This window comes from Cytobacillus purgationiresistens (genome assembly GCF_030813235.1).
GTDB classification, from domain to species: Bacteria; Bacillota; Bacilli; order Bacillales; family Cytobacillaceae; genus Cytobacillus; species Cytobacillus purgationiresistens.
Genome location: NZ_JAUSUB010000034.1, coordinates 1 through 53,379 on the forward strand (window position 1 = coordinate 1; position 53,379 = coordinate 53,379).

Annotated in this window: 58 protein-coding genes, 1 pseudogene and 3 riboswitches; of the genes and pseudogenes, 40 read left to right on the forward strand and 19 right to left on the reverse strand. The window is 38.6% G+C overall.

The window, feature by feature from the left end; all coding sequences use genetic code 11:
• The first annotated feature begins 228 nt into the window (after window positions 1-228).
• From J2S17_RS24395 to J2S17_RS24410, 4 genes are all read left to right on the forward strand, one after another.
• The gene (locus J2S17_RS24395; RefSeq protein WP_307478846.1) at window positions 229-738 is read left to right on the forward strand and encodes a TRAP transporter small permease; all 510 of its coding nucleotides are present in this window, start codon (window positions 229-231) and stop codon (window positions 736-738) included.
• Window positions 735-2,018, forward strand: coding sequence for a TRAP transporter large permease (locus tag J2S17_RS24400; RefSeq protein ID WP_307478848.1), 1,284 nt, complete (start codon window positions 735-737; stop codon window positions 2,016-2,018). Before J2S17_RS24395 ends, J2S17_RS24400 begins: the two co-directional genes overlap by 4 nt.
• A gap of 272 nt (window positions 2,019-2,290) precedes the next feature.
• Window positions 2,291-3,919: a M20/M25/M40 family metallo-hydrolase gene (locus tag J2S17_RS24405; RefSeq protein WP_307478851.1), complete on the forward strand. Its 1,629-nt coding sequence runs from the start codon at window positions 2,291-2,293 to the stop codon at window positions 3,917-3,919.
• 365 nt (window positions 3,920-4,284) lie between these two features.
• Window positions 4,285-5,052 (forward strand): TerC family protein, encoded by a 768-nt coding sequence (locus J2S17_RS24410; protein WP_307478854.1) that lies wholly within the window; start codon window positions 4,285-4,287, stop codon window positions 5,050-5,052.
• 39 nt (window positions 5,053-5,091) lie between these two features.
• On the opposite strand, the gene J2S17_RS24415 is transcribed toward J2S17_RS24410, so the two are convergent.
• Complete coding sequence (locus tag J2S17_RS24415) at window positions 5,092-5,577, reverse strand: QueT transporter family protein (RefSeq protein ID WP_307478856.1); 486 nt, start codon at window positions 5,575-5,577, stop codon at window positions 5,092-5,094.
• A 9-nt stretch (window positions 5,578-5,586) separates the two neighbouring features.
• Window positions 5,587-5,631: riboswitch (PreQ1 riboswitch) on the reverse strand.
• A 442-nt stretch (window positions 5,632-6,073) separates the two neighbouring features.
• On the opposite strand from J2S17_RS24415, the gene J2S17_RS24420 reads away from it, so the two are divergent.
• On the forward strand, window positions 6,074-6,217 hold the full coding sequence (locus J2S17_RS24420) for an FbpB family small basic protein (protein WP_307478858.1): 144 nt from the start codon (window positions 6,074-6,076) through the stop codon (window positions 6,215-6,217).
• 351 nt (window positions 6,218-6,568) lie between these two features.
• Here the strand turns inward: J2S17_RS24420 and J2S17_RS24425 are convergent, their stop codons facing one another.
• Window positions 6,569-6,895, reverse strand: coding sequence for a hypothetical protein (locus tag J2S17_RS24425; RefSeq protein WP_307478861.1), 327 nt, complete (start codon window positions 6,893-6,895; stop codon window positions 6,569-6,571).
• 648 nt (window positions 6,896-7,543) lie between these two features.
• Between J2S17_RS24425 and J2S17_RS24430 the strand changes: the two genes are divergently transcribed.
• The 5 genes from J2S17_RS24430 (at window position 7,544) to J2S17_RS24450 (ending at window position 11,868) form a co-directional block, all read left to right on the forward strand.
• Window positions 7,544-8,377, forward strand: a complete 834-nt coding sequence (locus J2S17_RS24430; protein ID WP_307478863.1) for an alpha/beta fold hydrolase — start codon at window positions 7,544-7,546, stop codon at window positions 8,375-8,377.
• A 214-nt stretch (window positions 8,378-8,591) separates the two neighbouring features.
• Complete coding sequence (locus tag J2S17_RS24435) at window positions 8,592-9,308, forward strand: carboxymuconolactone decarboxylase family protein (RefSeq protein ID WP_307478866.1); 717 nt, start codon at window positions 8,592-8,594, stop codon at window positions 9,306-9,308.
• Window positions 9,309-9,332: 24 nt separating this feature from the next.
• A complete protein-coding gene (locus J2S17_RS24440; protein WP_307478868.1) occupies window positions 9,333-10,025 on the forward strand; it encodes a CoA transferase subunit A in 693 nt (230 codons plus the stop codon).
• On the forward strand, window positions 10,012-10,653 hold the full coding sequence (locus tag J2S17_RS24445; RefSeq protein ID WP_307478870.1) for a 3-oxoacid CoA-transferase subunit B: 642 nt from the start codon (window positions 10,012-10,014) through the stop codon (window positions 10,651-10,653). Before J2S17_RS24440 ends, J2S17_RS24445 begins: the two co-directional genes overlap by 14 nt.
• Window positions 10,654-10,674: 21 nt before the next feature.
• A complete protein-coding gene (locus tag J2S17_RS24450) occupies window positions 10,675-11,868 on the forward strand; it encodes a thiolase family protein (RefSeq protein ID WP_307478872.1) in 1,194 nt (397 codons plus the stop codon).
• Between the two features lie 305 nt (window positions 11,869-12,173).
• On the opposite strand, the gene J2S17_RS24455 is transcribed toward J2S17_RS24450, so the two are convergent.
• Window positions 12,174-12,509 carry a DUF3870 domain-containing protein gene (locus J2S17_RS24455; protein WP_307478874.1) on the reverse strand — a complete coding sequence of 112 codons (336 nt, stop codon included), beginning with the start codon at window positions 12,507-12,509 and terminating at the stop codon, window positions 12,174-12,176.
• Between the two features lie 330 nt (window positions 12,510-12,839).
• On the opposite strand from J2S17_RS24455, the gene J2S17_RS24460 reads away from it, so the two are divergent.
• The 7 genes from J2S17_RS24460 (at window position 12,840) to J2S17_RS24490 (ending at window position 18,482) form a co-directional block, all read left to right on the forward strand.
• A complete protein-coding gene (locus J2S17_RS24460; protein ID WP_307478876.1) occupies window positions 12,840-13,781 on the forward strand; it encodes a 3-hydroxyacyl-CoA dehydrogenase family protein in 942 nt (313 codons plus the stop codon).
• A 15-nt stretch (window positions 13,782-13,796) separates the two neighbouring features.
• Window positions 13,797-15,131, forward strand: coding sequence for a short-chain fatty acid transporter (locus J2S17_RS24465; protein ID WP_307478879.1), 1,335 nt, complete (start codon window positions 13,797-13,799; stop codon window positions 15,129-15,131).
• A 24-nt stretch (window positions 15,132-15,155) separates the two neighbouring features.
• The gene (locus J2S17_RS24470; protein ID WP_307478881.1) at window positions 15,156-15,833 is read left to right on the forward strand and encodes a cyclase family protein; all 678 of its coding nucleotides are present in this window, start codon (window positions 15,156-15,158) and stop codon (window positions 15,831-15,833) included.
• A gap of 27 nt (window positions 15,834-15,860) precedes the next feature.
• Entirely contained in the window at window positions 15,861-16,922 is a 1,062-nt protein-coding gene (locus J2S17_RS24475; RefSeq protein ID WP_307478884.1) for a zinc-dependent alcohol dehydrogenase, read from the forward strand.
• Between the two features lie 23 nt (window positions 16,923-16,945).
• Entirely contained in the window at window positions 16,946-17,638 is a 693-nt protein-coding gene (locus tag J2S17_RS24480) for a carboxymuconolactone decarboxylase family protein (protein WP_307478887.1), read from the forward strand.
• 344 nt (window positions 17,639-17,982) lie between these two features.
• A complete protein-coding gene (locus tag J2S17_RS24485) occupies window positions 17,983-18,204 on the forward strand; it encodes a hypothetical protein (RefSeq protein ID WP_307478890.1) in 222 nt (73 codons plus the stop codon).
• A 26-nt stretch (window positions 18,205-18,230) separates the two neighbouring features.
• Complete coding sequence (locus J2S17_RS24490) at window positions 18,231-18,482, forward strand: hypothetical protein (RefSeq protein ID WP_307478892.1); 252 nt, start codon at window positions 18,231-18,233, stop codon at window positions 18,480-18,482.
• A 36-nt stretch (window positions 18,483-18,518) separates the two neighbouring features.
• On the opposite strand, the gene J2S17_RS24495 is transcribed toward J2S17_RS24490, so the two are convergent.
• The 7 genes from J2S17_RS24495 to J2S17_RS24525 form a co-directional block, all read right to left on the reverse strand.
• On the reverse strand, window positions 18,519-19,811 hold the full coding sequence (locus J2S17_RS24495; RefSeq protein ID WP_307478895.1) for a hemolysin family protein: 1,293 nt from the start codon (window positions 19,809-19,811) through the stop codon (window positions 18,519-18,521).
• 146 nt (window positions 19,812-19,957) lie between these two features.
• The gene (locus J2S17_RS24500; RefSeq protein ID WP_307478898.1) at window positions 19,958-20,416 is read right to left on the reverse strand and encodes a MerR family transcriptional regulator; all 459 of its coding nucleotides are present in this window, start codon (window positions 20,414-20,416) and stop codon (window positions 19,958-19,960) included.
• A 1,408-nt stretch (window positions 20,417-21,824) separates the two neighbouring features.
• Window positions 21,825-22,856, reverse strand: coding sequence for a DUF2804 domain-containing protein (locus tag J2S17_RS24505; protein ID WP_307478900.1), 1,032 nt, complete (start codon window positions 22,854-22,856; stop codon window positions 21,825-21,827).
• Window positions 22,819-23,712: an alpha/beta fold hydrolase gene (locus J2S17_RS24510; RefSeq protein WP_307478903.1), complete on the reverse strand. Its 894-nt coding sequence runs from the start codon at window positions 23,710-23,712 to the stop codon at window positions 22,819-22,821. Before J2S17_RS24510 ends, J2S17_RS24505 begins: the two co-directional genes overlap by 38 nt.
• A gap of 12 nt (window positions 23,713-23,724) precedes the next feature.
• Window positions 23,725-24,366, reverse strand: coding sequence for an alpha/beta family hydrolase (locus J2S17_RS24515; protein WP_307478906.1), 642 nt, complete (start codon window positions 24,364-24,366; stop codon window positions 23,725-23,727).
• A gap of 5 nt (window positions 24,367-24,371) precedes the next feature.
• Window positions 24,372-24,830, reverse strand: a complete 459-nt coding sequence (locus tag J2S17_RS24520; protein ID WP_307478908.1) for a GNAT family N-acetyltransferase — start codon at window positions 24,828-24,830, stop codon at window positions 24,372-24,374.
• Window positions 24,827-25,651 carry a lipid II flippase Amj family protein gene (locus J2S17_RS24525; RefSeq protein ID WP_307478909.1) on the reverse strand — a complete coding sequence of 275 codons (825 nt, stop codon included), beginning with the start codon at window positions 25,649-25,651 and terminating at the stop codon, window positions 24,827-24,829. The genes J2S17_RS24520 and J2S17_RS24525 overlap by 4 nt, the downstream gene beginning before the upstream one ends.
• 387 nt (window positions 25,652-26,038) lie before the next feature.
• On the opposite strand from J2S17_RS24525, the gene J2S17_RS24530 reads away from it, so the two are divergent.
• From J2S17_RS24530 to J2S17_RS24540, 3 genes are all read left to right on the forward strand, one after another.
• A complete protein-coding gene (locus tag J2S17_RS24530) occupies window positions 26,039-26,794 on the forward strand; it encodes a GTP pyrophosphokinase (protein WP_307478911.1) in 756 nt (251 codons plus the stop codon).
• Entirely contained in the window at window positions 26,791-27,225 is a 435-nt protein-coding gene (locus tag J2S17_RS24535) for a DUF5392 family protein (protein WP_307478913.1), read from the forward strand. The genes J2S17_RS24530 and J2S17_RS24535 overlap by 4 nt, the downstream gene beginning before the upstream one ends.
• Window positions 27,226-27,491: 266 nt before the next feature.
• Window positions 27,492-28,103 (forward strand): TetR/AcrR family transcriptional regulator, encoded by a 612-nt coding sequence (locus J2S17_RS24540; RefSeq protein ID WP_307478915.1) that lies wholly within the window; start codon window positions 27,492-27,494, stop codon window positions 28,101-28,103.
• A 336-nt stretch (window positions 28,104-28,439) separates the two neighbouring features.
• Here the strand turns inward: J2S17_RS24540 and J2S17_RS24545 are convergent, their stop codons facing one another.
• The 3 genes from J2S17_RS24545 to J2S17_RS24555 all read right to left on the reverse strand — a co-directional run bounded on the left by J2S17_RS24545 (window position 28,440) and on the right by J2S17_RS24555 (window position 30,272).
• Window positions 28,440-28,718 carry a hypothetical protein gene (locus J2S17_RS24545; RefSeq protein ID WP_307478918.1) on the reverse strand — a complete coding sequence of 93 codons (279 nt, stop codon included), beginning with the start codon at window positions 28,716-28,718 and terminating at the stop codon, window positions 28,440-28,442.
• Window positions 28,719-28,733: 15 nt separating this feature from the next.
• On the reverse strand, window positions 28,734-29,156 hold the full coding sequence (fosM, locus tag J2S17_RS24550) for a FosM family fosfomycin resistance protein (protein ID WP_307478921.1): 423 nt from the start codon (window positions 29,154-29,156) through the stop codon (window positions 28,734-28,736).
• A 423-nt stretch (window positions 29,157-29,579) separates the two neighbouring features.
• Window positions 29,580-30,272 (reverse strand): DUF1287 domain-containing protein, encoded by a 693-nt coding sequence (locus J2S17_RS24555; protein ID WP_307478924.1) that lies wholly within the window; start codon window positions 30,270-30,272, stop codon window positions 29,580-29,582.
• 173 nt (window positions 30,273-30,445) lie between these two features.
• Here J2S17_RS24555 and J2S17_RS24560 point away from each other — a divergent pair, with 173 nt between their 5' ends.
• The 3 genes and pseudogenes from J2S17_RS24560 to J2S17_RS24570 all read left to right on the forward strand — a co-directional run.
• The gene (locus J2S17_RS24560) at window positions 30,446-30,946 is read left to right on the forward strand and encodes a GNAT family N-acetyltransferase (protein ID WP_307478926.1); all 501 of its coding nucleotides are present in this window, start codon (window positions 30,446-30,448) and stop codon (window positions 30,944-30,946) included.
• 146 nt (window positions 30,947-31,092) lie between these two features.
• The gene (locus J2S17_RS24565) at window positions 31,093-31,755 is read left to right on the forward strand and encodes a cobalamin B12-binding domain-containing protein (RefSeq protein ID WP_370875118.1); all 663 of its coding nucleotides are present in this window, start codon (window positions 31,093-31,095) and stop codon (window positions 31,753-31,755) included.
• Window positions 31,756-31,965: 210 nt separating this feature from the next.
• Window positions 31,966-32,304: pseudogene (locus J2S17_RS24570) on the forward strand (IS1595 family transposase); the annotation flags it as partial.
• A 587-nt stretch (window positions 32,305-32,891) separates the two neighbouring features.
• On the opposite strand, the gene J2S17_RS24575 reads toward J2S17_RS24570, so the two are convergent.
• Window positions 32,892-34,076 carry a pyridoxal phosphate-dependent aminotransferase gene (locus tag J2S17_RS24575; protein ID WP_307478932.1) on the reverse strand — a complete coding sequence of 395 codons (1,185 nt, stop codon included), beginning with the start codon at window positions 34,074-34,076 and terminating at the stop codon, window positions 32,892-32,894.
• 193 nt (window positions 34,077-34,269) lie between these two features.
• Window positions 34,270-34,375: riboswitch (SAM riboswitch) on the forward strand.
• Window positions 34,376-34,466: 91 nt separating this feature from the next.
• Here J2S17_RS24575 and J2S17_RS24580 point away from each other — a divergent pair.
• Entirely contained in the window at window positions 34,467-35,291 is an 825-nt protein-coding gene (locus J2S17_RS24580) for a MetQ/NlpA family ABC transporter substrate-binding protein (RefSeq protein ID WP_307478934.1), read from the forward strand.
• A 271-nt stretch (window positions 35,292-35,562) separates the two neighbouring features.
• Here J2S17_RS24580 and J2S17_RS24585 read toward each other — a convergent pair whose 3' ends face one another.
• Window positions 35,563-36,039, reverse strand: a complete 477-nt coding sequence (locus tag J2S17_RS24585; RefSeq protein WP_307478936.1) for a GNAT family N-acetyltransferase — start codon at window positions 36,037-36,039, stop codon at window positions 35,563-35,565.
• A 153-nt stretch (window positions 36,040-36,192) separates the two neighbouring features.
• Between J2S17_RS24585 and J2S17_RS24590 the strand changes: the two genes are divergently transcribed.
• The 5 genes from J2S17_RS24590 (at window position 36,193) to J2S17_RS24610 (ending at window position 40,222) form a co-directional block, all read left to right on the forward strand.
• The gene (locus J2S17_RS24590) at window positions 36,193-36,825 is read left to right on the forward strand and encodes a TetR/AcrR family transcriptional regulator (RefSeq protein ID WP_307478939.1); all 633 of its coding nucleotides are present in this window, start codon (window positions 36,193-36,195) and stop codon (window positions 36,823-36,825) included.
• A complete protein-coding gene (locus tag J2S17_RS24595) occupies window positions 36,812-37,489 on the forward strand; it encodes an MBL fold metallo-hydrolase (RefSeq protein WP_307478943.1) in 678 nt (225 codons plus the stop codon). Before J2S17_RS24590 ends, J2S17_RS24595 begins: the two co-directional genes overlap by 14 nt.
• A gap of 18 nt (window positions 37,490-37,507) precedes the next feature.
• A complete protein-coding gene (locus tag J2S17_RS24600) occupies window positions 37,508-37,966 on the forward strand; it encodes an ASCH domain-containing protein (RefSeq protein ID WP_307478946.1) in 459 nt (152 codons plus the stop codon).
• 224 nt (window positions 37,967-38,190) lie between these two features.
• Window positions 38,191-38,991, forward strand: a complete 801-nt coding sequence (locus tag J2S17_RS24605; protein ID WP_307478949.1) for a hypothetical protein — start codon at window positions 38,191-38,193, stop codon at window positions 38,989-38,991.
• Window positions 38,992-39,046: 55 nt separating this feature from the next.
• On the forward strand, window positions 39,047-40,222 hold the full coding sequence (locus J2S17_RS24610) for a glycosyltransferase family 2 protein (protein ID WP_370875119.1): 1,176 nt from the start codon (window positions 39,047-39,049) through the stop codon (window positions 40,220-40,222).
• 40 nt (window positions 40,223-40,262) lie between these two features.
• Here the strand turns inward: J2S17_RS24610 and J2S17_RS24615 are convergent, their stop codons facing one another.
• Window positions 40,263-40,592: a hypothetical protein gene (locus J2S17_RS24615; protein WP_307478952.1), complete on the reverse strand. Its 330-nt coding sequence runs from the start codon at window positions 40,590-40,592 to the stop codon at window positions 40,263-40,265.
• Window positions 40,593-40,895: 303 nt separating this feature from the next.
• Window positions 40,896-41,765 carry a phosphotransferase gene (locus J2S17_RS24620; protein ID WP_307478955.1) on the reverse strand — a complete coding sequence of 290 codons (870 nt, stop codon included), beginning with the start codon at window positions 41,763-41,765 and terminating at the stop codon, window positions 40,896-40,898.
• Window positions 41,766-41,904: 139 nt separating this feature from the next.
• Here J2S17_RS24620 and J2S17_RS24625 point away from each other — a divergent pair, with 139 nt between their 5' ends.
• Entirely contained in the window at window positions 41,905-42,090 is a 186-nt protein-coding gene (locus tag J2S17_RS24625) for a hypothetical protein (RefSeq protein ID WP_307478957.1), read from the forward strand.
• 45 nt (window positions 42,091-42,135) lie between these two features.
• Here the strand turns inward: J2S17_RS24625 and J2S17_RS24630 are convergent, their stop codons facing one another.
• Together J2S17_RS24630 and J2S17_RS24635 are read right to left on the reverse strand one after the other, a co-directional pair.
• A complete protein-coding gene (locus J2S17_RS24630) occupies window positions 42,136-43,350 on the reverse strand; it encodes an MFS transporter (RefSeq protein WP_307478960.1) in 1,215 nt (404 codons plus the stop codon).
• Window positions 43,331-43,747 (reverse strand): MarR family winged helix-turn-helix transcriptional regulator, encoded by a 417-nt coding sequence (locus J2S17_RS24635; protein WP_307478965.1) that lies wholly within the window; start codon window positions 43,745-43,747, stop codon window positions 43,331-43,333. Before J2S17_RS24635 ends, J2S17_RS24630 begins: the two co-directional genes overlap by 20 nt.
• Before the next feature lie 252 nt (window positions 43,748-43,999).
• Between J2S17_RS24635 and J2S17_RS24640 the strand changes: the two genes are divergently transcribed.
• The 10 genes from J2S17_RS24640 to J2S17_RS24685 all read left to right on the forward strand — a co-directional run bounded on the left by J2S17_RS24640 (window position 44,000) and on the right by J2S17_RS24685 (window position 53,083).
• Window positions 44,000-44,533 carry a sigma-70 family RNA polymerase sigma factor gene (locus J2S17_RS24640; RefSeq protein ID WP_307478968.1) on the forward strand — a complete coding sequence of 178 codons (534 nt, stop codon included), beginning with the start codon at window positions 44,000-44,002 and terminating at the stop codon, window positions 44,531-44,533.
• Complete coding sequence (locus tag J2S17_RS24645; RefSeq protein ID WP_307478970.1) at window positions 44,534-44,953, forward strand: helix-turn-helix transcriptional regulator; 420 nt, start codon at window positions 44,534-44,536, stop codon at window positions 44,951-44,953.
• Complete coding sequence (locus tag J2S17_RS24650) at window positions 44,950-46,215, forward strand: FtsW/RodA/SpoVE family cell cycle protein (RefSeq protein ID WP_307478972.1); 1,266 nt, start codon at window positions 44,950-44,952, stop codon at window positions 46,213-46,215. Before J2S17_RS24645 ends, J2S17_RS24650 begins: the two co-directional genes overlap by 4 nt.
• 776 nt (window positions 46,216-46,991) lie before the next feature.
• Complete coding sequence (locus J2S17_RS24655) at window positions 46,992-47,162, forward strand: hypothetical protein (protein ID WP_307478974.1); 171 nt, start codon at window positions 46,992-46,994, stop codon at window positions 47,160-47,162.
• Between the two features lie 38 nt (window positions 47,163-47,200).
• Window positions 47,201-48,436, forward strand: a complete 1,236-nt coding sequence (locus J2S17_RS24660; protein WP_307478976.1) for an MFS transporter — start codon at window positions 47,201-47,203, stop codon at window positions 48,434-48,436.
• 68 nt (window positions 48,437-48,504) lie between these two features.
• Window positions 48,505-48,707: riboswitch (cobalamin riboswitch) on the forward strand.
• 166 nt (window positions 48,708-48,873) lie between these two features.
• Window positions 48,874-49,083 carry a hypothetical protein gene (locus J2S17_RS24665; protein WP_307478978.1) on the forward strand — a complete coding sequence of 70 codons (210 nt, stop codon included), beginning with the start codon at window positions 48,874-48,876 and terminating at the stop codon, window positions 49,081-49,083.
• A 12-nt stretch (window positions 49,084-49,095) separates the two neighbouring features.
• Window positions 49,096-50,214, forward strand: coding sequence for a citrate synthase (mmgD, locus tag J2S17_RS24670; RefSeq protein ID WP_307478980.1), 1,119 nt, complete (start codon window positions 49,096-49,098; stop codon window positions 50,212-50,214).
• Between the two features lie 19 nt (window positions 50,215-50,233).
• Window positions 50,234-51,670, forward strand: a complete 1,437-nt coding sequence (gene prpD, locus J2S17_RS24675; RefSeq protein ID WP_307478982.1) for a 2-methylcitrate dehydratase — start codon at window positions 50,234-50,236, stop codon at window positions 51,668-51,670.
• 15 nt (window positions 51,671-51,685) lie between these two features.
• Window positions 51,686-52,591 (forward strand): methylisocitrate lyase, encoded by a 906-nt coding sequence (gene prpB / locus J2S17_RS24680; protein WP_307478985.1) that lies wholly within the window; start codon window positions 51,686-51,688, stop codon window positions 52,589-52,591.
• 81 nt (window positions 52,592-52,672) lie between these two features.
• Window positions 52,673-53,083 (forward strand): MarR family transcriptional regulator, encoded by a 411-nt coding sequence (locus J2S17_RS24685; RefSeq protein WP_307478986.1) that lies wholly within the window; start codon window positions 52,673-52,675, stop codon window positions 53,081-53,083.
• The last annotated feature ends 296 nt before the right edge of the window (window positions 53,084-53,379 follow it).

Genomic DNA, 53,379 nt, shown 5'->3' on the forward strand with positions numbered 1-53,379 from the left:
AACTAGTTAACCAAACTAGTGCCCGAACGGGATGCCAAAGCAAGAAAGGGTTAACTAGTTAACCAAACTAGTGCCCGAACGGGATGCCAGAGAAGGAAAGGGTTAACTAGATGACCAAACTAGTGCCCGAACGAAATAGATGAGGAAGAAATGAGGCACTAGATCGAACATAGCCTTCCAAAAAAAGATTTCGTCTCGCAGGTAAAAAATACACTAAAGGAGCATGCCATGAAAATGAAAGACCGATATAAAGATAGATATATAGAAGAAATCTTCTTGGTTCTTACGATGGTTGTAATGGTGCTTTTAATATTCGCACAAGTGGTTGGCAGATATGTTTTCTCGGCTGCACCAAGCTGGACGGAAGAATTAGCAAGGTATATACACATTTGGCAAGTATGGATTGGAGCGAGCTATGCCATTCGTTTACGGGAACATATCAAGATTGAAGCCTTTACTAATTTGTTCTCAACATTTATGAGGAAGATTTTCGAAACATTGGCAATTATCGTTTGGTTCCTCCTTGCCTTATCATTAGCAATTCTAGGGACGCAATTAGTATTAAGCAGCATGAAGAATGGACAGCTTACCCCGGCTATGCAAATTCCGATGTGGATTCCTTTTTTAGCTATTCCACTTGGCGGGGCAGGCATGTCACTTCGCCTAATTCAGCAGCTTTGGATTATTTGGAGAATGCCTCCGGAAGATCATAAAGAAGAAGGGGCGGATCTCATTTGACAGTAGCGGTCTTATTTATTTCTTTGTTTGTATTTTTATTAATAGGTGTACCAATTGCTATTTCTCTTGGTGCTTCGGCTTTAGTAACCATTTACTTTACGACGACGTTGCCTTTGACGATTATGACGCAAAAGGCATTTACTGCGCTTGATTCGTTTCCGTTGCTGGCGATTCCTTTCTTCATGCTAGCTGGTGTCTTGATGGGAAAAGCCGGGGTTTCCAGACGGTTGCTCACGCTAGCTACCATGCTAGTTGGCTGGATGGTTGGCGGACTTGCAATGGTTACGGTGGTGACATGTATGTTCTTTGCAGCAATATCGGGTTCAGGTCCAGCCACAGTAGCAGCGATTGGTTCCTTTATGATTCCTTCAATGAAGGCGAAGCGATATGATGAAGGGTTTGCGGCTGCATTGACTGCAGCTGCGGGGTCCATTGGCGTAATCATTCCACCAAGTATTCCTTTTGTCATGTATGGCGTCATCGGCGGCGTGTCTATTGGCGGTATGTTTTTAGCAGGAATCATTCCAGGGATTATTATTGGGATTGGGCTAATGATTGTCTCTTACTTAATTTCAAAGAAAAAGGGCTACAAGCCTGAAACAACCATAGATTATTCTTTTAAAGCGGTTTTAAAAGCACTTTATGATGCAAAATGGGCTTTGCTCATACCAGTCATAATATTAGGCGGCATATACGGCGGTATCTTTTCTCCCACTGAAGCAGCGGTTGTAGCTGTTGTGTATGCAACCATTATCGGTATATTTGTTCATAAAGAGTTAACCATGAAGGACATGTATGAGTGTATAAGGGAAGCCATTGTGATTAATGCGACAACGATGATCATTGTCGGTCTATCTATTTCATTTGCATACATTATGACACTTGAGCAAATCCCGAACAGTATTGCTGGTTTTATCACGGATTTATCAACGAATCCATTTGTTATTTTATTAGTCATTAACCTTTTATTGCTTGTGGTAGGTATGTTTATAGATACGATATCCGCTTTAGTTGTATTGACACCGATTCTATTGCCGATTGTTACCGCTGTAGGAGTAGATCCCATTCATTTTGGTGTCATTCTAGTAGCAAACTTAGCGATTGGTTTCATAACGCCTCCACTAGGTGTAAATTTATTTGTCGCATCTAGCATCGGTGGGATAAAGATAGAAAAAATTGTAGCGGCAATATTACCGTTCTTGCTTTCAATGCTGATTACATTACTTGTTATCACTTATGTTCCAGCATTATCTACTTGGCTGCCCAATTTATTAAAGTAGTCCAAGGCGGGCAAGCCTGAGGGTAGTTTTTACATCTTCCCGAAAATCCCTGGAGAGTTCCCGAATTCATATACCTTCACTTCGAGGCTGCTCCAAGAAGGAGGAGTTGCCGTTGTACCTGGAAGCCGTTTTACACCTTTCGGAGAGGGTAACATAAGAATATCATATGTCTATTCTATGGAAGTTTTAAAAGAAGGAATGAACCGGATAGAATCGTTCTTGCAATCAAGAAATGAGTTATTTGTCATTTAATAAATATGGGGGGTTCTTACATGGAAGACGCGATGTTTATGCAATCGGCCGATCAAATGCTATCAACACTTATTGATCTCGTGTCGATTGATAGTGTAAGTCTATCTGCAGGAGAAAAGTATTTTCCGTTAAGAACAGAGCAGGTTTTAAGAGGCATCCCTTATTTTCAGGAAAATAGTGAGCTAATTAAGAATCATCCAACCTCAGATGGCAGATCGATATTAACTGCTTTATATAAACATGAGAATGCCGTAAAGACAGTAGTGATGATTAGTCATTTTGATGTAGTTGATATTGAAGATTATGGCGAATTAAAGCATCTTGCTTTTAATCCCATTGAATTGACGAATGCATTACATCATAGAACGGAAGGGCTCCCTGATGATGCAAGAGATGATTTGCAGTCAGGGGATTGGCTGTTTGGCAGAGGGATGATGGATATGAAATGCGGGTTGGTCCAGCATATGTCATTGCTCGAAAAGGCATCCTTTGAGAATTGGGAAATCAACTTGTTATTAGTTACTGTGCCGGATGAAGAAGTGAATTCTGTCGGCATGCGTGAAATCATTCCAAAGCTTGTGGAAATGGCAGATGAACATCAGTTAACCTATACACTTTATCTGAATTCAGAACCGATGTTTTCACAGGTGCCGCAGGATGAGCAGCGTTATTTCTATACTGGAACAATCGGGAAGATTATGCCAGGTGCTTTATGCTTTGGAAAAGAATCGCATGTAGGAGAACCGTTTTCTGGTATGAATGCATGTTGGATGTCATCGGTTCTCACGCAAGAGGTGGAATGGAATGAAGGTTTATGTGAGACTGTGAACGGTGTGATGTCACCTCCTCCTACATTGCTGCTTCAACGTGACATGAAAAAAGAGTACTCGACCCAGATTCCACATCGCTCAGTCAGCTTGTTTAATTTACTGCTTATGAAGCGAAATGCTGCAGATGTGATGGAGGAAATGAAAGAGGTGGCTTCAAAAGCAGCGCATAAAATGGAAAGTTTTATTGAGGAGAAATACAAACTTAATAACCTGGACCGATCACAGCTGTCAAACATTCAAGTGCTATTTTATGAAGAGCTGCGGAACTACGCGATTGAAAAAACAAGTGATGAATATATCGATAAGATGGAGCAGGCAATTGCCAATGAAACCGATGGGGATATTCGTGAACAGACGATTCAAATCGTTGATCAAATGGCAATGCTTTGCCAAGAGCTTGGTCCGATGATCGTCCTCTTCTATGCACCGCCTTATTATCCAGCAGTTGATTCTGGACCTGAAAGCATGATACAAGAAATTTCTGCATCGCTGATTGAATTTGCCTGTGATCGTTGTGGGGAGGAGCTCAAGGCTACCGATTATTTTAATGGAATATCCGATTTAAGTTATGCGGGACTTCATGCTGATTTATCAGAGATGGATAAGTATAACGTGAATTTGCCTGGTGGTGAAAAATTGTACTCTATTCCATTTAAACAGATGGCTAAAATTACCGCCCCGGTGATAAACGTAGGGCCGCTTGGAAAAGACGCTCATCAAAAAACAGAACGACTTCATGTACCTTTTGCTTTTGAAAAATTGCCTAAGATCTTGGAGCATTTAATTAAAATTCACGAGAAGCAGGCAGATCGATTTTAATCAATATGTGATCGAAGGATTTTTTGTTGACTGTTTGTAATCCTTAGAATATAATGATGATATTAATATGAATAGTAACTCCTAAAGGGGAGTAGCTTTTACAGCAAAGTCGTCATTTCGGAGCAAATTGCTCTCGGCTTTGTTGGCAACTTACATTGTTGTTAGCAAGACCTTTACCTGTTGGTAAAGGTCTTTATATATTTTTAAAACCTTTACCAAAATGAAATTGGTAAAGGTTTTTTGTTTTTTAAGGAAATAATAAGGGGAATGAATGCAAAGTCTATATAAATACATGCTCTTATTATTCTTTAAAAGCCAAGACTTCGTCTGGAGTGCTGTTACATAATTTTTAGGAGGTTATGTTATTGGAGATTTCATTATTGTTAGAGTATGGCTGGGTGTTGCTTGTTTTAATTGTTCTAGAGGGATTACTAGCTGCAGATAATGCACTCGTCTTAGCTATTATGGTTAAGCATTTACCGGAAAAAGAACGGAAGAAAGCTTTATTTTATGGGCTTGCTGGAGCGTTCGTCTTTAGATTAGCTTCATTATTCGTCATTTCATTTCTTGTGGATGTGTGGCAGGTCCAAGCAATTGGAGCCGTTTATCTCATATTTATCGCATGTAATCATATATACCGAAAAATTGTTGTCAAAGATAACAAGGTGGATAAGGCAAAGGGAAAAAAGCAAGCTGGGTTTTGGACTACTGTACTGAAGGTTGAATTAGCCGATATTGCTTTTGCCGTTGATTCGATCCTTGCGGCAGTCGCTCTAGCGATGGCTCTTCCCGATACACCATTGCCAAACATCGGCGGAATGGATGGAGGAAAATTCCTTATCATATTTGCCGGAGGAATGATTGGTTTAATCATTATGCGTTTTGCAGCGAATATTTTCGTTGACTTGCTGCATAAGAGACCAGGTCTCGAAATTGCTGCCTTCTTAATTGTTGGCTGGGTGGGTGTGAAGCTTCTCGTTTTAACATTGGGTCATCCTGCATTGGCAATCATACCTGAAGATTTTGCCCATTCTACAGGCTGGAAAGTTACATTCTATGTCATTCTTATCTTGATCGCTGCAGGCGGATGGTTCCTATCTAAAGAAAAAGATACGGATTCAGCTGCGAGTTAAATAAAAAAAAGCTGGTGCTTAAGCTGCACCAGCTACTAGTTAAACTAATTTATTGAACTTTACTTGTTTGTTTAAGAAATAAATAATCGGTATTCCCACAGCAAGAACAGCGAATTCGCCAATTGCAGTAGTGAGCCAAGTGAACATAAATGGCAGGCCGAAAGCAAAGTTAAGCTCAAGTGCGATAATCCACATCATCACACTGAAGACGAGCGTGTTGACAATCATTCTTGCCCAAATATTTTTAATATATTTGCTGCAAATAATCGTAATCACTAAACAGATGATCGAATGACTGACACCAAAGATTAAATCATACGCCTTCATTGGTGAAAAGAGCAAATTGGTGATAAAAACGCCTAGCACAATCCCATATATATAGTTTTTATTAAAAACAATGAGATGGTTAAACATTTCTGCCACTCTAAATTGTATGGCAACAAAGCCAAAAGGCTGGAATACCATTGAAACAGCGATATATAAGGCTGCTAAAATGCCATTACCAACAATGGTTTTTGTATTCATTTTTCATTACGCTCCTTAGTTTTTTAGCGTGGGAGGTTCTCGAACCACGTTAATTAATTGAAAGCTTGATTTTATATTAGATTAATAGGAAAGTCAATATGATTCTAATATAGACGGGTATATGCAGATATACCTAACTAAAACCACCGAGAATGAAGTGAGAATTCTGCATAAAAGCGGTAAAATAAGTAAATAAAAGGAAGGTTAAATAAGAATACCTTTGTGTTGTATTACACATTCAATTATATAAAAATAATATTATGAGTCAAAAGTCTTGACATTTATTTGGATTCATATTAATCTGAATTTAACGAAAATTATATTTGCGGATGAGATTTGCCAGCATCATGTTTGATTTATGGAATATCGGCAAAAGGACGCATCTCTATTTCTATTAATTGGATCGCGAAAAAAACGATTCTTATCTATAAATAGTCTCTATACGCTAAAGTTTTCTGAAAATATAGTTTTTTATACAGAAGGAGAGAGTACTCACATGAGAAAAAAGAAAGTATCTTACATGGAGCTAGTCAGAAAGAATAAGGAAGAATTATTAAAGGATCGCAATAAAATTGAAATGATTGAAAAACGAATAGATGAGAAGCATGAAAAAGTGAACACTAAAAAGATTGGCATATAAAAAAAGCGGAAGGGTCTTGCTTCCCTAGCCCCGACAAGCATTAGACGAAGGTTGGCTTATGACCTCGAGGGGTTAGGTCATGCAGCTAGACATTTTAATAGCTTTTCAAAAAAAAGGGAGTGTCCGTTTAGGGACACTCCTTTTTTTATCTGGTTGCTGCGAGGTTGGTTTTTTTGAGCCTAGCCTCCGCACTTTATACTTTATTTATGTTTGAAATAATCAACCAATGCATGAGTAATCTCAATTCCTTGGAAGAAGAATAGTGTTGTAGCAGTAAATGAAAATAACCCAATCATTAATAAGCGAATAATCATTTTATATTTCCTCCTTTTTTTTAAAAAAATTTTCAAATTAAGGAGTACTGTCTAAATAATTGGATTGATAAAAAACCGGGTGATAAAACTTGCCATTCCTAATAACGAAAAAGGTCAATTGGCAAAGTGAAATGACCATCAAAGCGATATTCATTAAGATGGTTGATCCTGCAGGTAAAAGCAATGGATGCTTTTTTAAATCATCTTGATAATGAAACCCATCTGAGCTTAAATTAGCATTCAATACAGCTTGCTGATGGTCACTTGTTTGACTTGTCCTTGAAGAATCGCCAGGATACTGGATGACCAGAAATGATAAAAAGATCGTTAATAGAACATATGGAAACGCTCTCCGCAATGTCACCCTTTCATCCCCTCTCAGACAAATGTTTATCTCTTGATTATATAACTTATGTGAATGTTTTGTATATATGATTTTAAAAAAAACAAAATAATACTTAATGGAAATCCAATATATATATTGGAAAATGGCATGTATACGTTACATTATGTTAAAAGGGATGATGGTGATATTTACTAAAAATATCACTTCAGGAAAAAGGATTAACTCAAAAGCACAACTAGCTGTCTTTCAGAATGTTTTTTTTTAAAAAACCAGAATTTCATTTCGACCGCTGTGCTCATCGTTATTTGTCCATGAGCATCCAATTGATTCGGAAGAGGAAGAAAAGTGCGCTTTTATTATTTTGTCATAATAACTTCATTTGCTATTGGGGTAGTTATGACGATTCTCATTGTACACTTCAGACGGATCAATGAAGGTTGCTTGAGTAATTGGTATGTTTTTTTTCTTTGTTTTCTTGCATCAGGAACTTATATACATTAATTGTGGAAGAAAAGAAAGGAAGAAGAAAATAGATAATAAAGGAAAATAGTGTAGGAGACTATAAATTTATTATTCTAAGATAATAAATAGGCACTAGATTATTATTTTGACATTTTCGAAAATTAAGCGTATAAATATCCTTATATTTTAATAGGGGGCGTTTATATGGAATTCTATCAAAAGAATATTAATGGAAACCAGATTCAAATTGCGGACTATCCAGGAACAAAAGGGACCATTGTTGCTGTTCATGGCTTAACTGGGAATCATAAGCAAATGCACTATTACGCAGAAAGCCTGAAAGGAGAATATCGCTTTATAGCACTTGATTTACGCGGGAGAGGGAATAGTTCTGCTACAGATGAAGACACAAGCTTATACAAGCATGCAGAGGATGTCATTGCTCTGATCAAGGACCTCAAGATAGAAGACCCTATTTTGATGGGGTATAGCATGGGTGCATTTATTTGTGCGGTCGTCGCACGCAAGCTAAAGAATGTTAAAGGCTTAATTTTACTTGATGGGGCAGCAGCCTGCACAGACCAGCAGAGAAATATTGTTCAACCTTCGTTAGGGAGATTGAGCAAGGAATATGGCTCAGAAGAAAGCTACTTAACAGAGCTGGAAACCATTTATACTAGGCTGGGTGTGAAATGGACAGATCACCTGTGCAACGTTGGCCAGTATGAGATTCATGAAGTGGGTGGCCATTGGGAGAATAAATCTAATGAGAGCAGTATTCTAGCTGATTTTAATAGCTTTTATTCATTTGTCCCGAAAGAAGAGTTTGCTAATACTGAATGTCCGATCCTTTTGGTGCATGCCAGCGGAAATATCGGACCAATGGAACCGTTATTTTATGCAGAAGCCTATGACGATACTAAAAGTTTTGCAAAAAATATTGAAATGGTCACTTCAGCATGCAATCACTACACAATGGTGTTTGAAAATAGACAGGAAATTAATGACTCTATCCAATCATTTTTGAAAAAAATCTAATCAACTGAGTTGAAATTTTACAAAAATTATGTAGAATAAAATTATACATTCATATTGCCTATTCATTAGCGATTAAAAAATGAACTTTTTTAACTGAAGCTATTGAACATACTGGCTGCTTTAAACAACCGATGACCTAAGAAGGTACATCCTGTTTAAAGCAGCCATTTTTGTTATAAGAGACATTATTTTTTAAAATAAGGTGGTTGAAATGATGAGCAAGGGATTAGAGTATTTCAAAAATGTTTATGACGTGGTACCTGGCTGGGTGCAAAAAATGTATGACTATAACCCAAAAATATTGGATCATTATACAAATCTGCGCGGCGATATTATGAAGCCGGGGCATTTATCGGTAAAAGAGAAGGATATATTGCTTGTTGGCATGAATGCGGCAAGACTTTACGAACGCAGCATGGTCTACCATACGAAGGGTGCGATCGATGGAGGAGCTTCACTGTCTGAACTGGCAGAGTATCTCATTGTGTCCTACTTATATTACGGACCACAAGCGTTAAAAGCGGGAATGAAATCTTTGGAGTATGCATGTACATTAAAAGGTTTCCCGGTTCAAAGCGAAACGAAAGAGGTAGAAGGCTTAGAAGAAATTCTGAAATATTATATTGATCTCCTAGGCGAAGGAAATGCGGATTTTGTTAAAAGCGTATTGTCCACTGTTCAAGCTGGTGATCATCAAGCCGTTCAAGAAAAAATACTAAGTGATGGTGTCGTAACAACGAAAATGAAGCATATTCTCATGACAGGGATTTATATAACTGTGCTCAATGGTAAAGATGCAGGGGAATGGATGGAGAAAGCAAGAGAAAAAGGTGCAAGTGAAGACGAACTGGCTGAAACAGGGTATATCTGTTTACTTACTGCCGGCATTCCAGCATGGTTTGAAGCCAGTGATTCTTTAGTAGAAAAATAAACAGAAGAAATGTGGGGGACTAGAATGAAAGTCTATGAGAATGCAAAATCAGCATTAGAATCTGTTAAGAGCAATCAAACAATTATGGTTGGCGGATTTGGACTAGTAGGGGCGCCGTTAACATTAATAGATGAATTAACGAGAAAAGAAATTGATGGCTTGACTGTCATTAGTAATAATCTGGGCGAAAAGGGTAAGGGATTAGGTATTCTAGTAAACCAGAAGAAAATCAAAAAGGGTATTGGATCCTATTTTACAAGTAACCGCGATGTAGGTGACGCCTATCAAAAGGGTGAAATTGAATTGCAGCTCTTACCACAAGGAACATTAGCTGAATCCATGCGAGCTGGGGGTGCTGGACTCGGTGGGTATTATACAAAGACAGGTGTTGGTACGGACCTGGCTAAAGGTAAAGAAGAAAAGGTGATTGATGGAATCACTTATATATTCGAGCCTGCTTTAAGGGCTAATGTTGCTTTAATCCGTGCTTGGAAAGCGGATACATTAGGGAACTTAGTCTTTTATAAAACGGCAAGGAATTTTAATCCAATGATGGCAACTGCTGCAGATATTGTCATTGCAGAGGTGGATGAAATCGTGGAAGCTGGTGAGCTTTCTCCTGAAGAAATCGTTACACCGCATTTATTCGTGGATGGTATGATCAAGGCGCAGAAAATATTGACGAAGGATGGAGTGATCGATCATGAGCAAAAATGAAGTGCAGGAATTGATCGCAAAACGGGCAGCACAGGAACTTAAAGGCCGCTGTGTTGTCAATCTTGGCATTGGCATACCGACCTTAGTAGCCAAGTTTATCGAGGATGAAAATGTTTCTTTCCATACGGAAAATGGTTTGCTTGGTGTAAGTGATGTTGAGGGCGTGATTGATCCAAACCTTGTCAATGCTGGTAAGCTTCCAGTGGGTGAAGCTGTAGGTGCCTCCTTTTTCAATAGTGCAGATTCATTTGGCATGATTCGAGGCGGACATGTAGATATTGCCATCCTAGGGGTGCTGCAGGCAGATCAAACAGGCTTGATAGCAAACTGGGCTGTACCAGGAAAAAATATAATGGGCGTAGGCGGCGCAATGGATCTGCTTGTGGGTGCGAAAAAGGTCATTGTAACGACAACCCATACGTCAAAGGATGGAAAAAGTAAGATTCTTAAGGAATGTACCTACCCCATTACTTCTACAAGAAGTGTAGACATGATTATCACAGAGCTGGCCGTTTTTGAAGTGGTTGAAAAGCAGCTGCGATGCATTGAATTAATGCCCGGTGTCACGATTGAAGAAGTGCGAGAGAAGACAGAAGCTGATTTTATAGAAGATCTTTTAGTTGTTTAATAGAGAAAAGGGTGTGAGTTTATGACAAATGTTGTTGTTATTGATTCGGTGAGAACAGCGATAGGGAAATTAGGCGGATCACTTGGCAATGAGCCTGTTGACCTTCTGGCAAGTACGGTTTTGCAGGAGCTTATGAGAAGAACCGATATACCGAAAAATGCAGTCGAAGAGGTTATATTAGGTCAAGCAAAACAGAGTGCCGATGCTTCGAATCTTGCCAGACTGGCGTCATTAAGAGCCAAGTTTCCTGAAGATGTTCCTGGATACACGGTTCATCGCCAATGCGGATCTGGTGTGCAGGCAGTAAATTCAGCGAGCCAGCAAATTCTATGTGGCTTAGCTAATGTGATTGTGGCAGGTGGAGCAGAGTCGATGAGCACAGCTCCTTACTATATGAGAAATATTCGTTTCGGACTTAAATCAGGCAACGGGCTATTACTTGATCCAAACACAGAAAGTCAGCCTGGCTCTCAGCCCGTTGAAGATTATGGAATGTTAACAATGGGGGTTACCGCTGAAAACTTAGCGGAAAAATACGAGATTTCACGTACAGAGCAGGATGAATTTGCATTACGGAGTCAGGAAAATGCGCAAAAAGCGATTTCATCCGGGCTTTTTGAAAAAGAAATTGTACCTTACACAGTAAAAACGAGAAAAGGTGCGCTCGAATTCAAACAAGATGAGCACCCCAGAGAAACAAGCTTAGAAAAACTAGCATCATTAACACCTGTTTTCAAAGAGAACGGCACAGTTACGGCAGGTAATAGCAGTGGCAGAAATGATGGAGCCGCAGCACTATTGCTTATGTCTGACATAGAAGCAGACAGGTTCGGGAAAAAGCCGAAAGCGAAAGTGATTGCACAGGCCGCCTCAGGAGTGAATCCGAATTATATGGGTATAGGTCCGGTGCCAGCAACGCTGAAAGCATTGAAAATGGCTGGCCTACAATTAAAAGATATAGATTTAATTGAATTAAATGAAGCATTCTCTGCGCAAGCCCTAGCTGTTATTAAAGAACTAAATATGGATATAAATAAGGTGAATCCAAACGGCGGTGCGATCGCAATGGGTCATCCAATCGGTGCCACTGGAGCAATATTAATGACCAAAGCGATCCATGAGTTGGAACGGACAGGAAAAAGATATGCCCTGATAACCCTATGCATTGCGGGCGGACTGGGCATTTCAACAATCATTGAGAATATGCAGGTGTAAAGAAAAGCAGAAACTCCCTTGTTCAGAGGAGACAGGCATAAAGAGTAAGTGAAATGCAGGGGAGATTGCTCTCTTTTCAAAGATTCGTCGCGATGGATAGCAGGGACCTAGAGTTACTGCGTGATCAGGAAGCAAGCAGCGAGATAGGAAAGTAACTGAGTCCTGCTGCCCTATCATCAACCAAACCGAATAAAGATAAAGTAGTAACCGAATATTATCAACGAAATAATAATAAGTGAAGTTGAATATAAACAAAAAAAAAGCGGAGGATCGCCTCCGCTTCATTTCACTTTTTGTTTAAAATATTATTCTTCTGTCTGCTTTAGCTTTTCATGATATCTTTTATGCGCCGCTTTTAATGCGACGATGACAGATGTGGTGGATGGGGCGAAATAGTGGCTTTCTATCCGCTTGACCAGTACCTGAAGATCAGAATTCATATCAAAGCCGATGATCATCCTCTTGAAAAAATCTTGAGCCAGTTCAGTAATAAATGTGAATTCTGCATTGATAATTTTATGATTGGCTGCGTTAATTTCCAGCACAATTCCTGCATGCTTGTATACTTCGTACATCGCACTGCCTTGTGGCGCCTTTGCGTAAGCAGTTACTAAAACGGTATCTAGTTGATTTTGATCCATAGAAAGACCCCCTCATTATATCTTTCGATTTACTAAACAATCATATTTTATCATATCTTTTAAAAGTTTTTAGAATATAAATTTTCCATTGACTTATAAATATATTTAAAATATTATTAAAATAATAAAATTAAATGATTGTACCATTCTTTCTGACGAGAAGCAGCTTCTTAACGATGAAACGACCATTTCATACTACTTAAGGATACCTAGCTTTTCCACTGAAGATAAGAGTTTATGTTTTTTCTTATTTTCTTTGGGATAGCTGGGTTTTTTGTATTCTTTCAGAAAATTCAGGTGCATTCAACATCATCAAGAGGGGGAGGGTTTATGACTGAAACAACTAAACCAATTGCTGTGATAGGCGCAGGAACGATGGGAGCCGGCCTTGCACAGCTATTTGCTAGCAATAGCCATTCAGTGATATTAATAGATGCAAATCCTGAAACATTAACAGGCGCACTTGCAAGAATCAGAGGGCAATTACAGAATCAAGCTGAGTTCGGTTTCTTGCAGACAGATATTGAACAAGTTCTAGCTAATATAGAGGTCTCGGGAAAATTAGAGAATGTAAAAGAGGCTTGGTTAGTGATTGAAGCGATACCAGAAAAAAAAGAATTAAAGCAGGCTCTGTTAAGTGAACTTGAAGAGGTGACTTCAGCTGATACGATTCTCGCAACAAATACTTCAGGTATATCAATCGATCATTTGGCAGAGGGCTTAAAGTATCCGAAAAGATTTATTGGTACCCATTTCTTTATGCCAGCAGAGATCATCCCGCTGGTAGAGGTAATTAAGGGAAAGGCAACGTCAGATGTGACAGTTGATAGAGTGATGGCACTGCTAGAAACGGTGAAAAAAAAGCCAGTGTTAATTAAGAAGGACATACCAGGCTTCATTGGCAACCGCATTCAGCATGCCATGGCAAGGGAAGCCATCTTTTTATTAGAGGAAGGTGTAGCAACTGCTGAAGATATTGATACCGTCGTACGCTGGAGCTTAGGGCCGAGATTATTATTTACAGGTCCATTGGAGCAAAGAGATTTAAATGGATTGGACGTCCACTTGCATATTGCTTCCTATTTATATAAGGAATTGGAAAATCGGACGAGTCCCGCACCGATGTTAGCAAGCAAAGTCGCAAATAACGAATTAGGGCTTAAATCGGGTCAAGGATTTTATGATTGGAAAGATAAAGATCAGCAGACGATTTTAGAAAAGAAAAATACTGATATTTTGAAATTAATGAAAGCGCTTCAAAGCATAGAATAAGATTGGGGGTATTGAATGATGGAAAGATTAACAAACTTTTTTACAAACTTAATGAGAAGATTCCTTCCTGATGCTTTTGTTTTTGCTATTGGACTTACGATTTTAACGATGATTCTAGCAATGGTGGTTGAAGGGCAAGGAGTGCAAGAAATGGTCCTTGCTTGGGGAGATGGATTTTGGGATTTACTAGCGTTTACGACACAGATGGCAGTTATTTTAGCAATGGGTTATGTATTAGCAACGGCTCCCATAACAGATAAGCTGCTTAATAAAATTGCAGCAAAGGTTCATACACCAAAAGGGGCCATTATGGTCGCTACATTGGTGGGGGCACTCGGAAGTTATCTTAACTGGGGGTTCGGACTAGTAATCGGCGGAATCATTGCCAGAAAGCTTGCAATGAATGTAAAGGGTGTACATTATCCGCTCATTATTGCTGCAGCTTATAGCGGTTTTACATTCTATGGTTTAGGTTTATCAGCCAGTATTCCGGTATTAATTTCTACACCTGGACATCCTTTAGAAGCATCAATGGGAATCATTCCATTAGCTGAGACGATCTTTTCTCTGCCGATGATCATTACAGCTATTGTTCTTCTTGTGACATTGCCTTTTGTCAATGCTGCGCTTCATCCGAAGAAAAAGGAAAATATCATTGAGATAAATCCAGCACTTTATGAAGAGAAGTCAGCAGTGGCATCTAATGTCTTAGAAGATAACACGTTAGCGACAAGATTAAATAATAGCCGTTTCCTTTCATACGCAATTGGGATCATCGGACTTGTATATGTATTCTGGTATTTCTTGGATGGGAATACTTTGAATCTAAATATCATTAATTTCATCATTCTTTTCTTAGGAATCATTTTACTAGGTACACCAGCCAAATATATGCAAAGCTTAAATAGTGGAATTGGTACGATTTCAGGAATCATTCTTCAGTTCCCATTTTACGCAGGAATCATGGCCATTATGGCCTCATCTGGTTTAGTGGATACGATTGCTGCGGCTTTCGTCAATTTTTCAACAGCACAGAGCTTACCATTCTGGGGAATAGTTAGTTCGTTTTTCATCAATTTCTTTGCACCATCAGCCGGCGGTCACTGGGTTGTTCAAGGTCCCTTTATGATTGATGCAGCGAAGGAGCTTGGTGCATCCATCAGCCAAACATCGATGTCAGTAATGCTTGGGAATGCCTGGAATGATCTTGTACAACCTTTCTGGATACTGCCTGCTCTTGCATTATCAAAATTGAAGCTAAAAGACATTATGGGTTATTTGGTTATGATCATGTTTTATGTTGGAATCATTTATGTAGCAGCGTGTCTCATTTGGGGTTATTTCTTATAAAATCAGGTAACGGAGGGGAAATCAATGAAAGTAGTAGATTTATCAGTGTTGTTGTATGATGGGCTTGTTTCATTCCCATCGCATCCAAAGGTTGTATTTATGGATCATATTACACATGATTTTTCAAAACCGAGATATCAGGCACCGTGTGAAGGATATGCAAGTAAAACGATTATCATGTCAGATCATAGCGGTACACATATGGATGCACCATATCACTTTTTCAAGGATGGGTTAACGATTGAAAACATCCCGATTGATGCAACAATGGGTGATGCCCTATTAGTGGATGTGTCACATAAGGATCCTAGTGAAGCTGTTTCAAAGGAAATGATAGAAGCCGTGGTTGAAAGGGATCAGCTTGAAGTGAAGGAAAATGATATCGTCTTATTTAGATGCTGGCCTGGTGAATGGAATGCGGAAGGTTTCCATCAATGTAAGTCCCTTGCGCCTTCAGTTGCAGAATGGGTGATTGAAAAGAAAGTAAAAGCGATAGGACTGGACTTGCCGAATGCTGATATTAATGACAATATGCAGCGGACGGTTCACCTGGAGCTGCTTGGAAGAAATATCATGATTTTCGAAAACATTGTTAACTTGGAAAAGCTTTCGAAAAAGCATTTTTATTTTATGGGTACGCCTCTCAATTTAAAAGGGATGACAGGCTCTCCAATTAGAGCGTTAGCGATTGAAGAATGGTAAGCCTATAAGTAGAGGAGGATTTGAGCAATGAAGGCTATTGTAAAAAGTAAAAGAGGTCAAGGGGTGGAAGTAAGGGAAGTATCTGCCCCGGTACTCCATGAAGATGATGTAATGGTAAGAGTAGAAGCAGCGAGTATTTGCGGAAGTGACCTCCATATGTATGAAGGCATGGATGCCTATGAATGGGTATCTACGCCAGTGACTTTAGGACATGAATTTGCAGGTACTGTCGTGAAGGTAAATAAGCAGGACCATGAGCATCTATTAAATAAAACAGTAGTTATCAATCCTTATATTCCTTGTGGACACTGCCATAACTGTCAAAAAGGAAACACGAATCTTTGTGACCATGGTGAAGGCGGGATGGCTAAGGTTCCAGCAAAGTCCCTGCGCTATGGCTTCCGTGAAAATGGTGGGATGGCAGAATATGCTGCGATTCATTTCCGCAATGTGCTGCCAATTCCAGAAACAGTGCCTATAGAAGTAGCTGGCATGCTTGAGGCAATCGGTATCGGTGTAAGGGCGATCGAGAGAGCTGAAATTCTCCCTGGTGATACCGCTGTAGTGATTGGTCCAGGTCCAATTGGCTTATCAATGATTGCATCGCTATCTAATTACGGGTGTGAACGTCTTATTGTCACAGGTCTGACGAAGGATGAAGGCCGGTTACAGCTGGCGATGGAGTTAGGGGCAACCGATGTCATCTATGCTGATCAAGTAAATGCCATCGAAGCGATTGCACAATTAACAAATGGAAATGGCGTTGATCATGTTTTTGAAACGAGCGGTTTTCATGAATCCCTCACTGATGGGGTGCGCATGTGCACGAAGGGTGGAGAAATCCTGTTGGTTGGTATTAGTTCAAAAGAATCGATCCTGCCAACCAATGAAATTGTCAGAGGCGAAATCACTGTTAAAGGCGTGTATGGTGTAACTGAAAAAACAATGAAGCGAGCGATTTCCATGGCTGCCTCAGGTAAATATCCATACGAAAAGCTAGTTTCTCACGTTTTTCCCCTAGATGAGGCAGTAAAAGGGTTCGAAGCAGGTCTTGCGAAAGAAGCAATCAAGGTGATATTAAAGCCATAGATCATTTAGGGAGGAGAGTTGTGGTGAAAGGACTAAATGAGTTTGATCTAATGAAAAAATATGCCTCTCATGTACATGAAGCTGTTGCTACAATGAATGAAGCAATATTTGCTGACGGATCTCTTAGTAAAAAAGAAAAGCATTTGATTCTCATTGGTGTGAACGCAGGCAGAAGATATGAAGATAGCATGCTTTTTCATACAAAAGAAGCGCTTATATCAGGTGCATCAGCCGAGGAAATAGCGGATGTCCTTTCGACTTGTATCATTTCGCGAGGTATTCCCGCTTGGCTGTCTGGAATTGAAGCAATTAAATTAGCTGTGAATGAAGGAAGCAATGATACGGTGGTTCTGAATACCGAGAAAGGTAAAGAATTTCAATCAGTAGAAGAATGCATCACCTACTATGAAAATGAATTTGACACTTTACCTGACTGGGTGGCTCTCTTAAAACAGTTTAATCCCGACGTACTGTACAAATATAGCAACCTAAGAAATGCCATATTGACCGATCATTGTGTATCAAGAAAATTAAAAGAGCTAACATTAACAGCCATCAACATTTGTGATCAATATGAAAAAGGTATTAATATCCATCTTAAAAATGCAAGAAACCTCGGTGCAACAGAGGATGAGATAGCAGAAGTATCGTTGTTATGCATGTTTGCATCAGGTATTTCAGGCTGGAGGACAGGCAGCGCCTATTTGGAAAAATAATATGAAATGACCGGATATTGTGAGTAAGTGCAATATTCGGTTTTTTTTTAAAGGTTGATGACGAGAAAGAGTCAGAACATAAGAGTACACAAAATCTAAGCGCATTTTTCCTCTACTCTATCTTTTTCATAAATAAAAGGACGATCGTAACATCACCAATTTCACTCTAAACAGAATCCTTCAAGATTTTCACATGAGTCAAGTGCTGTGGCAGAGGCACAGCCTTGTTGCATAAAATAAAAGGTCAATCATTTTACAGTTCAGATAGAACGAATGGAAGAAATTTGTTATGATAGACCTATATATGGCCGAAGAATATGAATTTTTATAAAGGAGTGGCGTGAATGACTGGTATTGTTGCAGTGGTTATGGTTTTTTCTATTCCGATTATTGCAATTGTTTCACATCATTTTCAAGCACAGACAAAGGTTAAGGCGAAAATGATTGAAAATCAACTCGAGTTGGAAAAGCTGAAAAATGAAAACTATATGCTGGAAACGGAAAGAATGAGAATCGATCTAGAAAAGCAGCTTAAAATAGAGGACCATAAAGAAAAGTTCATTTGATTTAAAGCTTTGAGGAGGATAAATATTTGTTATCAATTCCATTAACAATTTTGTTGGTGCTTTTTATGGCGTTATCAATCATTACAACTATAAAGAAAAGAAAACTGGCAGGTGCAACGGGGCATAAGTCAGCATTAACGCCGATTTGTTTCTACTCAATAGCCATTGTAGCAATCATTGCATTCTGGTTTGATTTAGCAGGACTTATCAGTTGGGTACTCATCATCATTTTACTGGGGTTAGGTGCTTATTTTACAAAATATTTACCTGTAAAATAAAGAGCTTGGAGGAATATCCAAGCTCTTTATGCAGTATTATAATTTTTTAACCTCTAAATAATGAATTTGGTGACCATCAATTTCGTTCACAGTGAACAAATATCCATCCATTTCAAGTTGACTGCCAAGCTTGGCATCAAAATTGAAAGTAAGGAACCAGCCTCCAATCGTATCGATTTCATCATCAGGTAGGTCTATATCCAGCAGGTGGTTCACATCGTCAATGAGAAGCTTTGCATCTAAAATATAATGACCATCCTTAACCTTTCTTATTTCTGGGATTTCATCTTCATCAAATTCATCTCGAATTTCACCGACAATTTCCTCAATAATATCCTCAACAGTGACCAATCCAGAAGTGCCGCCATACTCATCCATTAAGATGGCGATATGTGTGCGATCTTTTTGCATTTTAACCAATAAATCATTAATCGGCACTGTCTCAATGACACGGATGACGGGGTTTATGAAATGATGAATCGATAATTGGCGTGCTTCATTTGGCTGAAGATTTGCTGTTAAAAACTCTTTTACATTAATAAATCCAACTATATTGTCTTTATCACCATCTACAACAGGGTATCTGGTATATCGCTCTGTTTTAATGGTTTCCATAATTTCATAGAAAGAATCCTCGACTGAGAAAGTAACTATTTCAGTACGGGGAACCATAATCTCCTTGGCAATTCTTTCATCGAATTCAAAAATATTATTCATATACTTTAATTCGTTTTTATTAATTTCACCGCTCTTATAGCTTTCGGACATTAAAATGCGCAACTCTTCCTCCGAGTGAGCAAGCTCGTGTTCGGATGCAGGCTTCAATCCAAACAATCCAACAAGGAGACGAGCAGCCCCGTTAAGTACCCAAATAAAAGGATACATGATTCGGTAGAACCAAATAATTGGTTTGGCGAATAATAGTGTAACGGCTTCTGCTTTTTGAATGGCAACGGTTTTAGGTGCAAGTTCACCAACTACAACATGCAGGAAGGTAACGAGTGCGAATGCAATACCAAAAGAAATAATATGTGTAACAGATGTACCTAGATTTAACTTTTCAAATAATGGGTGAAGTAAGCGCTCAACAGTCGGTTCACCCAACCATCCAAGTCCTAATGCGGTGACTGTAATACCAAGCTGACAGGCAGATAAGTATTCATCCAGATGGGTTACAACCTTCTTAGCGGATATCGCCTTTTTATTGCCTTCAGCAATCAATTGGTCAAGCTTAGACATACGGACTTTAACAATCGCAAATTCCGTTGATACGAAAAAGGCAGTTAATGCAATTAATAAAACAATCATAAATAAATTAAACGTTGTCAAATGATGTAGTCTTACAAAAGTAAGACTTCCACCTCCTATTGAGAGATTAAATGGTACAGCTTAATTGAGGTTCAGGAAGTGATTATTACCATCTAAATGTCTTATCTTTAAATTGTCCTATTTATCTGCGTACAATGCCTAAAATATCACTTTAGAAGTAATAACAATGTTTGTATGAGGGACATACTTTCTGATGAGACTTTATTTTTAATGAATGCCTGACTTTGGGCATCACTTTTATCAAGATGAGCTAATACCTCTGAAACCTCTTCTTTTAGACCGTTAATTTTAATCCGCAGTTCACGAACATCAATTTCTTCTGCTTCATTGACGTCTTTCTCCAGCAACTTCTTCTTTATATCCACTAATGACATTCCATCGCTTTTCCACTGCTCAATTAAATGCAGTCTTTCAATCGCGGAATGGTCATAGTATCGGTAGTTTGAAGGAGAACGTTCTGCTTCAAGCAGGCCGAGATTTGTATAATGATCGACCGTTCTTTTTGTTAAGTTTACTCTTTCTGCTAATTCCCCTATTTTTAGTTTCTCGTTCCCAACGTAATACCCCCGAACTGTAACGTGATGGTTTATAATTAAATTATACATCTGATTTTTGATTTTGACAATGGATTTGAAAGAGAGATGAATTACGCGAATATATGGAAACTTATTTAGGATTAGTTCGTATTTCTACTTAAAGGTCACTCATGAGTGAAGTGTGAGGAGGTGCAAATTTGGCTGATTCGATTCTGATAATTTTTTTAATGATCCCTGTATATTTGGTATTATTGTGGACTTACTTTTACCCTGAAGAGAGTATATTATGAGGAAAAAGCGGATGCACAATGAAGAACCCGAAGTATCTAAAGGAGCTATTCATTATAGTAAAACAGCAGCGTTGATTTCCATTGTATTCTTAAGCATTGTGTTAATTATTCCAATTATTTCTTTGCTTTAAAATCTGGTATCCGGAAAACTACTCTATTAGAACAAGATTTCAAAGCAAAAGCGGGATTCTATGTTCTAATCCAATGATTAGAACAAGCTTTCAAAGCAAAAGCGGGATTCTATGTTCTAATCCAATGATTAGAACAAGCTTTCAAAGCAAAAGCGAGATTTAATGTTCTAATCCAGTGATTAGAACAAGCTTTCAAAGCAAAAGCGGGATTCTATGTTCTAATCCAGTGATTAGAACAAGCTTTCAAAGCAAAAGCGGGATTCTATGTTCTAATCCAATGATTAGAACAAGCTTTCAAAGCAAAAGCGGGATTCTATGTTCTAATCCAATGATTAGAACAAGCTTTCAAAGCAAAAGCGAGATTTAATGTTCTAATCCAGTGATTAGAACAAGCTTTCAAAGCAAAAGCGAGATTTTATGTTCTAATCCAATGATTAGAACAAGCTTTCAAAGCAAAGGCGGGATTCTATGTTCTTATCCAGTGATTAGAACAAGCTTTCAAAGCAAAAGCGGGATTCTATGTTCTAATCCAATGATTAGAACAAGCTTTCAAAGCAAAAGCGGGATTTTATGTTCTAATCCAGTGATTAGAACAAGATTTCAAAGCAAAAGAGGGATTTTATGTTCTAATCCAGTGATTAGAACAAGCTTTCAAAGCAAAAGCGGGATTCTATGTTCTAATCCAGTGATTAGAACAAGCTTTCAAAGCAAAAGCAGGATTCTATGTTCTAATCCAGTGATTAGAACAAGCTTTCAAAGCAAAAGCGGGATTCTATGTTCTAATCCAATGATTAGAACAAGCTTTCAAAGCAAAAGCGGGATTTTATGTTCTAATCCAGTGATTAGAACAAGATTTCAAAGCAAAAGCGGGATTCTATGTTCTAATCCAAGATTTCATGCTCTAATAATTCACACCAGATATTTAAGCACAACAGAGCTAATTTTCTGAATTTGAACCCCGCAAAAAATTCCACTACTTTGTACTGCTCTAAAACAAATCAAGTTCGGTACTATTCAGGGGCGAGATTACCGACCCCAATACATACACCCATAACCTCACCAGCGATTATAAACCCGTTCAGCAAATCCAAGAAAATCTTTCACATCTAGGACTTTCCCATTATCAAGCACCGCTTTTCCAGTGAATTTCCCAAACACTTGATGCTGGTCGCTTGCAATCAGTCCGACTGAAGTGTGATCGGCACGGTCTAAAATTGGTTTGAAATTCATTTCAAAGCGATTGTCATTTGATGTGAATGACCAAGGCTGAAGGTAATCGTAATTATTTCCATTCATTGGAATATGAAATTCAACTTTATCAAGCTTATGTGCAACTCCATCATAAAACAGCATATTTTCGCTAGCAGCTGAAGTGTTCCCAAATCCGTAGCCAATATTGAAGCCGAAAGTTTTGTCGCCAATCATACCTGAAGTAGATCCCCAATACCATGTGTTTTTATATGTCCACACGCCTCTGCCCCAATCTAAAACTGCGAATGAGTCATCAGCATCAAAATGAAAGGTTTCTTCACCTAGTACCACCTCACCTTGCGCGCGCATGCAGTTTATCTTTTGATTGTAATAGAATGCTTTTCGGTCCTGGGGAAATGGGGTAGCGATAACCATCGAATCCCGTGGCTCGTTACTTAGAATGATATCGCAAGCAAATGGGTCTCCATTGTGAAAATTCTTCATCGAACATCGTAATCTGCGATGATTGTCTTCATGGAGAAATGCCATAGAGATTCGATTGTCAGTATAAGCGATATCTCCTTCTTTAGAAGAGGAAGGCAGACCCAGCTTGCCAAAGGTAAACGGTTTAATGATGCTTTCCGTTTTGAACCAGGCTTGTTTGAAATCGATAAATGATATGCTAAGCAGCCCCATATAGGAATTATCCGCAATCGTTAACGCAACAGCATAATCATCATTTGCAATTAGATAATAATCCCATTCCTTAATTCGATAGCCTTTAGCTTTAATATCCTGGCGATGATAATCGAGTAAAAGCTCAGTTGCATAGCCTGGCTCATTAAGTTCGCCGGAAGGATTAAGGAGCTTTTTCTTCGCTGTAAGTTTCGTTTGCATCAGATGTTCCTCGCTTTCTTATTAGGGAAAATGCTTGAATCATCGTTTTGAACTTATTTACCTCTTCAAGGTATGGAAAATGGTTACTCTCTTCAAAAGTAAACAGAGTCGAGTTGGGTAATAGTTCAGCAATCTCTTCCGAAAAAGGGAGCGGGCATTGTGCGTCATAACGGCCGCAGTATACAAAAAATGGAACATCTATAGCAGGGAGCCATTCTCTCACATCATAATTCGGCAAATCTTTATAAGAGTAATAATCAAGCCGTTTTGGTACAACTCTTCCACTGCTGGGTTTTGAAAAATATGTATCATAATGCTCAGGTTGATATAAGGACATCTCGGTCCATTCACGATTCACTTTTACACGTTCAGGCCGTGACGATTCTGATGATCCCAGGACAGTCAATATTTTTCGCAGTCTTTTATTGAGAGGACTCTCTTTGCAATACATGCTGCCTGGGTGGTACATATAATGTTTGGAAGCTGTAGAACCGCCACTCAATACTCTCGTTAATGACTGCCCAAAATGAGCGCTATAAACAAGTGCAAGCATACCTCCAGTTGAGTGGCCAGCAAAGCCCCATTTATCAATGTTGAGAGATTCGCGAATTGCCTCCAAATCTTTGCAGCTCTCAACCATGCTTAATTCATCATCGGACATAGACTGGCAGGACTGCCCAGCATCTTTTAAATTCACTAAGTATACTTTAAAATGATCGGTGAACGGATCAGCAAAATAATAACCCAATTCATTAAAAGCACTATATAGATGCGTGATGCACAAAGGCTCGCCACGTCCACTCGTATATACTTCAAAGCTCCCTCTGTTTGTTTCAATTATTTCTCTTTCCCACATCATTTTTTCCTCCTATTTTAAAAATAACCTTAGCGAAGATATAACTGTTTTTAATGCATCTAGGGAGGATAAAGAATCATATGGTGTGATATCTAATGCATGATTGGCTTGGTTTATAGTGGTTACATGAATATTGTTGTTTACTTTAAGTGCCTCAATTTTTGCTGAATCAAAATGAGGGTCTTGATCACCGATGACAATATATGTTGATTGATTGGTCTTTAATACTGATTGGTACACCTCATCAAATGAGAAAAGTGGAGTGAGGAGCATCATTTTAGCTTCCAGATAATCATTTGCCTTCATTAAATGCATCGCAATTGGAATCGTTCCTAGGGATTTCCCTAAAAAAAGATAAGACTGGTAATGATGCAGTTTAGCCACATCTAATAGGACTGCTCGAACATCCTCTGTAATGACTTGCGAGATCTTAGAAAGGTCACTTTGGAGAAATCCTTTTTCATAACCATAATGAATATGAACCACGTCATATCCTTTTTCAAGCATCAGCATCGTCGAATAATAGAGGAGAGGCCTCTCATATGTATAGCCGCTCCCTGAGAACATATAGCAAATGGTATCTGCGCCATTTGTTATATGTGTATATGTGAGAGCTTTCCCGTTGGTAAACACAGATTGTTTTGTTTGCTTCAATTTCCTCACCTGCTTTCTATGGAGTAGACTGCTTGCTTCGCTCCAAACCTTATAATCGTATCGTGTTTTATCATTCCAAGCTTTTCTAAGAGTCTGCATGAGTGTTGATTGGCTGCTTGTGTTTCAGCAAAGATTTGTGTGAATTTCAAATCAATTAGGGCATATTCCAGTACAGCTTGAATTGATTCAAAAGCGTACCCTTTTCCCCAACATTCTGGACGGAATTGATAGGATAATTCGTTGTTTATACCGTCATGATATGGGCCAATCGAGATAAGACCGATTAAACCCTCCTCAAGCTTATGACGAACAGTCCAATGCATTTCAGAATGTGGAAGCCGATCAACGTGGCGCGGTCCTCCCAAATAAGCTCTGACTTTTTCATCTAAATACAATTCTTGGATTTCTCTTAAGTCATTCATCATGTCAACAGACTGAATAATACATCTCGTGGTTTCAATCATTTCATCATCCCGAGAAACTTGGATGCCCAGGCAATATAATAGGCACCAGGGATAAAGAGGAGCTGAGCAACAATGGTTCCCATTAATCTTGATGTCACCATTGTCACCGAGGCAACCTTCAAATAAGTATATTTCCCTTTTCCATTAGTAACTGAGTCAGCTAATACTGACAGTTTAGGATCAATCAATGTAGACAGCAGGATTGTCGCTACTCCATTGATAAGCCCTGAAGCCATTACAGCAGTCATCTGATATTCGGGTGCGATCACGGCGGCGTAAAGTGCAGAGAGAACACCGATTGTATAGACGGCCGTCACGATCATGTTGATGACGAATAATCTCATTGGGATATGATGTCTCTTGATTCCTTTAAAAAAACTTAAGCTTGGCCATCTAAACAAGGAGAATGCCCTTTTTATGTAATAAGGAATGAATGCCTTCTTAACTAGTGCTGGTATTGAACCTTTTTCTTCAACGAGAAGGATAATGGCCCGTGAAAAAATAGCGACAAAGGTTGGAAGCAATATAGCCCCAATCATCGTACCCACTGTGGACGCGCCAATAAGTATGCGGTATTGATTTTCTATGAACCACAATAGGTTTTCTTCTGGAGCCGTGTCAACAAGATTTCCCGTAAATGGCTGTTGAATCATATTGGACATTCTTGAAATTATGACAATCGAATTAAATAGTGAAAGAGCAGATGCAATTAATTTCACCCTGGCACCTGATAATCTTACAGCATAAGCAAGCGTTTCTATGGTGTGAATGAGTAAGATAAATAGAAAAATGAGCAGTAATTTTACCGTAATAAACTCCATATCATTGACCTTCTTTTTTTTTCCTCATTATACCAAGGAATATGTTTGGAAAATAGAAAAAGTTCTCTTTTTAGAAATAAATGACATCGTGTCATAAATTATTTGACTTATGACATAATGTCATTTATGATGTAATTATTACGACATGACAACATGTCATTTTAGGAGGCATTACAATTGTGAACAAGCAACTCAATGATTTAGTAAAAAAGTTAGTTGCTCAAGGAATTGATGCAACCATTTGTAAAAAGCCAAAATGTGAGCAAATAAAAGCAATATAGATTAAACTGTCGAATACTGGGTGAAACATTGGTTTATTGCCATTGCCATAAATAAGCTTCTAACTTGAAATGAATATGAGCAAAATAGGTAATGAGGAGAATGAGGATGGAAAAACAAAAGATTGATACCAATCAAATGTTAATAACATTAAAAAAAGAAATGATGCGTTTTATGCTGACATATAAATTTGCTTTGGAGGAAATTAATACCAAAATAGATATCCTGACGCAGGAGTTTCAATATTTTCACGATTACAACCCAATTGAGCACGCGAAATCACGGCTGAAATCACCGGAAAGCATTTTAAAGAAAGTGGAGCGGAAAGGCTATGACTTCACACTGAACTCTATTCAAGAGAATATCCGTGATATTGCAGGCGTTCGCATTACATGTTCTTTTATTACCGATATTTATGAAATAAAGAATATGCTTGCAAAACAAAAAGACATCACAATCATCGAGTGTAAGGATTATATAAAGGACCCAAAGCCCAACGGATATCAAAGCATGCACTTAATCGTGCAAATCCCCGTGTTTATGTCAGATGGGGAAGAAAAAGTATTTGTGGAAATCCAGATTCGTACGATTGCGATGGATTTCTGGGCGAGCCTCGAACATAAGATTTATTATAAATATGATAAAGAAATACCGGAACAGATGAAAATAGAATTAAGTGAAGCAGCTGTGACTGCTGCACAGCTTGATCGGAAAATGGAAAGCATCCATCTTGAAATGAACAAGTTAAAAGAATTGAGCAAAGAAGAGGGTAACCCTGAAGAATTACTCATTCAAAATGAGAGGTTTCGATTACCTGCGAAATTTCTAAATATGAAAAAAATATTCGAGGAGGAAGGGACATGAACTTAAATCCATTTGCTGATTTGCCTGCCTTTGTACAAAAGGAAATGGAAAAAATAAATGAAAAAATAGCTCCATTTATGAAGAAGGCTTCTAAATTTGCATTATTTTCATTTCCGCTAATTGTTTTATCAATCATGAACTTAGCGATATTAATCTTTGCCGCACCTTATGAGGAAAATATGCTAATAACCATCATCATATATGCCATAATGGGCGCAGTCGGTATGGCTTTATCAAAGGAGTCCAAAATCAGGCGTAAAGAAGCTGAAAAGGTAAGCATTGATTATATAATTAATCGGATTAAACAAAGTGAATTCGCAACAGAACAAATGAAACAAAAGTATATTTCATTGATTAAAGAAAAACCAATCACGGCTATGCAGCGTTTTACAGAGTTCCTGCAAGATGAAAGAAGACGCTCCTTATATTAAGGCTCTTTTCTAAAGGATTGTTGTTTTTTCATAGGTTTTGATAAGACAAGCCATTGATAAAAAAGTCGATTGGAGCAGATGTGCGAGACTCCTGCGAGAGCAGCGGGACAGGTGAGGACCCGCAGGAGTGAAGCGGACGAGGAGGTTCACTGCCCGCCCCGTGGAAAGCGAGCACCAGGAGAGGAAATCAACGACTACCTGCCAAAAGCAACATAGTATACGAAAACAGCCTATATTAAAGACAAGAAGTATTGGGGGAGAAACCTTTGCCGAAGATCACATTTTTTAACTTGCCGAAGGAAAAACAGGATAAATTAGTATTTGCAGCAAGGCAGGAGTTTTCAAGAGTGCCGCTTTACCAAGCATCGATTACTAATATTATCAAGACTGCTAAGATTCCGCGGGGCAGCTTTTATCAATACTTTGAAGACAAAGAAGATGCTTTCTTCTTTTTATTGAATGAGCGGGTGGAAGCCAATAAAAATTACCTATTTACATTAATCAAACAACATGATGGTGATATTATTCAGACGATGGTTGATCTCTTCGAATTGATCATTTCAGAAGAGGAAGAGAACTTAAGTTTTTTGAAAAATATATTTCTTAATATGACACATCGCATTGAAACGGAATTCGAGAGAAGCTTTAATGATTATGATGCAAAAGAAATTAAAATAATTGAATTAAAATCACTTATCGATAAGTCAAAATTAAATTTATCGAACGATGAAGAACTAACTTATGTGATGAAGATTTTAATTTCTGTCATGATTAGAAGTGTCATTGATAAATTTTCACGAGAACTCTCAAACGAAGAGGCGATGCGTGGCTTCCGCATAGAAATCGATTTATTGAAAAGAGGTTTAGCTAAAAATTGAAGAAGAACTGTCTCAAAAGGCATTGGGGATTAGGTTGAATTTGTGAGATAGTGAGGAAAGGTAGGTCGATTAACTAAAGACGGAATGAGTCTGCAATAGCGAAAAGGGAACTGGATGAATAACTAAATATGTTCATCATCATCCCGGCTAATTATGTAAAGAGGTGTCGCAAAAATGATTCTAAATCACTTTTGCGACACCTTTTTTTAATCATTTTTCATTCTAGTAGCAGCTTCTAATCCTCAGGTCTTAAGGCAATCGGAATTGAAGGGAAGAACGCCTTTATTTCCTGTCTGTCTTAAGCATATGGGGCTGAACAGTCGCTTTCACATTTCGTTATAAGTTTAATTGGTAGAAGATGATGAAGATGAGTGCGACCATGATTAATATTAGAATTCCGTCTGTTTTTTTACTGATACTGCGATTGGCAATGGGTAGCAGGTTTAATAATTTTATACTGATAAAGGTAATCACACCTGTTGCTATTGCTCCAAGGATGATTGGCATATTATAAATATGTACATTGATATAGCGGATAATAATGATTGCTATGACAAGGGAAAACCCAATAAAGTGCCGCTTTAAAGTGAATTTTTGCTGTTGCTGTTCTTCCATATCAACATTCTCCTCTTATGTGAAAAAAAGCATATGCGGTTTTTCTTTTTTATAGTAATTTAAGCGATCCTGTAAGGTCCCTGTATGAAATTCAAATTTATGACCATCTGGATCGGTAAAATAAATGGACTTTTTGTCCTTTTCATCACGCCTCCGTCCAGGCAGAATATTGACGTCCAGCTCCATGAGCTTTGTATGCATGGCATCAAAGTCCTGCTCATCAATTGTGAATGCCATATGTGTGTAGGAGGCGTGAATTTCCGTTCGCGGTATGTCTTTTTCAAGATTTAATGCCAGCCATATACCGTGTAGATCAAAATATGCAGTTGTTCTGCCTTTAACCAATAGCTTAGCATCAAACACTTGCTCATAAAAGTGAATGGATTGTTCTAGATTAGATACGGAAAAGAGAAAATGGTTGATTCCTTGAATTTGCATGGTTATCTCCTTATTTGAGAATAGTATTGTGAAAAAATCACAATATTCCAAAATTATACACATAGATGGTATAATAAAGGCAGCAATGGATTAGGTGGTTTTTAGGGTAGTCTGCTCATCCCCAATAGGAAGGGGGTGCTGCTTTGACAGTTTTTGAGGCTTTGGTGTTTGCTTGTACATTTACAAGTTTAATCATGGCTGTTCTGTCATTTAATAACAATGATAAAAAATAATCCACTCAAACGCATAAGCGTAGGTGGATTTGTCGCTTTATAGCTGGCTGCCTTAGAGGGAACCATTCTATTGCAAGGTCGGATGGTGTTGCCGCACCACCGATCTTTTTTAATATATGCATCATTTTCAGTTTATTATACAATAGATTTTTTCTTATGTGAACAGGCTTGGCTTGTCTACTATCCAACTTTAGTACTTCCAGCGGTAATGACCTGCGATTGGGGTGGTAAATGAAGAAAGCCTGACCTCAGCTGCAAATGGCTGAATATTATGGATGAAATAAGGTGTCCCATCCTTTGCGCGTTTATCAGAAATGATGCCGACATGGTTAAAGTCCTTTTCTAAAAAAATAACGATGTCTCCAGCCTGCCATTCTTGTAAATTTTCTTTATCACCTTTTATCAGCTTAGTAGTTAATGACTGTGCAAACCGTTCCAGATATACAGCTTGATTAGGGACGCGCCTGAAATCAATATTCGGGTCTGGGACTCCATCGACTCTAGGGTACAAGTCTGTGTGATCAGAAATATCTTGATCCATCAAGTCCTTTAACTTGATGTTGGCGCCCATCAGCCCTCTCCAAATAACATCAGTACATACACCTTCATCATTAGGGGGATATCCACCCGCATAATAACTGCTTTTATATCGAGTATGCTGTTCGACCTCTATCCGGGCAGCATGAACTATATCCATTGCATCGGGAATCCCATTTTGGTTTCGGTCAATGGTTGCATAGTTATCTGGAATCTGGATGTCAGCTATAAAAGGTCTTTCAACATAGATACCAAGATGATCGAGAATCAGGCCGCCTTTGAAAAAATAAGAAAAAAGCAATATGATGATTAAAATCGACCCACTTAGCCAAAATGTCTTTTTCACACTTCGTCTCTCCTTTTTTATCATCTCAATGTGTATAGACGCTTGGTGAAAAGTTTTAGTTGCAAATATTTACTATCATTGGAAAAATAATATAAGTTTTTCATCAGTCATGACAATAGATTAATAGGGTATGAAATAAACAGGTTCACTCTCCCATGAAAGGATAATAAAAAATGTTAACAAATACGATCGTACGTACAATGAAAATAGAAGACATACCGCAAATACAAAAAGTGGCCAAGGAGAGCTGGAATGCCACCTATGAGGGAATTATTCCTAAGCAAGCACAAGAAAGCTTTTTACAATCTGCCTATAGTGACAAAATGCTTGTAAGAAGGTTAGAACAATCCGTTTTTTTTGTAGCCGAGTGGGATGATAGAATTATAGGATTTGCTAATTACTCTCAAATGCGAAAAGATGGGGAAGTAGAGCTCGGTGCTATTTACTTATCTCCTGGTGTTCAAGGGAAGGGATTGGGGACGGTCCTGTTGCAAGCAGGGATTGATCATTTTGACGATGTAAAAACCATAATGATCAATGTTGCAAAGGATAATAGAATTGGCAGGAATTTTTATGATGCCAAAGGCTTTCAGCAGATTGCTGAATTTGATGATCTTTTCAAAGGTCAGCTAATAGAAACGATTACCATGGTATTAAAAATAGATAAAAAATAAACACGATTTTCGGTGTTTTTTTGATAAGGATGGATAAAAGTGTATGCAGTATTTTTAACTTTCGATGTGAATGGAGTGAGCGGGATCTATCAGAATCGTTCAAGACTTGTTGATTAAGCGTGAAGTAATGGTACCGACGATAGGAGATGAGGATCATTTCTAAGAGCGAAAAGTTAGCGGCAATTTTTTTGAAAGGAGCAGTAACAGAAGCGTGGGACTATGTTGAAAATCATCAACATCTTTCCAATCTGGAAATCTATCAAGAACTTCTTACCCCAGCCATGAAACATATTGGATTGAAGTGGGAAAACTTTGAAATTACAGTTGCGGAGGAACATCTGGCCTCAGGTGTATGCGATTTGATTCTTACTAGACTAGGATTTAAGCACAAAAAGTCAATTCAAGAACTAAATGCCCCAAGAGCGATGTTTTTCTGTGTGGACTCAGAACAGCATTATTTAGGGCTGAAAATGGTTTCTAGTCTTTTTGAAGAGAAGGGCTGGAATGTACACTTCTTGGGTGCCAATCTACCAGTTCAGTATGCATTACAAGCCGCAAAAGATTGGAAGCCTGATGTAATTGGCATGTCTGTATCGATAGCAACCCATTTGCCAAAGCTAAGAGAATATACAGATGCATTTGCATGTCTGCCCAAGAAACCAGCTGTATTAATAGGTGGAAGACTGGCAGAGATATTTGATATAAATGCTTTTTCTACGGAGGAGCCAATGATTGTATCCAATTTATATGACACGAATAACTGGATAAAAGGATACCAAGCGGATGGGACGAAAAATGCATTTAATTGATTTTGATGTGCCCTTAGTCTTATTCGAGGGCCAGAGTTGGATCATTCATGCTTTTTGAGGCCAAAATGAAAACAAAAAGAGCAGACATTGCCGGTTCGTCGAGTTTATATCATGGCATAGTGAGGAAAATCACCAGTTTATAAGGGGATGAGTCATCAGGTAGGGCCCCTTGCGGCAAGGCAAGCCCTCTGCCCCTTGAGGTCTTAGAGGGTGCTTATTTCCGATGCTCACAATTCTTACAAATCTTATACGTCTAGTAACGATGTGGAGCACGTTATCATAAATAGCAGTAAGAAAGAATATGTAAAGAAAGGCATCTACCACCTCAATAATATTAATAATTATCATTTCCGTTTAAAGATATGGATAAGTCGTTTTAATGGTGTTTCTACGAAGTATTTACAACTTTATTTAGTGTGGTTTCAATTCCTCGACAATAGAAAAATGGAAAGTGATTTAAGCAAGAAAAAGCAAATGCTTATCTTGGCAAGTGTTCAAGGAACTTGGGAAACCGCAGATAAGTTAAGACTGAGAGATTTTGCATTCTAAGTGCCAAGATTATTCGTTTTTCACTGGAAATAAAAAATGAGCTGGGAAATGAATCTCCAAGCTCATTGCATTTCGGTGTCCATTTTCTACCAAATCATCAGTTAGTACAATAACTTACTTGTTCGAAGTATCCATAAACTGAGCGATAAAAAGGCTCCTTAAATTAGGAACCAATAAGACTTTGAAAAAGATGGACGGTCAAAATTGTTGTTAACAAGCACCCAAAGGAAGTTAATAATATTATTTTTCTATTGTCTTGCTTTTCTTTAGGTTTAATTAATTCATAAATCTGTACAATCCATATCGCCATAGTTACAAGGGATAGAACCCCGATGGACAAAACACTCACCTCCGAAAGATTGTTCAGACTTGTTGTTTATTTGAGCATAAAAAGAGAAACAAGAGTGTGTTTGGAAAATTATTTATTTCGCAGTGACCAAACTGTTTGTTTACTTGATCAACAAAACTGTTGCGTTAGTTTAAGTACATTCTTTCAACTTATTCATATTTTAACATAAATATCCATTTTGGGTGAATCTTATTTTATTTGATATATGGTAGAATTCATAATACCATTTTTCGATAAATCAACCTTTACCTTTATCATAGCCAAAAATATTTAGTTTTCCAATTCTAGTAACAGCCTCTTCTAACCTTGCTTCATCGACAAGTAAGCCTACGCGAACATAGCCTTCGCCGAATTCTCCAAAACCGTTGCCTGCTGCTACTGCAACATCTGCTTTTTCAAGGAGATAATCTGCAAATGATTCACTTGTGAAACCTTTTGGAATCGGCATCCATGCAAAGAAGGAACCAGCAGGAGCTTTAGCCTCCCAGCCAATTTTTTCACATGATGAAATGAAGGCATTGCGGCGTTGTTCATAGAGTGAAACAAGTTCAGTTACACTTGATTGATCACCAGTTAATGCGGCAGCGGCTGCTTTTTGTACAGCTGGGAAAAGACTGACATAGAGATGATCTTGTATAAGGTTTAGTGCTGCAATAATAGTTGGATTACCTACAGCAAAGCCAACGCGCCATCCAGCCATATTATATGTTTTCGACAGCGTGTACATTTCGATGCCGACATCCTTCGCTCCATCTATTTGCATGAAGCTTTCTGGCTTTTTGCCATCAAATCCAATCGCTCCATATGCAAAGTCATGTAAAATGGCAATATTGTGTTCTTTAGCGAATGCAATGGTTTCTTCAAAAAAAGCTTTATTTGCTGTCGCACCCGTAGGATTGTTTGGATAATTTAAGTATAGTAGCTTTGCTTCTTTCTTTTGCTCGTCCGAAAGCGCGCTGTAATCTGGCAGAAACTGATTTTCTTCTTTAAGCGGGAAAGTGTCAAACTTCACGTTTGCGAGCACCGCGCCAGATTCATAGTCAGGATAACCTGGATCAGGTAGCAGCATAAGCTCTCCTTCATTCAAAAGGCACATTGGCAATTCAACAAGGCCTGCTTTTGCGCCAAATAAAATGGCAACCTCAGTCTCAGGATCAATCTCCACACCATATTCTTTTTGATAAAAATCCGCTGCCGCTTTATTAAACTCATTTAATCCGCGAAAAGGGGAATATTTATGCGTCATTGGATCTTCTGCTGCACTTTGCAGCGCACTGACGATATGGGCTGGCGTCGGCTGATCCGGGTTGCCTTGTCCTAAGTTGATTACATCTCTTCCTTCAGCTTTAGCCTTTGCGACTTTACCGACAAGCGATGCGAAAAATTGCTCGGGTAACTTTTTTAAGCGATCAGAGAATTCCATGCTGACTCCACCTTTTGATAAATTGAATTTATAATAAATGAAAAATATTTTATATCACTACGATGGAATTTTATAATCAAACGATTAAATTGTCCAGCTTATTTACTGAAGATTATTTTTAAGATATATATTCGAAAGATTGACAAAGTATAAATAGAGTAGTAATATCATATCATGAAAATTGAATGATAAAAGCTTATCCAGAGCGACCGAGGGACATGGCCCTATGACGTCCGGCAACCCCCAATTATGGGAAGGTGCCAATTCCTGCAGAATGATAACATTCTGAAAGATAAGGCGAATATAGATATTTCTATGCCTCTTTCAGATGAAGGGGCATTTTTTATTGGCTGGAATCCTGGATAATCCTAATTTAAGGGGGAAAGACAGATGAAGAAGTGGTTCATTGCATTTAGTTTAGTATTATTAGCAGGTATACTCGCAGCTTGTGGCGGTTCAGATACAAGCGGGGAAAAAGTAGACGAAACAAAGGAATTAAAAATTGGCGCAACTGCAGGTCCTTACAGTGATATGCTGAAAAAAGCAATCATTCCTGGACTGGAAGAGAAGGGATATAAGGTGAAAATTGTTGAGTTCAGTGACTATATCCAGCCGAATAAAGCGCTTGACGAAGACGATATTCAAGCGAATCTCTTCCAGCATACAATCTATCTAGAAAACTTTGAAAAAGAAAATAATATGGATTTAACACCTTTAATCATTGTACCAACTGCGCCAATGGGCGTTTATTCTGAAGTCTATCAATCTCTTGAAGAAGTAAAAGACGGTGCGACAGTAGCCGTACCAAACGACCCAACAAATGTCGCTCGTGCATTCAATACACTGGAAGATGAAGGCCTCATTAAAATCGATCCAAATGCAGATCCGCTAACAGTTTCTGAGAAAGACATTGTTGAAAATGAAAAGAACCTAGTATTCCAGCCAATCGAAGCCGGCCAGCTTCCACGCTCAGTTGAAAGCGCAGACTTAGCAGCCGTCCCAGGCAACTTTGCCCTTGCAGCAAAAATGGACCTGCTTAGCGCACTCGCATTAGAAAATATGCTTGATAACTATCGCAATGTCGTTGCAGTAAAAGCTGATTACGAAGACACCCAATACGCGAAAGACATCAAAGAAATCGTCGAATCTGAACAATTCGAAAAAGTCATTGACGAAGAATTCCAAGGCTTCGGTAAGCCTGAGTGGATGCAATAATAATAAGGAAGAAACTGAGACCAGGTAGGGCTAGGGCCTGGTCTTTTTTTTGTGGTTGAAAGTGATGGTGTGTGTGCGGCTTGATAAAAGCGCGGAAGTGGCTAAAAAAAGAGTGTGAGTGACAAAAAAGTTTTGAGTGACTAAAAAGAGTGTGAGGTGCAGAATTATGAAGTGAGAACAGCGTGTTCATAGCAACCCAAATAGCATATTGGCTAGAAAAAGCAAAAATTGACCAACCCCTTTTGATCGAGTAAGAATTGGCCAATTTATCTTAAAGCACCTTCACCATATACCCCGTTTTAACTTCGAGCCCATTCGGATTAACGATTATTTCTTTTTTTATTATCGAAAATCCAACTGATTCATATAGGCGAATATTTGATTGCAGTGCGGAACGGACTTTGCACTCCATCTTTGATTTTCCGTGTTCGCAGGCATATGCCTCCAGCCAATGAAGCATTGCTTTAGCTAAACCTTTTCCCCTTGCTCGAGGTGATACCGATACTCTGGAGAAATATAAGGAATCCTCATACAATTTAAATCGGGCTGAACCTAAAGGCTGATCACTGTCGTAGCAAATAATAAACTTTTCTGTTCCATCCTGAAAGTTTTTGTGCAGCAGTTCAACTGGTTCGGTGATGACACTTGATGGGACTTCCAGCGTTCGATATTCCTCGAAAGCTTCAATCATCAGCTGATGTGCAAGCGGAACGTCTGTTTCTTTACCTAATTCGATTGTGATTGTCATGGTTTATAATCCTTTCAGTGCATAATAAAATATACAAATTCGCTGAAAATAAAATAATCCCTTTAAAATTAATTGATAGTTGCAAAACCTAACCATTGGTTATATTATAGTTTTATAACCAATGGTTAGGTTTGTGGAAAGGAGAAGCTTAAGATGAATAAACGATCAGAAGCAACGAAACAGACGATCTTAATAGCAGCTGGAAATCTATTTTCACAAAAGGGCTATGATGCCGTAACGATGCGCGAGATTGCTAAGGAGGCAGGCTGTTCTCATACGACGATTTACCTTTATTTTCAAGATAAGGTCACACTTCTCCATCAGCTTTCGATGCCGGTGCTTCAGAATTTTTATCAAAAACTTCAAGATATCTCACATCAACAGAATCCTCCTCTAGAAAAGTTAACAGAAATGAGCAGAGAATATATTTATTTTGGCTTGCATAATAAAAATATGTACAGCATTTTCATTAATGCCCGTTCAACAAGAGTGGACGAAGAGAAGCCAGAGCTGGAAATAAACAAACTAAGGAATGAAATTTTTTCTTTATTAATGAATGCTATCCAAGAATGTCTTAATATTCAAGAAACTGCGCGGTTATTAGCTTATACTCGCATTTATTATTACAGTTTGAATGGTGTCTTAACGACTTATTCCTATATGCATGAATCTGTAGAAACAATAATGGAGCGGCTCACACCTACATTTGATCTGATGGTGGAAACATTAATCGCAGGATTTACAGCAAAAATAAATGAAGCGGGGCGAGAAGATGAAAGTAACTAAAGTATCTGACCATATATGGAGTATTAAAGCGTGGATGCTTATTCCTGTCCATGTCTGGCTAGTTGTTGATGATGACGGCGTCACCTTAGTTGACGGCGGAATTGGCAGAATGAAGGAAAAAATAATGGCGGTCATACAGGAGTTGGATGCTGGCCCTTTAAGAAGGATCGTATTAACGCATGGACATTCTGATCATGTAGGTTCAGTTCAAGGCATTCTTGCAGAAACAAATGTGCCAGTGTATGCCCATCCGATAGAAATCCCTTATATGGAGGGCGAACGTAATTATCCAAAAAGGAAAAAGGCAGAACAAAACGTCCCTAAAAATATCGTTCAGCCGCTAGAAACAGATAAACGGGGAGAACTGCAGACTATCGGCGGGATAAAGCCTTATTTCACACCTGGCCATTCGCCGGGACATGTCATCTATTATCATGAAGCAGATAAAGTAATCCTGGCAGGTGATCTTTTCACTTCTAAAAAAGGTAAACTGCACTCGCCGATTTCTATGTTTACAGCAGATATGGGTGAAGCGGTGAGGAGCAGCTCGATTGTTGAACAGCTTAAACCGTTCAGACTGGAAGTATGCCATGGCCAGCCTATCTTAAATCCTGCTGAACAATTGGCAGAGTATCAAACAGCAATGGCAGCAAAACAATCATAAAAGAGAGTTGGGGGAAAAGTGAAAAATCAATCAACAGAACAAATGTGGCAAGACTATACAAAAGAACATCAGAATACCTCGAAAGATTATGTTGCTTGGCCATTCGGTGGTTCTAAAGAAATGGCAAATGAGCTTGCCAATCTTGTTCTAGAGGGCAAGAAAACAGCAACTGCATCGAACTACAAGCTCTATGAAATAGAGAAAGAGCCTTTACCAGAAATCGGGCTTCACAATATTATTCTTAACGGGAACGGGGAGGCAGTAGCCATAGTTGAAACGACAGCCGTTGAAGTGATCCCATTTAATGAAGTAACTGAGGAGCATGCTTATCTTGAAGGAGAAGGCGATCGGTCATTAGCGTATTGGCGAGATGTGCATGAGACGTTTTTTAAAAGAGAATTTAAGGAAATAAAACAAGAATTTCATTCTAACATCCCTGTAGTTTGTGAACGGTTTAAAGTGGTTTTTACAAAATAAAGGAATGAACAATCCCCCGTCTTAATAAAGAACGGGGTTTTTTGATTTGGAAAATTCGGGATGAGGCATCGTATAGGGGAGGGAATACAAATTTCCCAAAAATTACGAGGGGAAATATCATCTAAAACACAGTATGATAGTGCGTATGGTAGGTGTCTTTGTTGCAAGAAAACTTGTGAATATTTTTCGCGATTTATATATTCCTTGAAGTGAGAGGTGGAAATTTGCAAAGTAAGAAAATCAATATTGCAATCTCATTGCTTCTTTTTATTTTTGGCAATGCCGGTTTATTTATCTTTGTACCGTTGGAGCATTTGAAAAATTATATAATCCTGCACCTATTGATGATCAGTGTAGGTGTGATCATCATTTTATTTTTTCAAACAGGAATATCATTCGTTATCATACTGATGATCACTTTATTATATGGAGCTGCTTTATCGCTCATTGCCTATAATAAAAACATTTTTCAATATGAACAGTTCGAGCTAATGATTTTGTATAGTGCCTATATCCTATCAATCATTCCGTTTTGGTTAATCCGCAATGTTTTTCTGCAATTGGCAACAGAAATGGAACGAAGATTGATGGAAATTGAACAGTTAAAAAAATACAGTAGTCCAAATCAAAAAATGCTTACCTACCCAGCATTTATGGATAGGGCACAAATGATCATGACAGGATTAAAAAGGCGGAATGAGCAAGGCTATCTGCTGAAAATTCAATTGAAGGAAAAAACAATGACAGATAAAGCTTTCCATGAGGTTCTTCAAAAAGCTGTCGAATATACAATACGAGATGAATTTGATTTTTATATGGGAATGGATAACGGTGCATTACTTGTCTTTCTGCAAAATACAGAAGCCACTGGCGTGGACATTGTTCAAAATCGTCTTAACAATCATTTGAAAAAGCATATAAATCTAATAACATCTCCGATAGATTATAAAAGTGTTAAAATCGACGATCTGCCTACTGCCATGAAGAAAGTCTTCAGCGTAGAAATAGGAGGATGCAATCATTAACTTTATTCTTATTGGTATCATTATTTTCTTTTGGTTTCTCTTAATATATTATTCTGTGTTAGCAGTAGCAGGGATTATTCATCGCAGGAGAGAAAACCGTAAACCACCTATTACCCTACAGTATTATCCATCTGTTGCCTTATTAATTCCTGCACATAATGAAGGTCTTGTAATGAAGGATACCCTGGATGCAATGATGAAATTGCGTTATCCAGGTCAGTTGGACGTCTATTTGTTAGATGATCAATCTACGGATGAAACGCGAGAGATCGGATTAAATTATGCAAAAACATTCTCACGGATTCACTATATCCCGGTTCCAAATGGTTCACCAAAAGGAAAATCCCGTGTGCTTAATTATGGCTTATCCATTTCCAACTCTGATTATTTTGTTGTCTATGATGCAGATAATGAGCCAGAACCGGATGCTGTCCGCTTATTGGTTGAGGCGGCTGAACAAACCGAAAATGCAGCCGGGGCTGTGGGTTACGTAAGAACAAAAAATCAGGATAAAAATTTGTTGACACGCATGATCTCTATTGAGTTTCAGGTGTTTCAATTATTAATGCAATCAGGGCGCTGGTCTTTATTTAAAATTGGCTCTTTACCTGGAACCAATATGCTGCTGCGCCGCTCAGTCATTGAAGAAGTAGGCGGCTATGATTTATATGCGCTAGCTGAGGATGCTGAATTAACGATTCGCATTACACAATCAGACTATCTTCTACCAATTATCCCAAAGGCACAAACATGGGAACAAGAGCCGGAAAATTTGCGAACCTTTATAAAACAGAGAACCAGATGGTTAATCGGAAATATTTATTTGTTGGAGAAGACATGCAGAAGTCCGGAATTTTGGAAAGGGAGGGCCTTTTACCATAGTTTGCAGCATGTATTGACCTATTTTTTATTTGTGCTACTTTTAGCATTCTCTAATCTATTCTTTATAGCAAGTCTCACAGGATTTGAACTGCCGATTGCAAGTGCTCCCCTGTTAATGATTTGGTTTATGAGTTATATCGTCTATGCGATACAAATTATTGGAAGCATGGTCTTTAACAAACAAACAGCGGTCTATAATTTAGCAGTAGGAGCAATCATGTATTTTACGTATGCGCAACTGTTCTTAATCCTGTTACTCCGCGCTTTTTCTTCCTATTTCTATAACCGTATCAAAGGGAGCACAATCGCCTGGGATAAAACCAAGAGATTTAAAGGTGACCCTAGCTGATTCGAAGATTTTCACTACAAAAAAGATAGATTTAAACAAATTAAAGGATTGAAGAAACCCCGTGCTGCAAAAGTACGGGGTTAAGTATTTGAAAAACAGCCAAAAATTTGAAACCGAAGGTAAAGAAGTGGGGACTGTTTTCATCATCAAAAACCAATAAATCCGGATTCTCTTGACCAGAAAAAATCATGATTACTTCATCAACGAGGTTATTAAACCATGGATTATTGACCATAACAGTAGGATTTGAAGGGGTTTTTACCATCAATCCTTTATTTGGAATAGGTTCAATTTTAACATATACGCCTGTTATCCCTTCAAGATATGTCTTTACATCTTGTTGTAAACCTGTGGTTACTTGAACATTCATTATTACTTCGGCTTTACTTATATCGAAGATCTCAATCTGTTTATTTGTTTGGGCAGTAGCATTTGTTGAAATGAAATAGAGATAGGACTACTACCAGATGCTTAATCATTAGGAACACCTCATAAGTATTATCCCGAACATATTAATTCGTATTTTGAAACGTACTAATCGAAAACAACAAAGTTTACGAAAACAGCCAATTCGAAAGAACAAATCAAACTGCATCAAAAAATAAATATTTCACACAACTAAACCCTTCAAAATAAAGCTTGCTCCAAGGATATGCTTTAATTAGTTGCCTATTCATTTTCTAAGCTTAGCTAAACCTGGTTCGGGATTAAACGGTTGATTTTGTTCAATCATGTAAAGCCATTCATGAAAAATCGGCTGAAGGCCGTAAAATTGGCTGATGCGCACAAACATCTGATCTGTATCCTCGTGCCCAGAATAATACTTCAATACTTTCTTAGTGAATTCAGGACCAAAATCCCAATAAAAACCGGCAAAATCAAAGGCTGGGTCACTGAATTGTGCATCTGTGAAATCGATGATTCCAGTAAAGGTCTGCACGTGATCATTATAAATCATATTGGCCAACGTTAAGTCCCCATGAATGACCGTTTTCTTAATTTCTTTATGTAGTCGATGATTGATAAAGCGCTCAAATATCATTGATACTTCTTGTATCTCGTTTTCAGATAGATGAGGATATACCGATTTCTTTACGGAATCATATAAGTTTTTCCAATAGGACAGACCATGCTTTTCCGTTAGTCCAATCCTTCTAGCCTGTTCTTCAGGAAACTGATGGAGATTTGATAAAAAGTCACCTAGCAGTTTGGCTGTTTTTTCTATATTCATGTTAGGTTCAATCTGATTCAAAGTTTTTCCATCAATTAATTCATGACTCGTACAGATTGCTGTTCCATTCTGATAATGAAATTGATAAGAAGGAACCCTAAGAAAAGGCTTTGTTGATTGCAGCATATCAAGCAGTCTCTTTTCAGTTGCAATCTGTTCAAGTACTTCTTTCCTTTTAGGGAATCGGAAGACGAAGGAATGATTAACAATGAAAACATGGTTATCCCAGCCTCTATTGCTGCTTTCTAGATCTTTTATTTGTATAGAAGGCATTGCCTTCTGAATGAATGATATCATTTCTTTTTCCTGCATAATTCACCCCTAATCAAACGTTTGATTAAATCATTTTAACAATATTAAGTAATTTAAAGAAGCCTGAAGCGGTTGTCGAATAATAAGAATTGAAAAGGGAAATCTACAAAAAGACCTTTTATGAAAGGAGAGATGCATGATGAAGAAGCAAAATGACAACCAATTAGATGAGAAAATTATTGCTGCTCAAAATCAATCTCAGCAATATAATCAAGCAGATACGGAATTTGCTGCTGATGAAGATGTGCAAAATGCAGTTGCAAAAAGTCAACAATTTGAGGCACAGAACCAACAGCCAACATTTGAACCGAATAAGCCTTTTTAAAGATGAAAAAGACGACTCCAACGGTCGTCTTTTTTCTAAAAGGATTTACACGGATGCAGAATGATGCTTAACCACTTCTTTTTTAGTGTGTTCATTTCTTCCATGCATGAAATAATAAAGCACGATGGTACAAAGTGAAATGATCCCCATGATTACATAAAGAGAACTGTATCCTGTATAAGGAATCATTAAACCAAGTATATAAGGACCAAATCCAAGTCCAGCATCTAAAAAGATGAAGAAAGTGGAAGTGGCAAATCCCATGCGATGAGGCGGCGTTAATTTTACAGCAACAGCTTGGGTACATGATTGCATATTGCCGAATCCAAGCCCGATGAGTGCACCAGAAATTAATAAAGTCGCGCTACTGCTTGCTGTACTTAAAAGCAGCAGTCCTGCGCCCATTAGAATGAATGCCGGATACATAATAAAATTAGCACCTTTTAAGTCCATAAGTCGGCCTGTAAATGGTCTGGAAATTAGGACGGCCACAGCATATACAAAAAAGAAAAAGCTTGCTGCACTTACTAAATCTGTTTCAATAGCATAGAAGTTAATAAAGGAAAGCACACTGGAGTAGCAAAAAGCCACTGTCAGCGTGACAAAAGCGATTGGAAGTGCTCTAGGTTCAACAAATCCAGATAATTTGAAACCGCCCACTTCAGCTTTCTGAAGCTGTTCACTCGTCAACTCGGATACCCTAACTGTAAAACCAATGAGCAAGCTGACAACACCGAGAATGAGACAGAAAGCAAATATCATTTGAAAGCTTGTGTGCTGACTCATTATCAGACCGATAAAAGGACCGATAGCAGTGGCGAGCGTTGCACTCATACTAAAATACCCAATTCCCTCACCTTTTCTTGAAGCAGGAATGATTTGTGCCACGATGGTTCCAGCGGCTGTACTTGCCATCCCCAAAGTCAGACCATGGATGAAGCGCGTTACTAATAAAATAGTAATTCCGGCTTGGATGAAGTATAAGCTCGTAACTAAAGTGAATAGGATCAGTCCGATAATTAATGTTTTTTTACGACCAATCTTATCAATATATCTCCCAATAAACAATCTGCCGATCAAAGTTCCGATGATGAATATTCCGGTTACTAGTCCAGCTTGGCTAGGTGAGGCGCTATATTCTGCTACAGCATAGACCGCGATTGTGACCATTAATAAAAAGAAAATAAGCGTAAGAAAAAAGTTGACGGAAGACACGATGATGAAGTCTTTCGTCCAAAGTTTAGCTTTTGACTGATTCATGTTCTTCCCCCTGTTTCATTAGATTTTCGCGAATGTCCCGCATAATACGAATCGTATCAGTTTGCTCCTGCTCAGATACACCTGCTAAGATGTTATTTTCAAAATGATCGATCGTTTTACGCACTTCTAAATAAATATCCCTGCCGAGTTGGGTGAGTTGCATTTTCTTTTCTCGTTTATCTGCAGTTGGCACCTGCTCAACATATCCTACCTCTACAAGACGGTTCATTGTTCGAGTCACAGTTGGTTTCTCAACTCCCTGATAATTTGCGATCTCCACAAGTGTGACAGAACCGAAATTATCCAAATAATATAAAATTGTCCACTGCGCCCTTTGAAGATTATGCTTGCTGAGCAATAGGTTCAGCTTATTTTCAAATGGGCGATAGAGCATCATGAAATGGTGAAAAAACTTTTGATTAGACTGAATGAAGAACACCTCTTTATAAATAGTTAGCGTCGGTAACTAATACACTATAACAGATTGGGAATATCGATGTCTATGGGTGAAGGCCCGTCAGAGTATTGCCGCTTTAGTTGGAAAGGGCTTACATGATTAATGTGGCAATGGCTCAAAGTGCTTGAAAAAAATTCAAAAAAATTAAACCTTCCTCATTTTAGAATCGTCTAATGATAGGGGGGGGGAAAAGTGAAGGATTTATATATAGAAGAGATAGGACAATTTGATTCGTTAACATGCATGGATGAGATCATGAATAATCATGGTCAAGCTGTGCTTGAGCTTGCCTTCTCATACGTGAAAAACCGTACCGTAGCGGAGGATTTAACTCAGGAGATATTTGTAAAATGCTATAAGGCTTTACCAAGTTTTAAAGGTGAAGCGAAAGTAAAGACCTGGCTATGGAAAATAGCCATCAACCATTGCAAGGATTATTTGAGAAGCTGGCATTACCGCAACTTAGAAATGATGGATACTGAGGCATTCTTTGTGGAAGAAGATTCTGTTGAACATAAAGTGTTGGAAAAGGATGAGCGTGAATCATTGCTCGGCTCCGTTTTGAACCTGCCTGTTAAATATCGAGAACTGATTTACTTTTATTACTATGAGGATCTTTCAATCAAAGAAATTGAAATCGTAACAGGAATTAATAGCAACACCATCAAATCCCGAATGCGCAGGGCAAAAAAGTTGCTTAAAGAGTTTATCCAGGAGGGGAGATAAATGGACAACAAGTTAAGAAAAATGAAGAGAGCAAAGAATCAGCCCGGTTTCCCTGGTTTAATATTTACGGATAATCTGCGTGATCGAATCGCCACTGCAATACACAATGAAAGAGAAAGTGATGAGGAAGTGATTATGAGCATTTTTCAATTGCTCTCAAGTAAAAAAACCGGAGTGGTATTGCTGGATCAGTTAAGAGGAAGAGGGGTTAAACGATTTGAAAAAAACGAAGGCATTTTATATATGTTTTTGCATCGGTTAGAAAAGCAGAACCAAATTATTGGTGAATGGACACCAGAGGGGAGTAAGGAATATATTCTTGCTTCAAGCGGCAAGAAAATCTTGCAAAAAGCTGAAAAGGGTAACGTCAAGGCGTTCGGATCTATTCAAGAAGTATTGAAAGGAGCGTATACCCAATGAACGAGCGTAGCGGTTTTTTGGAGCGACTATTAAGCCAAATTCGAACAAAGGAAGTCAGGCAGCAGGTAAAACGGGAAATCGACAGCCATATTGAACTTTCAATACAAAAGTTAGTCAAACAAGGGTTCTCAAAGGAGGAAGCCGAGAAAACGGCAGTAGCTCAAATGGGTGACCCTGTTCAACTGGGAGTTGAGATGAACAAGCTCCATCGTCCAAAAATTGACTGGAAGCTGCTTAGCTTATATGGCTTGGCTATCCTGATCAGCTTTCTCCCCTTTTATTTTATCCAAGAAGGACAAATGCCTTTATTAAAACAAGTTGTTGGTGCCATTATTGGTGTGGCTTTAGTCTTTGGGGGTATGTTTTTTGATTATAGAAGATTGAAGAATTATGGTTATTTATATTATTTGGTAGGGATTTTATTGCTGCTTTTAGTATTTACTTTGGGATGGAGTGCATATTCAGTCGGTGGAAGCTTTCGTTTTCAGATTGGAAGTATTCATGCAGACTCTACGATTACTATACCTTTGTTCTTATTAGCTTTTGCTTCATTATTAAGCAAAAAAACCCCAATATGGATATTGAATCTCTTATTCCTTTTACCAGTATTACTTTATATAGCAGCAATTGCCAACGTAAATGCAATGATATACACTAGTATGATTTTTGGGATGTTTATATGGACAGTTAGAAAAAATAAAAATAGGATATTTACTGCTAGTGGTTTTCTCATTTTTTCTATAGGTATTATTTTATTTTTCTTAAAGGAATATCAATGGCAAAGAATAATAAATATTTTTTCAAATAAAAATAATGGGGAGCTATATGGTTACATAGAATTGCAAATAACAAAGCTCTTAAATGAAGCGCCATTACTTGGAGTACCAAGAATGGAAAGTTATCTCATATTGCCAGAAGCACAAACAAACTTTATCCTAGTTTTTCTCATTCATCAGCTCGGATGGTTACCTTTTGCACTAATAATGATTATTTTATTTGGATTACTAGCGCGTATGCTATGGTTGATTGCACCGATAAAGGACCCTTTTGGACAATTACTTATATTTGGCGGCAGTATGCTTTATAGTGCTCCATTGCTATATAATGTGTTTATGGTGCTAGGGTTTCTACCAATTAGTGGATTTTATGTACCACTGTTAAGCTACGGAATCGTTGTCAATTGGCTCTATGCTTTCATAATCGGAATGGTGCTCAGCATTTTCCGGAGAAAAGATATTTATCTTCCAGAAAATATAAAATGAAGGGATGTCCTGTTTAAGGACATCCCTTTAGATTGTAGGTTGAAATGGAAAGTCGCCGATATCATTAGGATTATCGTCGATAAAATCGAAAAATCGCCGATATATTGAAATTATCGCTGATAAATTCAGAAAATCGCCGATATCCGAACTAATTCCAAGTTCGCCTTCATCTTGAGCGAGAAGTCCATCTAAATTAAGTCCATTTTTTGTTGAAATGGAAAGTCGCCGATATCATTAGGATTATCGTCGATAAAATCGAAAAATCGCCGATATATTGAAATTATCGCTGATAAATCCAGAAAATCGCCGATATCCGAACTAATCCCAAGTTCGCCTTCATCTTGAGCGAGAAGTCCATCTAAATTAAGTCCATTTTTTGTTGAAAATGGAAAGTCGCCGATATCATTAGGATTATCGTCGATAAAATCGAAAAATCGCCGATATATTGAAATTATCGCTGATAAATTCAGAAAATCGCCGATATCAAACCTAATCTCTAAAATCTGGCCCCCATATAAAATTCAGATCCCATCCCACGACGAAAATCGGCATGGCTTCACTTATAACTCTGAAAAGTAAACAGTTTGCCAACGAATAGGGTATTTCCCGTCGATTGTTAATTGGAAGGATGATCCCATCCTATTCATAGCATCAACGAGTTAATGGTTAACAAGGCAATCGGTCAAACATTGATTACAAACGAATAGCAGTCGCTTTTATCTACAGAAAGCGCCGGTTCACTTGCACCATTGATCGCTCCAACTGTACAAAAGGAAATGAGACAACCGGAGAAGAACATATATATAGCAGGAGCGAAAAAGTTACGGGAGAGCACCGACTTTTATGAACAAGGCAGATCTATTGTTGCGGTGATCACGCTTCTGCAAAAGGGTGGAGTTGCTTCTTCCAGAGTCAAGTTATCTCCAAAGCTATTGGGAGATAACTGATGTTCCTAAGAATATAGAGAAAGAAGGCGTATGGGGCAGTGTCGATCACTAAAAAAACGCAGAAGGGAAAATCTAATCAGGTTATCTTTATCACTGCGCTAGTTACGGCGTTTAGTTTGTTAGGTGATTCCATGCTTTATATTGTTCTGCCGATTTATTGGAAGGAAATTGGTCTGGATAGCTTTTGGCAGATTGGTATTTTATTATCTATTAATCGCTTTGTCAGACTTCCATTCAATCCAATTGCAGGATGGGTTTATAAGAGGATCTCCTTGAAGACGGGAATGATGATTGCTGTCATCCTTGGAACAATTACAACTCTTGGCTATGGTATTTTTCAAGGGTTTATGGCTTGGCTTATTTTGCGGATGATTTGGGGAGTTGCCTGGTCTTTTTTTAGAATTGGTGGTTTATCGATTGTTGCTCATCATGCAGAAGAATCACGCCGAGGCGAGGCGATGGGGCTGTATAACGGCATCTATCGACTAGGGAGTTTATTCGGAATGCTGCTTGGCGGTATTCTTGTGCCATTGGTTGGTTTAAGTCCAGTGGCAATCATCTTTGGTTTGTTAACACTTATTGGGCTTCCTTTACTCTCTTTTTCTTTAAAAACGGAGGATAGGGGGAAACGAGAAGAAACAAATGCAGAGCGGCGACGATTCTTCCCGCAATTGAGCCGGCTAAAGGTTCTGGTCATTATAAGCGGTTTTTTTGTCACCATGCTTATTCAAGGTGTGTTCACGTCTACCTTGAGTTCAGTGATTGAATTTTTTTATGGCTCGAGTATTTCTCTTTTTGGCATCGTTGTAAGTGTTACATTATTATCTGGAGGAATCCAAGCAGTCAGATGGGCATGGGAGCCTTTTTTAGGCAGGAAATTCGGCTTATGGTCAGATGGTCCGAGGGGCAGGTTCCCACTTTACATCGGTTCGCTCTTTCTGGCAGCCATTAGCTTTGGGCTCATTTCTAGTAATTTGCCATTCTGGCTTTGGATTATTATCGTTCTCGTTTCAATGATAACCGCAACCTCCATCACTACGATAACAGATGCACTTTGTTTAGATGCAACAAAAAATATCAACGTGGTTTCCTTCTTAACACTTTATACGGTGGTACAAGATGTAGGAGCTGCGTTAGGTCCATTCCTTAGCTACTTCATCATAGAATTTGAGGGCGGCTATTATTATCTATATTGGGGAGGCGGGTTCATTTTTGCCTTATTAGGTGTTTTATGGGTCGTTGAATACTATAAGAATCATCATAAAGTAAGGTAGTAAATACTTTGCTTTGGATAAAATAATTGTAAAATTTCTGAAATATTGATATATTGAACTTGTAAAATTAAATAGTTGTAGAAACAGGTGCAGATAGATATTATTATATGCTATTTGCTTAAAAGGGAAGTTCGGTTAGAGTCCGACGCTGTCCCGCAACTGTAATTGTGAGCGATTCGAGTAACACCACTGTTTCCTGTAGCAGGGAAATGGGAAGGTTCGAAGAGCGATGATCAAGAGCCAGGAGACCTGCCTGTTTTAGCAAACATCAATACCTACGCGGATAGGGGGTGTTAAGTGCGAGATTCTGGTAGCATGCGATTTGATGGTTCATAGGCATGTTTATTTTGATATTCGTTCGTAACTTAACAACTTCTTTTAGGAAGTTGTTTTTTTAATGCTTTTTTTTCGGATGAATGATTTGGAGGAGAACATCTTTGTTTGGAACAGTTCAGTATTATATCAATTCTTTCAAAGCAACCATTATGAATAATTACAGTGTGGAAGAAGTATGTTCGCTGAAGGGGAAATTGTCATTGATCCAAGGTGAAATAGCAGAGCTCCCTGTTGATAGACACATGATGGATATTTATATGGCGAACGCTGAAAAGGCTTACAGCATGGTCAGGCAGGATGTAACTGGATAGGAGGAAGAAAGGATGAAAACTGAGGTAAGATATTTTTCGGGATTAGATGGTGTGATTGCTTCAGAAACAAAAATATCATTTTTAGATACTGTCCAAGGCGAAATTGTTATAAGAGGGTACGATTTGATAAAGCTTTCCAAAAATCAAAGCTATTTAGATATTGTGCATCTATTATTGGAAAACCGTTTGCCAACAGTTGAAGAAAGAACATCTATAGCTGACATGCTCAAGGGAGAATATCATATTCCTGCAGAAGTCCTTAACATATTTAGACACTTGCCTCAAGTAACGCATCCAATGGATGGACTTAGAACAGGAATATCAGCTTTAGCCGGCTATGATAACAAAATCGATGATCGATCATCGAAGATTAATAAAGAGCGTGCGTATAAGCTGTTAGGCAAAGTGCCTAATATCGTAGCGAATAGCTACCGAATCATAAATGGGCAAGATGTCATTGAGCCTATGAATAAATTATCGTACAGTGCGAATTTCTTCTATATGCTCACAGGTAAAATTCCGTCACTGCTGGAAGAAATGATTTTTGACCTCTCGCTTGTTTTATATAGTGAGCATGAAATGCCTAATTCAACATTTACTGCAAGAGTCATTGCTTCGACACAATCCGATTTATTCGGAGCACTTACCGGGGCAATAGCCTCGTTAAAAGGAAGCTTGCATGGCGGCGCCAATGAAGCGGTCATGTATATGCTAAACGAGGCAAAAACGGTCGCCGAATTTGAAGAGATTCTTCATAAAAAGTTATATAACAAAGAGAAAATCATGGGATTTGGCCATCGAGTGTATATGAAAAAAATGGACCCAAGAGCATTGATGATGAAAAAGGCTTTGAAAAAGCTCTGTGATGAACATGGGGATGATTTGCTTTTACGCATGTGTGCAGCAGGAGAAAAAATCATGGAGGATGAAAAAGGACTTTATCCCAATCTTGATTACTATGCTGCCCCGGTTTATTGGATGCTCGGAATTCCTATTGCCTTGTACACGCCGATTTTCTTCAGTTCGAGAACGGTCGGGTTATGTGCACATGTCATAGAGCAGCATGAACATAACCGCTTGTTCAGACCGCGCGTTTTATATACAGGTGAACGTCACAGCTTACGAAATTGAGTGAAGGGGAAGGGATCAAATGATTCACACAAGTGAAGAAACAAAGACTGATATTTTACTAGAGAAAATGGCAGATTATGTTTTGGATAAAGAGATCGCCAGCAGTGAAGCATATGAAACTGCGCGTTATGTACTTCTGGATACTCTGGGGTGCGGGATTCTGGCATTAAACTATCCAGAATGCACAAAGCTGATGGGGCCGATTGTCCCTGGCACAACCGTACCAAATGGTTCGAGGGTGCCAGGCACCTCTTATGTGCTGGACCCCGTTCGCGGTGCTTTTAATATCGGATGCATGATTCGCTGGCTTGATTATAATGACACATGGCTTGCGGCTGAATGGGGGCATCCTTCAGATAATCTTGGGGGTATCTTAGCAGTAGCAGATTACTTAAGTCAGGTTCGTTTAGCCGAAGGAAAAGAGCCTTTAAAAATGCATGATGTGTTGGAAATGATGATTAAAGCGCATGAAATACAAGGTGTGCTTGCTTTGGAAAATAGTTTAAATAGAGTTGGTTTAGATCACGTGTTATTGGTGAAAGTGGCAACAACTGCAGTAGCTGTGAAAATGCTAGGTGGAAGCCGTGAAGAAATTATTAATGCTTTATCGAACGCATGGATCGATAATTCTAGCCTTAGAACATACCGTCATGCCCCAAATACCGGTTCTCGGAAATCATGGGCAGCAGGAGATGCAACGAGTCGCGGCGTTCACTTGGCTTTAATGGCAATGAAAGGCGAAATGGGCTATCCACAAGCACTTTCTGCTCCGGGCTGGGGCTTTCAAGATGTGTTGTTTAAAGAAAAGGAATTGAAGCTTGCTCGTGAATTAGATGCTTATGTTATGGAGAACGTGCTGTTTAAAGTATCCTATCCGGCAGAGTTCCATGCTCAAACAGCGGCTGAATGTGCAGTGAAGTTGCATCCGCAAGTGCTTGACCGCCTGAATGAAATTGCTCGCATCACCATAACGACACATGAATCCGCGATTCGCATTATTGATAAAAAAGGACCGCTTCATAATCCAGCCGACCGCGATCATTGCATTCAATATATTACTGCACTTGGCTTGTTGAAAGGTGATATCCGAGCTGAGCACTACGAAGATGATGTCGCTCGGGATGAAAGAATCGATGAGCTACGAGGAAAAATGGAAGTCGTTGAAAGTGAACAATATAGCATTGATTATTTAGATCCGAATAAGCGCTCAATCGCAAATGCGGTGCAAGTTCATTATAAAGATGGGACGTCATCCGAATGCATCGAATGCGAATACCCGCTCGGCCATCGTTTCCGCAGAGAAGAAGCGATTCCGAAAATTTTGGAGAAGTTCTCCAATAACTTAAAAACACATTATCCATCTAAACATAAGAAGAAAATCGAAGAAGTGTTATATCAGCAGGAAAAGCTTGGAAATATGAATGTGAAGGAGTTTGTAGAATTATTTTTAATATAAAGGGAGGTTTATAGAATGGCATGGATTGTTGACCAGCCGCTCACTCAAAAGGAGCTTGCGAATCAATTCACTGAGCGGATTTTAGCTCCTGAAATCCTGCAAATCCCTGGAGCGCATGACGCTATGGCTGCCCTCGTTGCCAAAAATGCAGGTTTTTCAGTACTCTATTTATCAGGCGCAGCTTATACTGCGAGCAGAGGCTTGCCGGATTTGGGCATTGTTACGTCCTCCGAAGTGGCTGAACGAGCGAAAGATATTGTGAGAGCAACCAATTTACCTCTTTTAGTAGATATAGATACAGGCTTTGGTGGAGTCCTAAATGCGGCCCGTACCGCAGTAGAAATGATGGAGGCAAATGTAGCAGCCGTCCAAATGGAAGATCAGCAGCTTCCGAAGAAATGTGGACATTTAAATGGCAAGCAACTTGTCACAACTGAGGAAATGGTGCAAAAAATCAAAGTCATCAAGGAAGCCGCCCCTACCCTAATTGTGGTCGCCCGTACAGATGCCCGTGCGGTTGAAGGCTTGGAAGCAGCGATTGATCGAGCGGCTGCTTATATAGAGGCAGGAGCTGATGCGATTTTCCCTGAGGCACTACAATCAGAAGAAGAGTTTCGTCTATTTTCTAAGAGCGTAAAGGCGCCGTTGCTCGCCAATATGACCGAGTTTGGCAAAACTCCCTATTATACAGCAGAAGAATTTTCTTTGATGGGTCTTCAAATGGTAATCTACCCAGTGACTTCATTAAGAGTAGCAGCGAAAGCATATGAAGCTATTTTCAATACCATTAAAGAACGTGGATCGCAGCAAGAAGCATTGACTTCTATGCAAACAAGGAAGGAATTGTACGAGACGATTTCCTACTATAAGTTTGAAGACTTAGATAGTGAGCTGGCTAAAACTGTTTTGCAAGAAGAGTGAATTATAATAAACGCTTGGGTAACCAAGCGTTTGTCAGCTGACATATTTTAATAAATAAAACGTTTAGAAAGGAAGCATTTTATGGATGAAAATAGAGAGAAGTCCATTCAGGCATTCATAATTGAAATATTACAATCCACCCATATGATTGGCCTGTTTATCCGCAATGAAAAACTATCAGAAAACTTGGTGCTGCTGCTCCTAAAATTGAAGCTTGCAGGTGCGATGAAGATTACCGATATATCCGCCAGTTATGGTGTGACTCCTGCAGCCGCTACCAATATGTGCGATAAAGTTGAAAGATACGGTTATATAGAACGATTGCGGTTAGCAGGTGATCGTCGGGTTGTAAAAGTCTCCTTAACGCCTTACGGTAAAGCCAATATAGATGAGATGTTTGCAGAACTATCTTCCCATCAGCTTAACTTGATCACAAGCCATTTAGCTGCAATCAACCACTCTGTTAAAAAATTAGAGCAAATCTTAGGATGATCTTCTTCTATGGTAAAAGGAATGATGCTGATGAAGTAGAATAATATTCTTCGCTTAATCTTGAGTAGGAATATGTTCTACAAGTGAGTGGTTAAGGAGTATCAAGAGAAAAAATGCAGTGAATAGTGAGTATTTCTCTCAAAAGCGAGGGGATAGCGGAGAAAGAGTAGGATTCTCCTCCTATTTGAAACAAAACCGAGTAGATAGCGGAGAAAGAGTGAGATTCTCCTCCTATTTAAAACAAAAACAGGAAGATAGCGGAGAAAGAGTGAGATTCTCCTCCCATCTAAACCAAA

Bases quoted from the DNA above. Each gene is read 5' to 3' on its own strand.
- J2S17_RS24395 (WP_307478846.1), top strand. From the start codon at position 229: ATGAAAATGAAAGACCGATATAAAGATAGATATATAGAAGAAATCTTC.
- J2S17_RS24405 (WP_307478851.1), top strand. From the start codon at position 2,291: ATGGAAGACGCGATGTTTATGCAATCGGCCGATCAAATGCTATCAACA.
- J2S17_RS24415 (WP_307478856.1), bottom strand. From the start codon at position 5,577: ATGAATACAAAAACCATTGTTGGTAATGGCATTTTAGCAGCCTTATAT.
- J2S17_RS24420 (WP_307478858.1), top strand. From the start codon at position 6,074: ATGAGAAAAAAGAAAGTATCTTACATGGAGCTAGTCAGAAAGAATAAG.
- J2S17_RS24430 (WP_307478863.1), top strand. From the start codon at position 7,544: ATGGAATTCTATCAAAAGAATATTAATGGAAACCAGATTCAAATTGCG.
- J2S17_RS24435 (WP_307478866.1), top strand. From the start codon at position 8,592: ATGAGCAAGGGATTAGAGTATTTCAAAAATGTTTATGACGTGGTACCT.
- J2S17_RS24440 (WP_307478868.1), top strand. From the start codon at position 9,333: ATGAAAGTCTATGAGAATGCAAAATCAGCATTAGAATCTGTTAAGAGC.
- J2S17_RS24445 (WP_307478870.1), top strand. From the start codon at position 10,012: ATGAGCAAAAATGAAGTGCAGGAATTGATCGCAAAACGGGCAGCACAG.
- J2S17_RS24450 (WP_307478872.1), top strand. From the start codon at position 10,675: ATGACAAATGTTGTTGTTATTGATTCGGTGAGAACAGCGATAGGGAAA.
- J2S17_RS24455 (WP_307478874.1), bottom strand. From the start codon at position 12,509: ATGGATCAAAATCAACTAGATACCGTTTTAGTAACTGCTTACGCAAAG.
- J2S17_RS24460 (WP_307478876.1), top strand. From the start codon at position 12,840: ATGACTGAAACAACTAAACCAATTGCTGTGATAGGCGCAGGAACGATG.
- J2S17_RS24465 (WP_307478879.1), top strand. From the start codon at position 13,797: ATGATGGAAAGATTAACAAACTTTTTTACAAACTTAATGAGAAGATTC.
- J2S17_RS24470 (WP_307478881.1), top strand. From the start codon at position 15,156: ATGAAAGTAGTAGATTTATCAGTGTTGTTGTATGATGGGCTTGTTTCA.
- J2S17_RS24475 (WP_307478884.1), top strand. From the start codon at position 15,861: ATGAAGGCTATTGTAAAAAGTAAAAGAGGTCAAGGGGTGGAAGTAAGG.
- J2S17_RS24485 (WP_307478890.1), top strand. From the start codon at position 17,983: ATGACTGGTATTGTTGCAGTGGTTATGGTTTTTTCTATTCCGATTATT.
- J2S17_RS24500 (WP_307478898.1), bottom strand. From the start codon at position 20,416: ATGTATAATTTAATTATAAACCATCACGTTACAGTTCGGGGGTATTAC.
- J2S17_RS24505 (WP_307478900.1), bottom strand. From the start codon at position 22,856: ATGCAAACGAAACTTACAGCGAAGAAAAAGCTCCTTAATCCTTCCGGC.
- J2S17_RS24510 (WP_307478903.1), bottom strand. From the start codon at position 23,712: ATGTGGGAAAGAGAAATAATTGAAACAAACAGAGGGAGCTTTGAAGTA.
- J2S17_RS24520 (WP_307478908.1), bottom strand. From the start codon at position 24,830: ATGATTGAAACCACGAGATGTATTATTCAGTCTGTTGACATGATGAAT.
- J2S17_RS24525 (WP_307478909.1), bottom strand. From the start codon at position 25,651: ATGGAGTTTATTACGGTAAAATTACTGCTCATTTTTCTATTTATCTTA.
- J2S17_RS24530 (WP_307478911.1), top strand. From the start codon at position 26,039: ATGGAAAAACAAAAGATTGATACCAATCAAATGTTAATAACATTAAAA.
- J2S17_RS24535 (WP_307478913.1), top strand. From the start codon at position 26,791: ATGAACTTAAATCCATTTGCTGATTTGCCTGCCTTTGTACAAAAGGAA.
- J2S17_RS24545 (WP_307478918.1), bottom strand. From the start codon at position 28,718: ATGGAAGAACAGCAACAGCAAAAATTCACTTTAAAGCGGCACTTTATT.
- fosM (WP_307478921.1), bottom strand. From the start codon at position 29,156: ATGCAAATTCAAGGAATCAACCATTTTCTCTTTTCCGTATCTAATCTA.
- J2S17_RS24560 (WP_307478926.1), top strand. From the start codon at position 30,446: ATGTTAACAAATACGATCGTACGTACAATGAAAATAGAAGACATACCG.
- J2S17_RS24565 (WP_370875118.1), top strand. From the start codon at position 31,093: ATGAGGATCATTTCTAAGAGCGAAAAGTTAGCGGCAATTTTTTTGAAA.
- J2S17_RS24575 (WP_307478932.1), bottom strand. From the start codon at position 34,076: ATGGAATTCTCTGATCGCTTAAAAAAGTTACCCGAGCAATTTTTCGCA.
- J2S17_RS24580 (WP_307478934.1), top strand. From the start codon at position 34,467: ATGAAGAAGTGGTTCATTGCATTTAGTTTAGTATTATTAGCAGGTATA.
- J2S17_RS24585 (WP_307478936.1), bottom strand. From the start codon at position 36,039: ATGACAATCACAATCGAATTAGGTAAAGAAACAGACGTTCCGCTTGCA.
- J2S17_RS24590 (WP_307478939.1), top strand. From the start codon at position 36,193: ATGAATAAACGATCAGAAGCAACGAAACAGACGATCTTAATAGCAGCT.
- J2S17_RS24595 (WP_307478943.1), top strand. From the start codon at position 36,812: ATGAAAGTAACTAAAGTATCTGACCATATATGGAGTATTAAAGCGTGG.
- J2S17_RS24615 (WP_307478952.1), bottom strand. From the start codon at position 40,592: ATGAATGTTCAAGTAACCACAGGTTTACAACAAGATGTAAAGACATAT.
- J2S17_RS24620 (WP_307478955.1), bottom strand. From the start codon at position 41,765: ATGCAGGAAAAAGAAATGATATCATTCATTCAGAAGGCAATGCCTTCT.
- J2S17_RS24625 (WP_307478957.1), top strand. From the start codon at position 41,905: ATGAAGAAGCAAAATGACAACCAATTAGATGAGAAAATTATTGCTGCT.
- J2S17_RS24630 (WP_307478960.1), bottom strand. From the start codon at position 43,350: ATGAATCAGTCAAAAGCTAAACTTTGGACGAAAGACTTCATCATCGTG.
- J2S17_RS24635 (WP_307478965.1), bottom strand. From the start codon at position 43,747: ATGATGCTCTATCGCCCATTTGAAAATAAGCTGAACCTATTGCTCAGC.
- J2S17_RS24645 (WP_307478970.1), top strand. From the start codon at position 44,534: ATGGACAACAAGTTAAGAAAAATGAAGAGAGCAAAGAATCAGCCCGGT.
- J2S17_RS24650 (WP_307478972.1), top strand. From the start codon at position 44,950: ATGAACGAGCGTAGCGGTTTTTTGGAGCGACTATTAAGCCAAATTCGA.
- J2S17_RS24655 (WP_307478974.1), top strand. From the start codon at position 46,992: ATGAGACAACCGGAGAAGAACATATATATAGCAGGAGCGAAAAAGTTA.
- mmgD (WP_307478980.1), top strand. From the start codon at position 49,096: ATGAAAACTGAGGTAAGATATTTTTCGGGATTAGATGGTGTGATTGCT.
- prpD (WP_307478982.1), top strand. From the start codon at position 50,234: ATGATTCACACAAGTGAAGAAACAAAGACTGATATTTTACTAGAGAAA.
- prpB (WP_307478985.1), top strand. From the start codon at position 51,686: ATGGCATGGATTGTTGACCAGCCGCTCACTCAAAAGGAGCTTGCGAAT.
- J2S17_RS24685 (WP_307478986.1), top strand. From the start codon at position 52,673: ATGGATGAAAATAGAGAGAAGTCCATTCAGGCATTCATAATTGAAATA.